The sequence below is a fragment of the Planococcus sp. NCCP-2050 genome (assembly GCF_023708025.1).
In the GTDB taxonomy this organism is placed as follows: Bacteria; Bacillota; Bacilli; order Bacillales_A; family Planococcaceae; genus Planococcus.
The window spans coordinates 1-56,616 of the sequence record NZ_BRCX01000003.1 but is presented as its reverse complement, the minus strand read 5'-3'; the positions used below and the strand labels follow the sequence as shown (position 1 = coordinate 56,616).

Here is a 56,616-nt window from a genome sequence, read left to right as displayed (position 1 = left end):
GGTTCCGTGGAAAAGCTTCAGGTTTTTGCATTTATAACGACAGTTCTGTTGCCATCAACTATATCAAGAAAAAATACGGAGCAAGAGTTTTGTACATTGATACAGATGCCCACCATGGAGATGGCGTCCAATGGAGCTTTTATGACGATCCCGATGTCTGCACGGTTTCCATCCATGAAACCGGAAGGTATTTGTTCCCTGGGACCGGCAACATTAATGAACGCGGGAGCGGTCAAGGCTATGGCACTTCTTTCAATTTTCCCATCGACGCTTTTACGGAAGATGAATCATTCCTTGAAATCTACCGGACTGCAATGAAAGAAATTGTGGAATTCTTTAAACCCGACGTCATCCTTAGCCAAAACGGTGCTGATGCCCATTATTTGGACCCTCTTACCCATTTATATGGAACAATGAATATCTATAAGGAAATCCCTAAAATTGCTCACGAGCTGGCTCATGAGTATTGTGAGGGCCGATGGATTGCAGTGGGCGGCGGAGGCTACGATATTTGGCGTGTCGTTCCCCGCGCTTGGTCGATGATCTGGATGGAGATGAATAATTTCCCCCTCCCTAACGGCCAATTGCCAGATTCATGGATTTCAAAATGGCAGCCTGAATCGCCTGTGCCGTTAATTAAAACATGGGAAGATCCCGTTAATATGTACCAAGCCATTCCAAGAAAAGAAGAAATAACCGACAAGAACTTCCAGATGCTCAATAAAGCCTTATATATGATTCGAAATGCATAAAAAAAATAGAGCCCCTAATAGGCTCTATTTTTTATGCGTTTTTTGTAGACTGACGTTCTTCGATGCGATAAGGCAAAATAACTTGTTTTTCTTCGATTTCTTCTTCGTTCATATATTTTGTCAGCAAGCGCATGGAAACAGCTCCGATATCATATAAAGGAAATGCGATGGATGTTAGCATTGGGCGTGCCATGCGTGCCAGTTTGGAATTTTCATAGCTGATGATTTCTACATCCTCAGGCACTTTTTTTCCGCTTTCTTCAAGCGCATGAATGACGCCGATGGACATTTCGTCATTGCTGACAAAATATGCGGTTGGCTCATAAGGCTGCAAAGTAGAGACAGCTTCCATACCTTCATCATAGGAATTATTGCATTCTACGACCAGTTTCTCATCATAGTCAATGCCTGCATCTAACAACGCTTCTGTGTAAGCTTTTAATTTATAGTCTTTATTGATTTTAGAGCTTAGCGGACCAGAAACAAAGGCGATTTTCTTATGTCCATTATCGATCAATTTTTTAACCGCCTCATAGGCAGCTCCATAATAATCGATATTTACAGACGCTACTGCGTTCGTTTCATCGATGGATCCAGCTAAAACGATCGGCGTCGGAGATCTTTCCATTTCGTAAAGAAGTTCAGTTGAGATTACATCGCTCATGAAAACTATGCCATCCACTTGTTTTCCAAGCATTGTTTCCAACAATTGAAGTTCCTTATTCTGATTTTGGTCTGAGTTCGACAAAATGATGTTATAGCGGTACATGGTCGCAATGTCTTCTATTCCCCGAGCTAGTTCTGCATACATACTGTTTGAAATATCGGGAATGATGACGCCGACCGTTGTGGTTTTCTTGCTGGCTAATCCTCTAGCCACTGCGTTAGGGCGATACCCCAATTCTTCAATTACTTTTAATACTTTCTTTCTCGTAGCAGGTTTTACGTTTTGATTGCCATTCACTACTCGCGAAACGGTAGCCATGGATACATTCGCTTCTCTTGCTACGTCATAAATCGTAACGGTCACGGTGCGCCCTCCTTTCCTATATCTATAATCATACGATAAAGCGTTTCATCTAATCAACTAAAAAAAGAAAAGCCGGGGAGCCCGGCTCTTCGAATTTACATTTTCAATTCGTATTGTTTCATGAATTTCATCAATGAATCGTAGTATTCATCGAATTGCTGCAAGTTCATTTGCTGAGCTGCATCTGACAAGGCAACTGCTGGGTCTGGATGAACTTCAGCCATAACTCCATCAGCGCCGATAGCGATAGCCGCTTTAGCAGCCGGCAATAATAGATCGCGGCGGCCAGTAGAATGCGTAACATCAACAAATACCGGCAAATGTGTTTCTTGCTTCAAAATTGGCACTGCCGAGATATCCAATGTATTTCTTGTCGCTTTTTCATAAGTGCGGATTCCTCGTTCGCAAAGGATGATTTGATCATTTCCTGATGCGATGATGTATTCCGCTGCATTGATGAATTCATCGATTGTTGCAGCCATCCCTCTTTTTAGAAGAACTGGTTTATTGATTTGTCCGACCGCTTTCAGCAATTCGAAGTTCTGCATATTGCGCGCTCCTACTTGGACAACATCCAGGTAAGGCAATGCATCTTCCAAATGGGAAGGTGTGACAATTTCAGATACGACAGCCAAATTGTATTGCTCCGCTGCCGCTTTTAGCATTTTCAGACCTTCAAGGCCTAGACCTTGGAAATCATAAGGGGAAGTACGTGGCTTGTATGCTCCTCCGCGAATTAAACGAAGGCCTTTTCCACCAATAGCTTCTGCCACTTTCGTTACTTGTTCTTGAGATTCAACTGCACACGGTCCGAAGATGAATGAAGGTGTTCCTTCACCGATGCGTTCTCCGTTGATCGTGATGATTGTATCCTCAGATTTCTTTTTACGGGAAACCAGCAATGCTTTGCGTTGGTCTTCTTCTTGCATATCCAAAGCAGATTTGAAAATTTCCTTGAATATATGGTCAACGGTCTTTTGATCAAGTGGACCGCTATTATGGTCTTTTAATAAGTTAAGCATATGGCGTTCACGCAATGGATCGTAGCGATTGACACCTTGTTTTTCTTTGATTTTCCCGATTTCCTGGATGACTGTTGCTCTTTCGTTGATAAGAGAAAGGATTTGCAGGTTGACTGCGTCAACTTTTTCTCTAAGCTGTTCTAAATCTAATTGGCTCATTTTCTACTTCCCCTTTCGAGATTCACCTTACTTAGTGACTCATATTAACATATTAGAACTATTATAAGCAAAGTATTCAATAAAGTCACGAAATTTATTTTAGCGATTCAACGCGCTAAAGTGTTTTAGAATAAAAAAAGCTGAAGCACGAGGCTTCAGCTTACTTTTTAAGCGATAAATTCAGTCATGGATTTGCTTGTTATATCCCCATGAGAGGCGTGCCAATCCACTTTTTCACTTGCAAAATGGAATAATTGAGGCGATTCATGTTTAATTCCGGTAATTTCCGCAATATTTTGTGACAATTCCCTGTCTTCCTGAACAACTAAAAACAAAAACAATTGATTCGGATGCAGTGAACAGTATTCATTGAATTCATTCCATGCAGCGGCTGAAACCGGGCATGTACTGCTGTGTTTAAATAGCCAGTAATGCTGGGCTTTGCCTGCATGCTGCTTCAAACTGTCCAGATCCTGTACACGCACTAGATTTTTCATTTAACCCGCCCCTAAATCAGTTTGATGATTTGTTGTTGTTTTTATTGCCTGAGTTATTGTTCTTATTGCTTGAGCTGTTATTGCTTGAGCTATTGTTATTCGAGTTGTTGTTAGATGAATTGCTGTTGTTCGAGTTTTTGTTCGAGTTGCTGCTATTGTTTGAGCTATTGCTAGACTCTGATTTCTTTTCTTCCTTCACTTCTTCTACCGCTTCGCGAAGAGCATTTGCAGTTGAAGTAAATGCTTCCTTGCCTGTAGTTTCTGCTTGGTCTACTGAATTTTGAACTGTATCCAGCATTTCAATCGATTCTTCGCCTTCTGAAGAAGCTGTGCCGTCATCCATTGGAGACTGGCCGCCTTTCAGGTTCTTCACTTTGTCGACAACTTTAGAAGACTGCTCTTTGACTTGCTGCGTCAGTCCGCCTGATTTTTCTTTGGCAGTATCTGTATAAGTAGAGGTTTTTTCTTTTAACGTTGTCGCATGCGTATTTAAATCAGAACGCAATTCCTTGCCTGATTTAGGCGCTAAGAACAATGCCGTTGCCGCACCGATAATTCCGCCGACTAAAGCACCGATGATAAAGTCTTTTGAGCTTGACTCATCTTCATAATCGTAAAGATCATCGTAGCGGTTCGTCATGCCGTAAGATTGCGGCACGTAATCATTTTGCTGATAGTTCTGGCCATTTTGAGAATAGTAATCACGATTGTATTGTGGTTCATTATAAGTTGGACGTTGGTTGTTATCGTTGTTTTGTGTCATTTGAACATTCCTCCATTAAAATAATTTAGTATTGATCGTTATGTGGCAATTGCTTTTGCCCTGGAACCGGTGCATAAGATGATGCTGCACGAGATTCATAGATTTTGCGCTCTTTCCACTTATCGCGGATGCCCATGACAACATTGCTCCATTGAACGACTTGAGCAATCTTATCTTGGTTCATTTCGACTTGAGTCGAAACTTCAGAAGTGACGCGGCGGATAGATGAATTCAAATCCGTAACCGAATTCCCCACACCTTTCACTGCATCTACTACTGTGTTCAGTTTTTCAGATTTAACTTGAATGTCTTCAGCTAATTCATTTGTTTTGTGCAGCAAGTTCGTCGTCTCCAACGTTACCCCCTGCAATTGATTTTCAAGGCCTGCTACTGTCCCAGTTACCTCTTTCAATGTGTTCTTCAGCGAATTCAGTGTCATCGCCAATGCTACGCATAGAATTAAAAATCCGATAGCTGCTACGATAGCCGCTATGTAAAGCAGTATTTGCCAATCCATGCTTTTTCCTCCTTTTGCGAAACTGTTATATCTCTTTTGTACCCCGCTGCTTATACACCTAAACACAGGTACTTTATCTTAATTCAACAAAACTTAAGGAAATCCTCCTATGGAAAAGACATTTCGGTTTAAAAAATTAGAAACTCCCGCCAACTATTCTTTTTAAAACCATCATCCGAGCGCTTCGGATTTTTATCAATCGATGTTTCTCATTTCCACCATCAGCGATATTTCAACCTTCCTTTTTTGATATTTCTGCATAAAAAAAACAGCTTAACTTTAAAAGTTAAACTGTTTCCTCTGTCTTCAATAATTTCTCGAATGCTTCTTGGAACTTTGTCACGTCTCCTGCACCCATAAATAAAAATACGGCTTGTCCATGTGCGAGCAACGGTTTAACGTCATCCGCTTGGAGGATATAACTGCCTTCAATCTTTTCTTCAAGGTCTCGAATCGTCAGGACGCCCGCTTCTTCACGTGCTGAACCAAAAATATCGCATAGATAAATATGGTCAGCTTCGCTTAAGCTATCGGCAAATTCCTGTAGAAATGTCTGTGTCCGCGTAAAAGTGTGCGGCTGGAAAATCGCCACAAGTTCCCGATCCGGAAATTTCTGGCGTGCAGATTGCAAAGTCGCGCGGATTTCAGTCGGATGATGCGCATAATCATCGATCAGAATATGCCCGCCAATTTCAGTTTGCGTGAAACGGCGCTTTACTCCTTCGAAATCGGCTAATTGCTGCTGAACAATTTCCGCTGGGATATTTTCATAATGGCAGAGGGAAATTACTGCCAACGCATTCAATATCGCATGATCGCCGAACATCGGAATCGTAAATGTGTGGTAAAATTCATTGCGAATCACCACATCAAATGTCGTACCTTCTGTCGACTTGACGACATTTCTTGCCTGAAAGTCATTTTCAGCTCCGAATCCATAATAGACGACCGGAATCGGCGCTTGAATCCGTTGAAGGTATTCATCGTCTCCGCATGCTATGATGCATTTTTTCACTTGTTTCGCCATCTCTTCAAATGCATTGAAAACATCATCGATTCCTGCGAAATAATCCGGATGGTCAAAATCGATGTTCGTCATGATCGCATAATCTGGATGATAAGCCAAGAAATGGCGGCGATATTCACACGCTTCTGCAACAAAGAAATGTGAATCCTCTTTACCGAATCCAGTTCCGTCCCCGATCAAGTAAGAAACGGGTTTATAGCCATCAAGAACATGCGCCATCAATCCGGTAGTCGACGTTTTGCCGTGTGCTCCAGTGATGGCGACCGATACATATTGACTCATCAGATTTCCAAGGAATTCATGATAACGAATGATTGTTGCACCGAGCTCTCTTGCTTTTACAAGTTCAGGGTGATTGTCATTAAAAGCATTCCCTGCAATAATTGTCATGTTTTCATGAATATTATTTTCGTCGAAAGGCAAAATCGTGATGCCTCTTTCACGCAAACGGTCTTCCGTGAAAAAGTGCTGTTCGATATCCGAGCCTTGGACCTGTTCCCCCATGTCGTGCATAATCTGCGCAAGTGGGCTCATACCGGACCCTTTAATGCCGGTAAAATGTAGTACTGTCATAAATGAACCTCCTGTGGGAGTTGAAAATTAGTCTAATCAATTCGTTTGACGGACTGAATAGCTGCTTACTTATGTTTAAACATAATCACTCGATTATACCATTTTTTATGAAAGAGCAATATACCCGATATTTCCTCTTAATTTTCAAGTATTTTGAAGTTCTTACTGGAATACCTCAGCTATATCCTCTTCCGTCATAAGAACAGCTCTCGCTTTACTGCCATTCTGCTCTGAAATAAAACCATGCTGTTCAAGAAGATCCATTAAACGCGCAGCCCGGTTATAGCCGATATGAAATTTCCGCTGCAATAGAGACGTCGAGGCGCTTCCTTGAGTCATGATAAAGCGGCAAGCCTCTTCAAACAAATCATCTTGAAAATCGGCTCCGCTAGCCCGCTTGATCAATTCTTCTTCTTTAAAGAAATATTCCGGTTCACCTTGAGCTCTTACATGGGCAATAACATCTTCAATTTCTTCATCTGTCACAAACGTTCCTTGGATGCGGACAGGCGCTGACATGCCATTCCCTAAGTAAAGCATATCCCCCCTGCCAAGCAAGCGTTCAGCCCCTTGCGTATCCAAAATCGTCCGGCTATCCACTTGGGAAGAAACCGAAAATGCGATGCGCGTTGGAATATTGGATTTGATTAATCCCGTAATTACGTCTACAGAAGGGCGCTGTGTCGCAATCACCAAATGGATTCCGCACGCTCTTGCTTTTTGCGCAATGCGGCAAATTGCATCTTCAACATCCGAAGGAGACATCATCATCAAATCAGCCAATTCATCAATGACAATCAGGATATAAGGCAGATGCTGAGCATAATCGCCTTTTTCTTCCACCATCTTATTATAGCGGTTTAAATCCCGAACCCCTGCGTGGGCAAATAATTGATAACGCCGCTCCATTTCCTCGACTGCCCATTTCAATGAAGCAGTAGCCGCTTTTACATCCGTAATGACAGGACTGACTAAATGAGGAATATGGTTATAAGGTGCCAATTCGACCATTTTCGGATCAATCAGCAAAAGTTTTAAATCTCTTGGAGATGATTTGTACAACAAACTCACCAACAAGGAATTGATGCATACGCTTTTCCCGGACCCTGTAGCCCCAGCAATCAATCCGTGCGGCATTTTCCGTAGATCAAGCGTGACCGGTTTCCCGGTCAAATCGAGTCCCAGCGCGGCTTCCAACGGGGATTCCGACTCCGAAAATACGCGGCTTTCAATAACTTCCGAAATGCGGACAGCCCGTGATTTCCGGTTCGGGATCTCAATCCCGATTGAGCTTTTCCCGGGAATCGGAGCTTGAATCCGAATATCTTTGGCAGCCAATGCCAATTTCAAATCGTCTGCTAAGTTACGTATTTTGCTGACTTTCACGCCTTGCGCCACTGTCACTTCAAATTGCGTAACAGCAGGCCCTTGGACAATGCTTAGTATAGAGGCTTGAATCTGGAAATGGGATAACGCTTCAATTAGCCGCTCGCCTTGCTCTTCCATCCACACTTCATCCACTAAATCATTTTCGGGCGGACGGAGATAATCCGTCCCCGGCTGTTCGTAAGCTGTAACTTCTGTGACAGTTTCCACATCTTGAAGTGTTTCCAGTTCCAGAGCCTCTGGATGTTCAGTTTCAGGTTCCTTTTCAGCAGACAGAACCTCGGACATCATTTGCCGGTTCACTTCCAGCTTTTTATCATCTGTTGGTGCTTGTTTTTTATCAGACGCCGGTTCAGCTTCGACAACATTTATGTCAGGATTATTTTTAATTGCAGGAGAAGCTGCAGGAATGGACGGTTTTTTGACCCGTTCTTTATCCGATTTCAGCATCAATACATTGAACGGCACTGTCTTCTCCCGTTTTTCAACTGGCGTCACCGTTTTAATCGACGATTCGGAGGTGGCTTCAAGTTCAGTATGTACCGGTTTTTCATTATTGCTTTCGTTCAATTCTTTTTCTTCACGCTTTTCTTCACGCAGTTCTATAGCCGGGACAGCTGGAAGTTCTATAGCCGGTGCCTCGATCGTTTCTGAATCAGGTTCGAGCATTTCTTCTCCTGTCGTCTCCGGCACACTTTCAATCGCTTTAACTTCCTCCGTCAATTCCTGATTCGGCGATGCTGTTTCATCCATACGCACAGAAGTTGAATCCATTTCAACCGCCTTTTTTTCCTCTTTGGATTCCAAGAGCTCGATAGCTTGATCGGAGGAATGATTATCAGTCGGCTGAGGTACCATGGCTTCTGGTTCTTCAACCGTTTCCGGGGCAAAATTTAAAGCGGGCGCTTTTGTCGCAGCAAGAATCGCTGAAACTTCCTTCTCATCGTTTTTCAATTGCTCAAAAGTAGTTGCCTTTTTCACAATCGGCTTATGGATGCGATTTTCCGGAGTATCGTTGTATCCGTAAATCGGTGAAGGTACACGAGTTGGTTCAAAACGACGAGTTTTTTTAACGCTTGTCGGCGCTTCGTATTTGCGGCTTTTCGGCGGCACAGGCGGTTCATACGAATGAACGGCTGGTTTCGGCGCTTCATAGCTGCGCGGTTCGTACGTCCGAATGGATTCAAAATCTTGAACCGGCTCACGATTCCGCACCGGTATACGCTCTCTCAGCGTTTCTGGCTGGTCTTCCTGGAGGGTTTTTGCATCGTAATTCAATGCACGTTGAATAGCCGGATTCACCGGACGTCTTCTCGGTGCCGTCTGTTGCTCATTTCCTCTTCTTAAACTTTCGCCCAATTTATCATTTCTCGGATTCTGTTTGATGAAAGACCCTTTTTCTTCGTCCGTTATGACAGGAAAACGAAAAGGTGCTCTTTGAGGACGAGCCGAAGAAGCCGAAGAGGTTTCTTTTTCGACTTCCTCATAATCTTCTTCCGTGTCTTCAGGGAACATGCGGCTCCATAAATTTTTAACCCAACTCATTTTGCGTCACGCCTTTACTTCAAATGGTGATCCCGTTTCTGCATCTTCTGGTAAAACGAGTATCCCTTTTTCTTGAGGCGCATTCGGCAACGCCAATTCTTTTGCAGAACAAATCATCCCGCTTGATGCCACTCCGCGAAGCTCTGCATCTTTAATGATCATTCCAGATGGCATAACAGCTCCAACTTTGGCAACTACCACTTTTTGGCCAGCTTCTACGTTCGGAGCACCACAAACGATTTGCAATTGTTCAGTTCCGACTGCGACTTGGCAAATATTCAATTTGTCCGCATTCGGGTGTTTTTCTTTCGATTCTACATAGCCGACCACGAATTTTGGCGATAAATCGACTTCTAAAATATAATCGACGCCGTTTTTCTCCAATGCATTTTGAAGGACAGTGACTACTTCTTCCGTCACTTCGACAGAAGCAGCCTCCCCTAAATCCATGTATTCACTAGCATTAAACAGATTGAAGCCGGCAATCGTGCCCGAAGCGTCTTTGATCAATGTTACATCCCCTGTTTGTTCCGGGTGGATTTTTTCTGGCGTTTCTGTCTGTAATTGGACTAAAAGTACATCACCAATTCCGTGTTTATTGTAAAAAGCATTCATTTCTTATCGTTCTCCTCTTCTATTCTATTCTTCGCCATAATGAAAATCGGTTCCAATTCGCCATCCTCATAGATGAACGAAAGTGAAGTGATCGGCACTTTGCCGTTTGTGAAAAAGTGCATCGCCATTTGGGCCAACACATCATAGCCGGTTTCGTTCCGGATATCTCCAATAATCAGCACATCCTGATGGGGCACAGATACGGTCATATCGCCGGTGATTTTTGTTTTCATCTCTTTTAAGAAACTCTCATTTAAAATTCGGGAGGCATCATAGCCGTCATTTTCGTTTAGAAAATAAAACACGTTGCCTGCTACATGATCTTCTTTCACTGCAGTTTTCAGCTTTTTCACCTGAAATTTGGCAATTTCCTTGAGCTGCTCCACTGTCAGACTTAATGAATTTAACATATTTTCATCAATTAAGCGATAGGTAGTCCCCGCATCCAAGGCATAATAGATCCTTGTTTCTGCAGTATGTTCACTCGTCACGAACTTATTTCCTTCTTTCGACTCTTCCGGGAAAGAAGTGGAACGGATAACCGGAAAAATATGTTCGGTCGATTTCAATTCACCTTTCAGCTCTTTTTCCATCGCCTCAAATGTTTCCGTGATGATGTAGACGATTTCATCAATCGCCGGCTCCCCTTTTGCTTCATATCGGTTGATCACTTGAGGAAGTGAAATGCTTGTCCCTTTTTTCAAGGCCTCGTGTTCGATATGAAGCATGTTTTTTTCCCGGTCGAAACGCCAATTCAATTGCGGATTTGGCATCCGCTCTCTTAAAATATTTACAAGTTCAAATGATTTCATCGGATTCCATCCTTTCTCTCAAAAATAAACGGTTCTGCCATAAATGGCGAACCGTCATTTTTTTATCCCGCCGATTATGGTTAAAGCGAAGAGCTTTAAGCAGATAAATTCGTGATAAATGATTCGATTTCGTCTTGCGTTTTGCGGTCTTTGCTGACAAACCGGCCAGCTTCTGCTCCGTCTTTATAAGCGAGGAAACTTGGAATGCCGTAAATATCCTTTTCGATGCATAAGTCGATAAACTCATCGCGGTCCACCGATACAAATGTATAGCCGCTGAATTTCGTTTCCACGTCCGGCATAATTGGATCGATAACACGGCAATCCGGGCACCATCCGGCAGTGAACATGAATACAACCGATTCTGTAGCTGCCAATGTATTGAATTCTTCAACACTCGCTAATTTTCTCATTGCTAAAACTCCTATTCTTCGTTATCGATTGAACGGACTGTTTTCATCATCCATTCCATATTGCCATCAATTTTACTTTCTTCGGAAATGGTCGTCATTTTGACGCCGCCTGCACTCACTACCAATTCATAGCGGTCTTCTGCAATGTTTCGGACAGTCGCAAATCCGAAACGTCCGTTTTCTTCGAAAGTTTCATCCGCAGTCCACTCTTGCTCTGGGTTCGCTTTTTGAAGATCGTAGAATAAGCGGCTGTCTGCCGATTCATTCGGATTAACAAACAACACAAAAGAATCGCTGCCTTTTGTAATGATAATATTGTTTTCATCAGAAGGTTCTTCGACTGTGTAGCCTCCCGGCAAATAGAACTCCACATGGTCTGTCTGTTCGTTCACATCTTCCGGTTGTTGTTCAAATGCCGATTTTGCGGATTCCATTCCATCCGCTACCCGTTCTTCCGGCGTAGCAACGCATCCGGCAAGTAAAAATGCTGCGGCTATAATTGCCAATCCTAATTTCTTACGAGGCACACAAATTCCTCCCTAACTTCGTTACTAACCCTTATTTTAAAGGTGTTTTATGGGACATGCAACTTAATCGCTGTCTTTTAGGAATTGACCGACCAGCAGTTCGACGATGTGCTCAAACATTTCATTCCGTTTGATGAGCCCTGCCGTTAAGATACCGATTGCCCCTTTATGATGGCGTACTCCGATTTCGCCGGCGTATTCATCCATCACCGGCCCCAATTCCCGTCCGGCGCGCAGTTGTTCAGAAATTTTCTCCGGCAACGGAAGTTGTGCACCTGCAGCTGTGTATACGTATCCTTCTTTGGTAGCCATCGCACCCCAATTGCATAAATAGAGGACCCCTTCTAATTCATATACCCCTCCTTCAAGTCCGAACGCAAGATCAAATCCTCCAAGAAGGGCTGTCTGAGCCCGGTTCACAGCGCCTTGCCGCGTTTCTGCTAACGTGAAAGGCTGGGCTGAAACGCCGGATTCCGCCTCAACCGGCACGATTTCGGCTTCGAATTGCAATTTTTCCAAAACGGTCGAGACCGCTTTGATTTTTGCCGGATTGTTCGAAGCGATCGCCGCAGTTAATTTTTCCATGATTCTTCTTCCTTCCTATTTTGAAATTAATTCAAAAAAAAGCGCCCGAAGGCACTTTTTAAGCGTTTTGTTTAATGGTATCCACAGTCGTCTGATCTGCTGCTTTTACGAGTTTGATCAACAACTCTTTGGCTGCCGCATAATCGTCTGTGTGGATAATTGATGCCGATGTATGGATATACCGCGAACAAATGCCGATGACTGAACTTGGCACCCCTTCGTTCGTCAAATGGACTCTTCCGGCATCGGTTCCGCCTTGTGAAACGAAATATTGGTACGGAATGCTGTGAGTCTCCGCCATATCCAAGATAAATTCCCGCATGCCGCGATGTGTAACCATGCTCTTATCTGTAATTCGCAGGAGTGTCCCTTTTCCAAGCTGGCCGAATTCGTTTTTATTGCCATTGGCATCGTTTGCCGGGCTAGCGTCAAGCGCAAAGAAAATGTCCGGCTTGATCATCGTCGAAGCAGTTTGAGCGCCGCGAAGTCCGACTTCTTCCATAACCGTTGCCCCTGAGAATAATTGGTTCGGCAGTTTTTCATCTTTCAATTCTTTCAATAGTTCAATGGCTAGTCCGCATCCGTAGCGGTTGTCCCAAGCTTTGGCCATGATTTTCTTGTCATTGGCCATCGGCGTAAATGGGCTGTAAGGAACAATTTGCTGGCCAGGACGAACGCCGAACGACAACGCATCTTCTCTATCGTCAGCTCCGATATCAATCAGCATATTCTTGATTTCCATCGGTTTGCTGCGCAGCTCATCGCTCAGTAGATGCGGAGGAATTGATCCGATAACTCCCGGGATGATTCGATCTCCTGCAATGATTTCGACACGCGTCGCGAGCATCACTTGATTCCACCAACCGCCTAAAGGCTGAAAACGGATCATGCCGTTGTCGGTAATTTGAGTGACCATGAATCCAACCTCATCCATATGCCCCGCCACCATAATTCTTGGCGAATTTTCTTGTCCATGCTTAACGCCAAAGACACTTCCAAGATTATCTTGAATCAATTCATCGGAATATTTTCCAAGTTCTTGTCTCATGAATTTTCTGACTGCATGCTCACTTCCAGGCGCTCCTGGAAGTTCCGTTAAGGTTTTAAATAACTCTTTCGTTTCACTATTCATGCGTCTAATTCCCCCTAAATAAATTGCCTTTATCTAGTTTAGTTCTTTTATCAGTTTATTTCCAGCTTTGTATTTCGTTTTTCGAAAGAATCTGCCTCTGCATTCCCTTTTAATTTCGCATCGAAAACTTCTATGGTACAATTTAAACAGTACGTATAGGAGGGATTTCAGTGAAGAATCGTGATTTATTGATCGGCTTTGTTACAGGTGTAGCAGCCACTTTCATCATCAAAGAAGTATATGACCGCAAAGAAAAGCTCTACCCTGCAGACGATGTATTAAGCAGTGTCAAAGCAGCATTTAAAGAAGAAGGTCCGATTGACGGCTCGTGGATTTTCATGAAAACCGAGCCATACAAACAGCACGCAATCACGACTGACGTTTATAAAGGCGGCATTACGCGCCATAGCCAGGATGAACTCGAGCAATTCGAATTCCTTGCAGATGCCTATACAGGCGCTGTTCTTGAAGTCACGAAAGTTTAATTTACCTATTTAAAAAGGAGCCGGTCAACCCGGCTCCTTTTCTTATGGCTTTTGTTTGTATACGACAGATTCGACCATCTCTTTGCCGTCGCTGCTCCATTTTAAGATGCGGAAATAAGCGTCATGGTAGAAGGAGAAATAATAGCCTTTCTCTAACGCTTCTTTCATCAACTTCTCTTTGGCAAAAATCGAATCCATCGGATAATCGTCATAGGCTAATACCCAAAGCGGATTTTGATGGGCATGCGTCGGCATGATATCGCCCATATGCAAAATCGTCTCTCCGCCGCTTTCCATTTTGACCACGCTGTGTCCGTTGGAATGTCCGCCAGTATGAATCATTGTAAAGGCGTCGAACAAGGTCTTTTCCCCTTCAAATGTTTCCACTTGGCTGACAATCGGCTCCCAGTTTTCTTTCCAATATGTATTTTTGGAACGGATATTCGGATTTTGCATTTCTTCCCATTCCACTGCGGAAACATGGATTTTCGCATTCGGAAAAACCGAAACGTATTGATCCCCTTGCAGTTTTGTCAGCCCAGCAGCATGGTCGCCGTGTAAATGCGTCATGATTACAGTATCGATGTCTTCTACCGTCAACCCGAGTTCAGTCAAGTTCTCTTCAATCCGTGATTCTGAAGAAACCCCTAAATTGCGTTTTTGGCGATCAGTCAATTTTCCTGAACCGAGACCGCTGTCGATGATAATATTATGGCCTTCATACTGAACAAGAATCGGGTGAGTCGGCAGTTCAATCTGATTTTCTTCATTGACCGGATAACGTTTTGACCAGACGACTTTCGGCACCACCCCAAACATCGTGCCGCCGTCAAGCCAAGTCGTTCCTCCGTCCAACCAAGTTAATGCCATGTCGTGAAATTGAAATTTCTCCACTATAAATCCCCCTTGTGAATTAATTTACTTGAAACTGCGCTTCCATCCGGTAAATCGGCTGGCCCTTTTTAGAGAATTTCTCTTCGTATTCAGTCATGATGTTCCATTCCGGTTCATTCGCATGAAGATCAAGTGAAACATCTTTCAGCAGCATCCCGTATTCCGAAATGCTCACCAATGAATATTCGAAAAGGCCGCGGTTATCTGTTTTAAAATGGATTTCGCCATTTTCTGGCAAAATCGATTGATAAATCTTCAAAAATGATTCATGCGTCAACCGGCGTTTGGCATGGCGTGTTTTCGGCCAAGGATCTGAAAAGTTCAGATACAAGCGATCCACTTCCGCTTTCTCAAAGTAATCTGCCAGATTCTTTGCATCGACACGCAGGAGCCGAAGGTTTGGCACGCCGTCCGGACTTTCCAATACGGATTCAAGTGCCGTAACAATTACGCTATCGAACAATTCGATTCCGATATAATTGATTTCCGGGTTCGCTTTTGCCATTCCGACAATGAAGCGCCCTTTTCCAGTGCCGGCTTCAATGTGAAGCGGCTGTGCGTTGCCAAATTCTTGCTGCCATTTGCCTTTTAACAAAGTTGGTTCAGGAATAACGATTTCAGGGTGCGATTCGATTAAATCCGCTGCCCATGGTTTATAACGTGCTCTCATTTTACATCCTCTTTCTTTCTTATAATTATAAGCAGGCTTGCCTTTGTTCTTCTTATTGCTGGATAACCCTCCATTTGGAAGCGCTCACCGTATAATTCACCGCTTCCTCCAAATTCGTCTTGACAATCGCATCTCCATCGACATGCCGGTAGACCGAGTGGCGAGGAGTCTTGGCCAAAATTTCTTTGGCGCTGAACTGAGCCACTTCTTTAAAGCGTGTATGGGTTCCGCTAAAAACCGTACCAAAGACCAGCAACAGTTTCAAGCGAGAAATTCCATGGACCACCGTCAATTCAAGCACGCCGTCATTCGTTTTCGAATGAGGGGAAATTTTCATGCCGCCCCCAAAATAAGCTTGGTTATGGATGGTCGCAAACCAAACGTCATGAAACTCTTTTTTCTCTCCATCAAGCTGGACCATTAAATCGAATTTCTGAAAGCGGATCAACATCAGAACAACATACATCAAATACACGAGTTTTCCAGCACCGATGCGATTCAACAGTTTTTTTAGCGAAGAACGATTGACAATATCACTGATCTCCGCATCAAATCCAATGCCGCTGCTGCTGACGAATTGATGCACTTCTCCGTTGCTGAATTCACCAAGATCACAGACAGCGCTTTTCGGAGCCTGCAGATAACGCGCAATAGCTGGACCGTCTTTGAATGATTGGAACCCCCTGCCAAAATCATTGCCTGAACCTGCTGCAACAGAGGCTATCACTAGATTTTCTGCCCCTGCTGCTCCGATAGTGATTTCCCGCTGTGTCCCATCTCCGCCGAAACCAATTACCAAATAGGACTCTTTCAGTTGATGCAATGATTTGACGATTTGGATGGCGTGGCCGGCGTATTCAGTGATTTTCGCCTCAAAAGGAAAATCCAGTGTTTTTTTGAAACTTCTCCACTTTTTCAAGGCTTTGCCGTTTCCGGCTGCTGGATTGATGATAAATAATGTTTTCATGTGACCTCATCTTGGCGCCTTAAACGCCTTCTTTCAAATGATAAGTAAACTCTTCAATATATTTAGGGGTTTGTCCAGGTGCAATTCGGAATATGGTAAAGCGATCCACAGTAAACGTAATGGGTTTTAGCTGCCATTCCTGATTAACCGGAGGACCGCCTTTCCATTTTGCTGCTAGCGTAATATGAGGCACGAATGGCTTCAAATCAGGATTCATCTGAAATTCCAAGACTTTCTCTTTTACTTTAGCTTGCAGCTTCTGAAGGGCTTCGCTTTCTTCGGTTGCCGCATAAACGATGCGCGGCGTTTCAGGGTTCCCAAAAACTTCGACGCCATTGATCGTCAACTCAAACGCGGCGTGATCAATTTCCTTTAAAGCTTCCGAAGCTTTCGTGATTTCTCCGTTCGGATCATTGCCGATAAACACGAGCGTCAAATGCATATCTTCCGGTGCTGTGTAACGTTTATGGCTATCCATTTTCCAGGAATTTCTTGCCTTCTCCAAAGCAGCCGCAGCACTAGCAGGAATTTTAATGCCAATAAAATAATGGGCTTCCACCAGCTTCACCTCTCTTCATTCTACCATTTGCGGGGGAACAAAAAAATAGCGGCCGGCTTTCGCCGGCCACTTTATTAAGATTTCACAGTCAATTTAAGATTTGCTTCAAAAGCTTCCTGCAATTTTCGTGTAAGTTCACCAGGAAGACCTTCTCCGATTTTCTGTCCATCAATCTGGACAATCGGCATTACCTCTGAAGTCGTTGAAGACATGAAGAACTCATCCATTTCCAAAGCTTGAGTTTTAGTGAAAGCGAGTTCTTGGACTTCGATGCCAAGATCCGCACATAGGTTTAGGATCACGCGGCGTGTAATTCCGTTTAAAATCAAATTCGTTGCCGGGTGCGTGTAAAGAATCCCGTTTTTCAAGCCATACATATTGGAAGAAGATCCTTCAGTGATAACTTCGCCGCGGTGCAGAACCGCTTCAAAACAACCCGCTTCGTAAGCTTCCTGCTTTGCCAGGATATTCCCGAGCAAGTTCAAGCTTTTGATATCGCAGCGCAGCCAGCGGACGTCTTCGATAAATTTCGCATGGACACCCGTTTCCATCAATTCAAGCGGACGCTCTACCGTTTTTGTATAAGCGACAAGCACTGGTGAAGTATCGGATGGGAATTGGTGCTGACGCGTATATGCTCCACGTGTAAGTTGCACATAAACTTGGCCATTCTCGATTTCATTCATTTCCACCAAATCGTACATCAATTTATGGAAGACATCCTTTGTGTAAGGAATGATGATTTTAATCTTTTCTGCACTTTCATAAAAACGGTCAATATGTTCTTCTGCAGTAAATAGATTGCCTTCATATACACGGATCACTTCATAGATCCCGTCGCCGAATTGATAACCTCGGTCTTCTTTTGAAATGTTCAATTCCTCTTCACGAATAAATTCATCATTATGCAATATCCAATCCATCAGCAGTCCCTCTTTTCTCATTTTCTGTTTGGCTCGTGCGGCAACAAGTATGGTTCAGTCGTTCTTCTTGCAAGCTAATTCATAGATTGCTTCTGCATAAATCGCAGTCGCTTTAATCAAATTGTCAATATCGACAAATTCATCCGCTTGATGGGCAACATCTTTTTCACCTGGGAACAGCATGCCGAATGCAACGCCTTTATCAAGCACGCGTGCATAGGTGCCTCCACCGATTGCTAATAGATCGGCCTTGTCGCCCGTCTGCCGTTCATAAGCTTGCTGAAGCGTTTTGATGAACGGATCATTTTCATCTACATGATGTGGAGGGGAATTGGATTCAACCGTCAATTCGTATCCAAGCAATCCAAGCTTCTTCACTTTTTCATCGAACGGGTACGTGATCGAATAGCGCATGCTAATGTCGACGGTCGCCGACTCGTTCCGTTCAAAGCGGAAGATGCCCGCGTTGAATGTCGTGTCTCCAGAAACTTCATCGGTAAAGTCCAAGCCCAATCTACGTCCGCGAGAATCCTGATAAAAGTTATTTGAAATGAATTCGGCGAATTCCTGGCCGTCTCCAGTCAGATGATCTTTTAAAAACAGTGCCAGTAGAATTCCTGCGTTCACTCCGTGGTCCGGCTCCATCGCATGGGCGGATTTCCCAGAGAGAAGCAACTTAACTTCTTCCCCTTGTTTTTCAGCCGACCCTGAAACGGAGTGAGCGGTGCAAAATTCTTCAAATGCTTGCTGCCACTGTGGAAGCTCCCCTTCAACTACCGCTTCTGCCAAATCCGGCACCATATTCGTCCGTTTGCCTGAAACAAATGAAATCAATTCATCCGGCATTTCCCACATGTTTTTGGAAAAACGGATGCCCGCGATGCCTTTTTCAGCGTTGATGATCGGGAAATCCGCATCCGGCGCAAACGCGATTGTCGGCATTTCTTCTGTCTCGAAATAACGGTCGACGCACCGGAATCCACTTTCCTCATCTGTTCCAATAATTAAGCGAACCCGTTTTGAAAATTCAAAGCCGGCTTCTTTGACGATATTCAAAGCTGTCCAAGCTGCAATAGTCGGACCTTTATCATCAATGGCGCCTCTGCCATATAATTTACCGTTTTCAATTTCACCGCCGAATGGATCTTTTGTCCAGCCATCGCCAACAGGCACAACATCGACATGCCCTAAAATTCCGAGCAACTCTTCACCAGTGCCGATTTCCAGATGGCCGGCAACGTCCGCAACATTTTTCGCTTCAAAGCCCTTTTCCTCGCCTTTGGCCAAAAACCAATCGAGCGCTTGTTTTACATCCTTGCCAAAAGGGGCATCTGGTGCTGTCTCTTCACTCAACACACTCGGAATCGCAAGCAATTGCTGCAATTCGTTTATCATGCTTTCTCTTCTTTTTTCTGCTTCTTGTAGCCAGTCCATGATTCACTCCCCTTTATTAATTAAAGCTATTGTACACCTTTTTGAATTTTTTTGAAGGCTGTTCCTCAAAATCTGGGGAAAAAAACCGATTTCATTTATTAAGTTTGTGTGAATTCGTTAAAAAATATGGATATTCAATTACTTTTTCGATATAATCAAATTGTCAGATAATAGGTTTGACATATTTATTAAGAAAAGGGGCTGTCTTTGGCAATTATTTCAAAACCGTTGAGTATACCTCAACAATCCGTCCGCTAGTCTTTGCCTATGGGAAAAAAGATGAAGGAGTGGTTCTCTTACATGAAACCTACAACTGATCGTATGCTCATTCGAATTAAAGATATGTATAAGTACATCCGTGACAACGGAACTGTAACTACGCAAGATCTAGTCGATGAATTCGGCATCACTCCTCGCACCATTCAAAGAGATTTGAATGTGTTAGCCTTTAACGATTTGGTGACGAGTCCAACTCGCGGCAAATGGACAACGACGCATAAAAAGGTGAAGATGACTTCCTGATAGAAAAGCGCAAGCACCTAGACTACAGGAAAGCCGATCTTACAGACAGCTCAGAAAAACTTCTTAACAAAGAAAATGACCGCAAAGGCTGCGGTCATTTTCTTTGTTTTAATTGGTCTATTTCTTCTTCCGTTAAATGGCGGTATTCGCCGAGCGCAAGCGCCGGATCTAATTCCAGCGGTCCCATCGATAAGCGCTTTAAATACGTGACTTCTTTTCCCACGCTTTGGAACATCCGCTTGACTTGATGGAATTTTCCTTCCGTAATCGTCAATTCAATTTCTGAGACAGCACCGCTTTTCAGGATTTTCAACACAGCCGGCTTTGTTTTATAACCATCGTCGAGAACGACTCCATTTTCAAAAGCCGCCCCATCTTCTGCGGTAACTTCCCCGTCTATGATTGCGAAATATCTTTTGTCTACGTGTTTCTTTGGTGACAAGAGTTCGTGGGCAAGTTTTCCATCGTTCGTCAGCAAAAGAAAGCCTTCTGTATCTTTATCCAAACGCCCTACCGGAAACGGTTCAAAGTTCTGCTCTTCATCTGCTAGGAGATCAATGACCGTTTGGTCGTATTTGTCTTCCGTTGCTGAAATCACGCCTTGCGGTTTATTCATCAGCAAATAGATGAATTCCGCATATTCCACCCGTTCTCCGCCGACCGTTACCTCGTCCGAAAGCTCGTTTATATGCACTTTCGGATCTCGGATTTCCGATCCATTCACTTCAACCGCTTTTGATTTCAGTAAAATTTTCACTTCTTTTCTGGAGCCATACCCCATATTCGATAGAAACTTATCGATGCGCATGTAATCCTCCTAGAACCCGAATTTTCTTGTGTATTTCGTTAATCGTTCACCCAGAAGCTTTTGGGCAATCCCAGTTTTCAATCCAAGATAGCCATAAACTGCGCCGCCAATGGCTCCGACAATCAGGATACGGAAAATCGAATGGATTTTCGTATCCATATCGATGAACAAATCGACTCCTGCCAAAGCAGCAAATACCGCAATAGCCATGACGATGTTCATCAATACGATAAGGATAATTCGGCGAATTACCATATTCGAATGATATTTCATGGTTACTTTGATGACGGCCAAGTTCATACCCGTAGCTACTACGTATCCGATAATTGTAGCTGCAATCGCTCCATCTGTTTCAAATCGCTCGATCAACGGAATATTTAAAGCCAGTTTTAACAGCAAGCCAATTAATAAATTTAGGATGATCCATTTTTGTTGATTGATTCCCTGTAAAATGGATGCCGTAACCGGGAACAAAGCGAAAAGAATCGCTACCGGCAAGTAATGGGACAGAACTTCAGAACCCATATCGCTGATTTCATAGAAGATATGGTAAAGCTCATCAGACAGCAAAGTCATTCCGACAACGGCCGGAAGCGTCAAAAATAAGAGGATTTGGAAAGTTTGATCCAAAGTTCGATTGACCGCTTTATGGTCATTGGTTGTAAAGTATTTCGTGATCAATGGAATCAGCGCCATGGAAAATCCAGTAGCCAGCATAACCGGAATCATGACCAGTTTATGGGTTTGGAAATTCAGCATACTCAAATAGATGCTGGAGTTTGCTGCCCCTTCAGTAGAAGCCATCGCGTTATTAAATGTCAGCATATCGACAAATTGGAATAACGGGTTGGCAATTCCAAGAAATACGACAGGAACCGCGTAAATGGCGATTTCCTTGTACATATCACGGAGATTGACATCATACGATTCAACCGAGTTCGCCCGGAGCTGATTGTACTCCGGCTTTTTCTTTTTCCAATAGTAAAACAGGACAAGCACCCCGCCGAGCGCTCCAACAAATGCAGACAGCACAGCAATCTGCACGGCAGTTTCCGGCGTTCCATCAAAAACGTTCAAGACAAGATATGCTCCTGCAAGCAGGAACACAATACGTACAATCTGTTCGATCAATTGCGAGACAGCGGTCGGCATCATAAAATTATATCCTTGGAAGAATCCGCGGAACAAACTCATAAACGGCACGACAAGCAATGCAAAGCTGACCCATTGGATCACTTCTTTCACATCTTCCACCGTATGGACTTCGTCTTTTGAATCGATGGTGATTTCAGCAAGCGGCCCTGCAAATAAATAAAGGAAGACGAATGCCGCAAAGCCGGTGACCATCATCGTGGTCAATCCGGATTTCAACAGCCTTCTTCCGGTTTCGTAATCACCGAGTGAATTGTATTTAGCGACAAATTTCGAGAACGCGATCGGCGCGCCCGAAATAGCAAGCGACAGCATCAAGTTATAAGGTATGTACGCATATTGGTAAAGGCCGATATTCTCTTCTCCCACCATGCTGTAAAACGGAATAACATATATGACTCCAAGGATTTTTGACAGAAATAAACCTAAGGTTAGAATGGCAGTTCCTTTAATAAGTGATGACATTTTGCACTTCCTGACTTGTTCAATGTTAAAAGCAATCTACACGATAGTTTACACCTATAAAAGAAATTACTCAACGAGTTTCCATGCATCGTGTATACTAAAAGAAAAGCGGAGATGCCTGTTCAGCTCCGGCAGGCAAGAGATGAGCCAAAAGAAGTTTGGCTCATCTCTTTGCGACGAAGCACGAAGTGCTGCAGGAGCAAGAGGGATTTAACAAGATTCCCTATAAGCGGCGTTCTTTGCCGCACAGCTGGGCTGGCTTATGTCCGAGGAGCTAGGCATCGGAGTCTGGACACTAAGAAAAGCGGAGTCTCGACAATTAAAATACTTTTCCTCTATTCAAATTAAAAACGAAAGCGAGTTCTTATATATGTATGACGTTATTATTATCGGCGGGGGTCCCTCAGGCTTGATGGCTTCCATCGCCGCTGCAACAACAGGACAACAGGTTTTACTTATTGAAAAAGGCAAAAAGCTCGGGAAAAAGTTGATCATTTCCGGCGGCGGACGCTGCAATGTAACCAACCGGCTGCCTCTTGACGAAATTGTAAAACATATTCCAGGCAACGGCAGATTCCTGCACAGTCCGTTTTCCGTCTTTAACAACGAAGACATCATCTCTTTTTTTGAAGGGTTAGGCGTTGCCTTAAAAGAAGAAGACCATGGGCGCATGTTCCCCGTTTCCAACCGGGCTCAAGATGTGGCGGATGCCATGTTCCGCGAAATGGACCGGCTGAACGTGAAAGTCATGCTAGACTCACCAGTCAAGAAATTATTGATGACCGACGAAAAAGTGACCGGCGTCCGGCTCCATTCGGGCGAAGAATTTACAGCCAAAGCGATTGTTGTCGCAGTCGGCGGAAAAGCCGTTCCGCAAACGGGTTCAACGGGCGATGGCTACCCGTGGGCTGAAAAAGCGGGACACACAGTAACCGATTTGTATCCGACAGAAGTTCCTTTATTGTCCAAAGAGCCGTTCATCGTAAGCCGCGAACTACAAGGCCTTGCTCTTCGCGACGCTGCCGTTTCGGTGCTGAATAAAAAAGGGAAGAATCTAGTGACCCACCAAATGGATATGCTCTTCACCCATTTCGGATTGAGCGGCCCCGCGGTGCTTCGCTGCAGCCAGTACGTCGTCAAGGAAATGAAGAAAAATGGCGGCGAACCGGTGCAGATGCGCATCAACACGATGCCTGAGGAAAATGCGGAATCCGCTTTCCAAATGCTTCATAAAATGATGAAAGACGAACCGAAAAAAGCGGTAAAAAATGTCTGGAAAAGCATCACCCAGGAACGTTGGCTGCTGTTTTTGATGGAACGCGCAGGCATCGATCCGCAAGCCATTGGTGCAGAACTTGCAAGCGACAAAGTGCGGGCATTCGCTCAGCAATTGACGGCATTCTCAATGACCGTGACTGGCACGCAGCCGATTGAGAAAGCCTTTGTCACCGGCGGTGGTGTCTCGATCAAGGAAATTGAACCGAAAACGATGGCTTCGAAGAAAAAGCCCGGCCTTTATTTTTGCGGCGAGATCTTGGACATCCACGGCTACACAGGCGGCTACAATATCACTTCCGCACTCGTGACCGGAAATGTTGCAGGACGTAGTGCTGCTGCTTTTGCAGAAGATTTTCAACTGACACATTAATCATAAAACCCCATTTGCCGGGACGCAAATGGGGTTTTATTTTGCTTAATTTCGGATTTATTTGCGGGATACTGGGATTTGTTTGCGGAATTTCATACTTTGTTTGCGGAATAACCTCGTTTGTTTGCGGAATTCCATCGTTTATTTGCGCAAAACAAAAAACCTGTCGAGAGATTCTCGGCAGGTTTTGTTATGTTATCCGACCACCACGTTTACCAATTTCCCTGGAATCGCGATGACTTTGCGGACTTGCTTGCCTTCTGCAGCTTTTTGGACTTGCTCATCCGCTAGTGCTGCGGCTTCTAGCTGTTCTTTCGTGCTGTCTTTGGCAATCAATAATTTCGTTTTCACTTTGCCGTTCACTTGCACAACTACCTCGATTTCATCATCGACCATTTTTGATTCATCGAACGTTGGCCAAGCTTCATACGTCACCGTTTCTGAGTGGCCCAATTTCTCCCATAGTTCTTCTGCTACGTGTGGAGCAACTGGCGACAATAATTTCACAAAGCCTTCAACGTATTCTTTTGGAATCGCGTCGACTTTATAGCCTTCGTTAATGAAGACCATCATTTGTGAAATCCCTGTATTGAAACGAAGCCCTTCAAAGTCTTCCGTTACTTTCTTCACGGTTTGGTGATAGACTTTTTCCAATTTGCCGTCGTTTGAATCCACGATTTTTGCACTCAATGCGCCTCTTTCTTCATCGATGAACAACCGCCAAACACGGTCTAGGAAGCGGCGTGCCCCATCCAAGCCATTGGTTGACCAAGCAATCGAAGCTTCAAGCGGCCCCATGAACATTTCGTAAAGGCGAAGCGTATCTGCTCCGTGGCTTTCGATGATCTGGTCCGGGTTGACCACATTGCCTTTAGATTTCGACATTTTTTCATTGCCTTCTCCAAGGATCATTCCTTGGTTGAACAATTTCTGGAACGGCTCTTTCGTCGGCACAACGCCAAGATCGTAAAGCACTTTATGCCAGAAACGCGCATACAATAAATGAAGGACGGCATGTTCTGCTCCGCCGATGTAAACATCAACTGGAAGCCAATGCTTCAATAATTCCGGATCTGCCAACATTTCGTCGTTAGTCGGATCGATATAGCGCAGGTAATACCAGCAGCTTCCCGCCCATTGCGGCATCGTATTTGTTTCGCGGCGGCCTTTCATGCCTGTTTCCGGATGGACGACATTGACCCATTCGGTGATATTCGCAAGCGGCGATTCGCCTGTTCCGCTCGGTTTAATATCTTTCGTTATCGGCAGCGTCAACGGCAAGTCTTTTTCATCTACCGGTGTCATTGTGCCATCTTCCCAGTGGATGATTGGAATTGGCTCACCCCAATAGCGCTGGCGGCTGAATAGCCAGTCGCGTAGGCGATACGTGATTTTCTTCTCGCCGACCCCGTGTTCTTCAAGCCAAGCAATCGCTTTTGCGATCGCTTCTTTTTTGTTCAATCCGTTCAAGAAATCGGAATTGATCAATTCGCCGTCGCCTGCGTATGCTTCTTCCGCGATGTTTCCACCGGATACTACTTCGACAATCGGCAAGTCGAATTGCTTCGCAAATTCATAGTCGCGCTCATCATGTGCTGGAACTGCCATGATGGCCCCAGTTCCGTAAGTAGCCAGTACATAATCGGCAATCCAGATCGGCATTTTATCGCCGCTGACCGGATTGACTGCATACGAACCGGTAAAGACGCCTGATTTCGATTTGGCCAAATCCGTACGCTCTAAATCGCTTTTCGTTTTCACGTCATCGATGTATTTTTCGACTGCCGCTTTTTGATCAGCCGTCGTAATGGAAGCCACCAATTTATGTTCCGGTGCAAGCACTGCATAAGTTGCACCGAAAATCGTATCTGGACGTGTTGTAAATGCGCGGAAAGAATGCTCCGTGCCTTCAACTCCAAACTCAAGTTCTGCCCCTTCGGATTTTCCGATCCAGTTGCGCTGCATGTCTTTCAAGCTTTCCGGCCAGTCAAGATCATCCAAGTCTTCAAGCAAACGGTCCGCATATTCCGTAATGCGCAGCACCCATTGGCGCATCGGGCGGCGTTCAACCGGATGTCCTCCGCGTTCAGAAACGCCGTCGACCACTTCTTCGTTGGCAAGGACTGTACCCAGTGCCGGGCACCAGTTCACAGCCACTTCATCTACATAGGCCAAGCCTTTATTGTAAAGCTGGATAAAAATCCATTGCGTCCATTTATAGTAAGACGGATCCGTCGTGTTGACTTCGCGGTCCCAGTCATACGAAAATCCAAGTTCCTGGATTTGGCGCTTGAACGTTTCAATATTCTTCGCCGTAAATTCAGCTGGATCGTTTCCTGTATCCAGTGCATATTGTTCTGCTGGAAGGCCGAATGCATCCCAGCCCATCGGATGGAGGACATTATAGCCCTGCATACGCTTTACGCGGCTCAAAATATCCGTTGCCGTGTAACCTTCTGGATGTCCTACGTGAAGCCCAGCTCCAGATGGATACGGAAACATATCCAATGCGTAGAATTTCGGTTTATCAAAATCGGTTTCCATTTTGAACGTTTTGTTCTGATCCCAGAACTTCTGCCATTTCTTCTCGACTGTCTTGTGCTTGAATGTCATCTCAAATTCCTCCTCAAAATAAAAACTCCCGTCCCTCATATTAATAAGGGACGGGAGTTTCCCGCGGTACCACCCAAATTAGCGATTGCTCGCTCAACTTGACTCCTTAACGCGGAAAACGGTGTATCTTACTTGGTTTCACATACACGGACTCCAAGGCGAGTTCAATTGCCCCAAACACCGGCTTGCACCTACCGCCGGCTCTCTTCGGAATGAAAACAATTTACTGATCCTCTTCACTGTCGTTTGCTATTATCTTTAGTTTAGCGGAACCGCCGTTTTTTGGCAATAGTTCAGGACACTTTCACGTTTTCTGTATTCAGAGGCGCATCTGTGGCATCAATGATATCTTGGACGCTGAAGCCTTCGAACACTTCCGTCAGCACTAGTCCTTCAGGCGTCACTTCGATAACGGCACGGTCAGTGATGATCTTATTAACAACGCCTTTCCCCGTAAGCGGCAAGTCACATTGCTTTTTGATTTTTGAAGATCCGTCTTTCGATACATGGTCCATGATGACAATCACTTTTTTGGCGCCATGCACCAAATCCATCGCTCCGCCCATGCCCTTGATCATTTTCCCGGGAATCATCCAGTTCGCCAAGTCCCCGTTTTCAGCAACTTCCATTCCGCCTAAGATCGCAACATCAATATGCCCGCCGCGAATCATCGCGAACGATTCAGCGCTTGTGAAAAAAGAAGAGCCTCTAATAGTGGTCACGGTTTCTTTGCCTGCATTGATCAAATCCGGATCCACTTCGTCTTCAGTTGGATATGGCCCGATGCCGAGCAATCCGTTTTCTGACTGGAGCACGACGCTTTTGTTGTCCGAGATAAAATTAGCCACTAAAGTCGGCATCCCGATCCCTAAGTTTACGTAGTCTCCATCGTTGATTTCTTTTTCTGCACGTCTCGCAATTCTTTCTCTTACTTGGTTTTTATCCATCGCTGCACACATCCTTTCTTAGACAGAACGGGTCGTTAACCGTTCAATGCGTTTTTCCTGCTTCGCTTGCAATAAGCCTTGCACATAAATGCTCGGTGTTTGTACGTGATTCGGATCGATGTCACCGGTTTCAACGATTTCTTCGACTTCCGCAATCGTGATTTTTCCAGCCGCTGCGGCCAGCGGATTGAAATTCTGCGCTGTTTTGTTGTATACGAGATTCCCCATCTTATCCGCTTTATGTGCACGCACTAAAGCGAAATCGGCACGGAGCGCATGTTCAAGTACGTATTCTTTGCCGTCAAATTCACGGATTTCTTTTCCTTCAGCGACCGTCGTACCCACTCCAGCCGGCGTGAAGAATGCCGGAATCCCTGCTCCGCCTGCACGCATCTTTTCAGCCAATGTGCCTTGCGGCGTCAATTCCACTTCTATTTCGCCAGACAACACCTGGCGCTCAAATTCCTTATTTTCTCCAACATAAGAACCGATCATTTTCTTAATTTGTTTGTTTTTCAGTAAAAGCCCGAGACCCCACTCGTCGACTCCGCAATTATTCGAAATCACGGTCAGGTCCGTTACCCCTTTGTCGACCAACGCCAAAATCAGCTGTTCCGGAATCCCTACTAGCCCGAACCCGCCAACCATAATTGTTGCGCCGTCTTGAATCTGTTCCACCGCTTCGCGTGCGGATCCATAAATCGGTTTCATTTCAGCCATCCCCCGTTCTTTCCATTGACAGAATTATGTAAATAAAAACGCTTTCATTTTAATTTAAACAAAGTATGGACGAAAAGGCAATATAGGGGGATTAAATCAAAAGGAATAACTGCATCTGCCATTTTCGCCCATATAAAAAGAAGGCCCGTCATTGGACCTTCTTTTAGGCTCGATTCAACTATAATTCTCTTGTAATTTTTTTGCCTGCTCTTTTTTCAGCGGACGGTCATAAAGCAATGACGTAATGATGGCGATGGCGACTAAAACCGTAACAAGCACAAATAATGCCGGCATCCCGTAAACGTCAACCATGACACCGCCGAGCAGCGGACCGACCATGCGGCCGCCGGTTGCCACACTATTGACAATGCCTTGGTAAAATCCTTCACGGCCTTTTGGTGCCAACTGATTTGCGAGCGCCGGCACCGCCGGCCATACGAACATTTCACCAACGGTCAAAATGGCCATCGCTGCGATAAACATCGAGAAATCCTGCGCAAATGCAACGACGACATAAGAAACCATCATGATCAAAATACCGATAATCAATTGCTGCTTGATATTGTCTTCGATGCGTTTCATGATTGGGCGAATGAAAGGCTGCCCAGCCACGATCAATACACCGTTCAATGTCCATAAGAAACTATATTGTGTCAATGTAATGCCGATTTCCTGTGTATAGGCGGAAATTGTCGACTGCCACTGCACATATCCGACCCAGCAAAGAAAATATCCGGCCGAAACAATCATCAAGGCATTGAAAGGCGCCTTTTTGCGTATCTTTTTCCCTTCATTAATAACCGAAGTATGCGAAATCGGAGAAATCGACATGGACTTGAAGCCAAATAAAGCAATGAAAAAGAATAGAATATACATGGCTAAATTCGCTCCGAAAATATAATCGAAGCTATAGGCAGCTAAAATCCCCGCCATTGCAGGCCCGATCGCCACTCCGACATTCTGAGCCAAGTAAATGGCATTAAACGCTTTGCGGCCGCCTTCTGGCCAGACTGTCCCAACCATCGCGTACATGCTCGGAAATACGATTCCTCCGCTAAAGCCGATGATGGTATAAAAAACGACAAAAGGCACAAACTCGTGCCATATAGTCAAACCCGCCAATGCAAAAATGGTGACAATAATCCCACCCATAATCGACTTATAACCGCCAAATTTATCGAACAAGGCACCGCCGAGTAAATTTCCGATAACCGCTGCTCCAGCGTTGCCCATTAAAACAAGACCGGCAAGCGATAAAGATTTCCCTAAATGATCGTGCATATATATGGTAGTTAATGGCCATAAAAACGAATTCCCGGTTACATTGACGAGCATTCCGATGATTAAGAGCCAGACGCGTTTCGGCATGAAAAATCTTCCCTTCGCACTAAATTCCAAGAGTCATTGTATTCCTTTTGAACCGTCTCTACAAGAGAAATATTTCGATATCTTAAAGACAGATTTTTCTGCCGTTGAAGCGGCAATTTTGCACATGCTACAATGGAAAAAAGAGGAGTTGTTTACGATGGAAATGAGCTTGCCTTTTTCTTCTGACGGCAAACGCTATTACACATGGAATCGGCATTTGCGCGACCATTTCGGATTTAAAGTGATGAAAATCGCACTCGATGCCGGCTTTGATTGCCCGAACCGTGATGGTACGGTTGCGCACGGCGGCTGCACGTTTTGCAGTGTCGCAGGATCTGGTGATTTCGCAGGAGACCGGGTCGATTCGATTCCCGTCCAGTTCGATAAGATAAAAGAAAAAATGCACCGAAAATGGAAAGACGGAAAGTACATGGCGTATTTCCAGGCCTATACGAATACCCATGCCCCGCTTTCGGTGATCAAAGAAAAATTCGAAGCGGCGCTTGAACAGGAAAATGTCATCGGCCTGAGCATCGCAACGCGTCCCGACTGCTTGCCGGATGATGTGGTTGATTACCTCGCCGAATTAAACGAACGGACGTATTTATGGGTGGAGCTCGGCTTGCAAACTGTCCATGAACGCACCGCGCTTCTTGTGAACCGGGCGCATGATTTCCCTTCGTATGTGGAAGGCGTCACAAAACTTCGGAACCGCGGCATCCGCGTATGTACCCATATCATTAATGGCTTGCCTCTTGAGGATCGCGATATGATGATGGAAACCGCTCGGGAAGTGGCGAAGCTGGATGTACAAGGGATTAAAATCCATCTGCTTCATTTATTGAAAGGCACGCCGATGGTGAAACAATACGAAAAAGGAATGGTTGAATTCCTCGAGAAGCAGGATTACATCAATTTGGTTGCAGATCAACTGGAAGTGCTGCCGCCTGAAATGGTCGTTCAGCGGATTACCGGAGACGGCCCTATCGACTTGATGATTGGACCAATGTGGAGCGCCAATAAATGGGACGTGCTAAACGGCATTGATGCCGAATTGACCGAGCGGAATTCTTGGCAGGGAAAAAATTACCGGGAGTGTGTCAAAGCATGACTTTGCAACGCGTATTGCCTTATACAAAATTCTTATTAGAACAAGCGCTTAAGCTTGGAGATCACGCAGTTGATGCTACTGCAGGAAATGGGCACGATACGCATTTTTTGGCAGGGCTCGTCGGCGATGGCGGGAAAGTTTTTGCTTTTGATATCCAGGAAGAAGCGATCCGAAACACACGTGAGCGCGTCCATGGATTTTCTCAAGTCGAATTGATTCATGACAGCCACGCGAAAATTTCAAGCTATGTGAAAGAACCGATTGCTGCGGCCGTCTTCAATCTCGGCTATCTGCCAAAAGGTGATCACAGCATCATCACAAAATCCCAGTCTACATTAGCTGCGATCGAGCAATGCCTAAGCTTGTTGAAACCAAAAGGCGTTGTACTGATCGTCATTTACTCCGGGCATGAAGGCGGCAGCGAAGAGCGGGATGCAGTATTGAATTTTGTTACCCAGCTGCCGCAAGCTTCATACGACGTTTTGCAGTACGGCTTTATTAACCAGCGCCATTCACCGCCATTTTTGGTAGCGATTGAAAAGAAATAGAAAAAGGCGATGCCCTATTGGACATCGCCTTTTTCTATTCACTTTACATGCACAACTTTAAACCGCTCACAGACCAACAGCATCGTATCAGAGTAAGCTAGGTTGTGGGCTTTCAATTCCTCTGCAAAAAACTGTTCATGTGCATTCCACCAAAAACTATAATCCCCTTCGCCTTCTGCCAAAGCAAAGTCGATCGGCACTTCATTCATCGGCAAAACAGATACTTGCGTAATTTGAATGATTGCGGCAGGCATTTCTTTTGCATCAAGGACAATATTGTATTGACCCACTTGAGGCAGCGCTTCGTTTTCGATTTCATATAAAACACGTGCGGAACACGCTGCTGTTTTCTTGCCTTCAACCACAAGACTTGCAAGCCAATCTGCATCCGCTCCAAATTGGAAGGCTTCCGCTGCTGTATCCGGAGTCCGTTTTTCGCTTTCCCAGTAGTCATTCCAAAACTTCAGAGCTTGTGAATTCATGTCCATCCTCTTTTCTTCTTTGTAGGCACAATTCCTTTTTCATTGGCCATCAACTTCTACACGGCCGTCTTCCCAGATCCGAATGGGCTGGTAGCTATTCAAAAACCCGAGAGCTATATTCCCTGTCGAATTCGTTTCCGTTATTCCTTCTATGTATGCAGATTCATCAATAATCAATCGGTAGAAATAACAAGTTCGACCACCTGTATCCGAAGATTCTTCCAATACGATTTTTTCTCCATACTTTTCTTCGAAAAAACGAAACGCCGCTTCATGATTTTCAAATGCCGGCATTTCAAGAACCTCTTGCTGTGTAATTCGTTGCATTTCAGCCATGCTCATACCTCCGCTATCCATCATTACATCTTAGTTTAACCGAATATTCCATCCCTCGTCACTTATTAGATGGAAACGGCAGCTCACCGCAGCGCAGATATTGGTATACTGTTTGATAAGACCCTAATAATCAGAATGAAGGACGGGATGGATTGAAACACTTAACCCCAACAGGCGAGTTTATTTATACATATGCCTATCATCAAGATGAAAAAGACTTATGCCTGTTAGAGATGCGTTCTTTTTTTGGAGAAGATACAGAAGAGAAAATCCTTAAAAGCAAACGGGCCATCGAGCCTAGCAGAAGCCCATTCATCAAAGAACGGATTGAATTGCTGTTTGAAGGAACAAAATTAGACGATGTCATCAACCAAGCAGCCGCTATAAATATGGAGAATTCTACATTCAAAATCATTTTTCCGAAACTGAACGGTCTTTCGCCGACTGACCAAATCGAATACACGGAAAAAAGAAGCATCGAACGGCAGATTGGATTTGTCATCAAAGGAAAAGCGGATGTCCATCATCCGGAAGTCATTTTCGGGTTGATCCTATTCGGCGGCCGTTGGTATTTCGGCCATTATTTGCAAAGTGAATCTGTCTGGTTCAAGCATCAGCAAAAACCGCGTGAATACTCGACAGCACTCAGTACAAAAGTGGCGCGTGCACTTGCCAATATTGCCGTACCTGATCCAGTCGGAGTGAAAGCGATTGATCCTTGCTGCGGCATTGGCACCGTACTCGTCGAAGCGTTGTCGATGGGCATTGATATTGTCGGTCGCGACATCAACCCTATTGTTGTCGAAGGTTCACTTGAGAATATTAAACATTTCGGTTTATCGGGTGCTGTCGAGTTGGGAGCCATTGCCGATATTAAGCAGCAATACGATGTGGCTATCATTGACATGCCTTACAACCTTTATACGAATGCTACCGAGGCCGAACAACAAGGGATTCTTAAAGACGCATTGCCTGTTACCGAAAAATTGCTTGTTGTGACGATCGATCCGATCGACTACATGATCGATGAAGCCGGGTTTTCAATCACCGATCGGTGCTTGGTGAAAAAAGGCTTGTTTCTTCGCGAAATTCTTGTTTGCGAGAGAACCATGGTTTTGCAAGAAGCTTAAGCGTTTATCAAATCCATACAATGACAAAAGCACCCGGAGAATATTCTCCGAGTGCTTTTTAGTTGAACCGCTTTACTCTTTTAATGCGCCAACATATCACGGACTAGCCCTTCTGCATCTAAATCTGAAGGATAATAAGTTGGCCAGTGCGTAACTTCTTCCAATAATTCTTTCCGGTCCGCTCCCCAATACAAATGGAAATGTGAAGATTTGACCGGATAGATATTGTGGTCACTAAACTGGATAAAGGCAGGTGCTTGTTCGGAGCCTCCCGTCTTTTTGAAAATAAAACGGACCCCGCGATTTCCTTTTTCATACGTAAGAATTTCAAAGCCGTCTGAGGCATACTCTCCTGAATATTCATCTTTCCCGTCAAAAAACGTCACACTCTTGTCTTTGATTAAAACTCGATTGACATCCGTTATGTAGCCAGTCGTATAGTATTCTTTGTATTCTTCTGCTGTCATATCGCCAGTTTCAGCTTTGTGGGCAAAGACTTCATCTAAATCTCCCGAAACGAGATAAGGATAAACAGATTGCCAATCCCCTTCCCAATCCGATAATTCCCGGTCCTCTACTTGTTCGTCTTCAAAATAACCGTCATAGATTTGAGTCGTGGCTTCATCATGGCCATGATGGTCATCAATCGCAATTTCGGCAGGTGCCGACTGGACTTCTGACGCTTCGCCCTCACCGTAAAAGACCGCTTTGATTTCTGCTATTTCACTCGTTGCTTTTCCGGTAAAATCGGCTGATTCCTGTCCAGAAATCATTTCCCATTCATCGGAGCTGCTAGCCCTGCTATACCAGTGCCAATGGCCGCCTTCAGCTTCTTCTTTTAAGAATGCTGTAAGCTCGATTTCATCTCCTGTATGATAATGTGCTGCCAGCCCTTCAATCAATACGCCTTCAGGCACTTCCTGATCCGTTTTTTCACTTTCTGAATGAGCCTGCTGCTCAGTGGCGCTGCCCGTGTTTGTTTCGTCAGTTGACTGGCATGCGGCTAATGCTAAAACCACTAGGAATAACCCGAGTCCTTTTATTGTTTTCTTCATTTTCTATTCCTCCTAAAATTGAATGCCTTTTCTTTATGTACAGTCTTTCAAAACCCAATTGCCCTTCTTTTATTCGTAATAATTACGCTTTGTAAAACCGCAAAAATTTTTCCGTTCTTATGTATCAAAACCCTCAGCTCAATAAAAAATTCTCATTCAACTTGATACGGTGAACCTGTAGTTGCAATCCAATATATTCTCATTCGCTCCTTTTAACCATTTTTACAAATTGTAATCATTACGTTTTATAGATTATATTTATTTCTTCCTAATTGCAAGCCTTTTTTTATATTCCCGTGTAATAAAAAAAACATCCGCAAATGTTGAAAACATTTTACGGACGTTTATTCGTCTTAAGAACCGATTCAATTTTTTAAAAGTAAATCGTCTAATTGCTTTATTTGCTTTGCCGTTTCTGCATTTCTTCTGCCACTAATCGGTAAGAAGCCAATTTGTCGGCGAAATCATACGTGATGGTCACAAGCATAACTTCATCCGCACCATAGCCTTCTGCTAATTCTTCCAAAGCATCGACTACTTTTTCAGGTGTCCCGACAATCATCCGTCTGCGGTTTTCTTCTACCAGCAGGCGTTCGAATTTAGAATACGGATAATTGAAGGCGCGCTCAGGCGGCGGCGTGCCATTTGATGGCATTCCTTGTGCGCCCATGGCTAGTGATAAGTCCATCGAAGACGCCACCCATTCCGCTTTCTCTTCCGTTTCTTGGCATACAACGAAAATCGCTACGCCTTGATACGGTTTTGATCCATCCATTGATTCGAAACGGTCGCGGTAAGTTTTGGCAAAACTTTGGCCGCCTTCTCCATTGATAAACTGCGCGAACATATAAGGCAAGCCTTTTTCAGCAGCCAATTGCGCAGAACTCTGGCTCGAACCCAGCACCCAAACCGGCGGTGCTGAATCTGTCACCGGCGTCGCTTTCATGCCGTAGTACGCATGGTCTTCCGGAATCCGATCTTCCAAATACATGCGCAGTTCGTCTATTTGAGCAGGAAAACGGTCTACATCCCGTTTCCGTCCTTCATTCAGCGCGTAGCTCGCCCGCGGCATTCCGCCCGGCGCCCGCCCAACACCGACGTCAATCCGTCCGGGATATAAAGTTTCAAGGAGCTTAAAGTTCTCAGCCACTTTAAAAGAAGAGTAATGCGGCAGCATGACCCCTCCTGAGCCAAGCCGAATTGTATTTGTCATTGCCCCCAAATGGGATATCAATATTTCCGGTGAAGAACCTGCGAGCGTCGTAGCATCATGGTGTTCGGAAACCCAAAATCTCGTATAGCCCCATTTCTCTGCCATTTGTGCGAGCTTCGCTGTTTCTTTCAGCGCTTCCTCGGGTGTACGGCCCTCTGAAATCGGCGATTGATCTAATATACTAAAGGCTAAAGCCATGTCATCCCTTCTCTCACAAAACTTAGTGCACCACGTATCCTAAAGAACGCAAAACATTCTTGATAAATAAATGCGAAGAAATAAAGATGTCTTCGCGTTCTGGCTCCTGGAATAAATCGTGGTAAGCATTTGTCCATTCTTTGTAGCTGAATTCCTTAAGATTTTGCTGTTTGAGCCAGCGTTTCGCTATTTCTTTATCCGTGATCATATCCCGTTCTCCTGTATGGATAAATACCGGAATGTCCGGAAATACCCCTTTGCTTTGGGCAAGCTGCTTTAAATAGGATTGAAGCTCATGATACCAGCCTACCGAAATTTCAGTCCGGTAGAAAGGATCCTCTTTTTCCTGCTCGATTACTTCTTGGTTCTTGGTCAATTCTTCAATGGAAATATGGTGATTGATCTTTACTCGGGAAGTCACTTTATGAAAGCCGGTCAAAGCATTCGAAAATTTAGAAGGTGTCTTGATCAATTGCAGCCAAGGCGAAGTGAAAACAACTCCGGCGATATCCATTCTATTTTTGGAAAGCACACTCATCGCAAGAGTCGCCCCTAAGCCGTGAGCCACGATAAATACCGGCAATTCGTTTTCCATCGCTACTTTAACCGCTGTCTTTATGGATTTCTCGTACTCTTCAAACGGTTCCCGATGCGCCGTATCTTTTTCCGCATTTTCGCCATGCCCAGGCAAATCTCCCATGATGACATGGAAATTCGCGCCACGCCAATGATCGATTTGCCAAGCATATCGCAGATGATGTTCATATGCACTATGAATGAGGACTACTACAGCTTTTGCCGGTCCGATGGATTCCCATTTCCACATTTCAAGCCACCTCTTTCTCTTGCGCAGGCTGCAACGCCATTTGACCTTTACGCTTATTTTGATAGGATTAGTATTATCTTATCTTTTTTACTGGAGGTTTTCCATGATTTACCCATTCAAAGACAAACACCCATCCATTCACCCCTCAGCTTTTATCGCTGACCATACAACGATTACAGGCGATGTCGTTATCGGCGAAGATTCCTCGGTCTGGTTCAACACCGTCATCCGCGGCGATGTCGCACCTACCATTATCGGCAAGAAAACCAATATCCAAGACCTATGCATGCTTCATCAAAGTCCAGGGAACCCGCTGATTTTGGAAGACGAAGTCACTATCGGCCATCAAGTGACCTTGCATAGCTGCAAAATTCGCAAAGGTGCGTTAATCGGAATGGGGTCCATCATCTTAGACGGGGCCGAAGTCGGAGAAGGGGCATTCATCGGAGCCGGCAGCCTCGTCCCGCAAGGCAAAGTCATTCCTCCTGGCATGCTGGCATTTGGAAGGCCTGCCAAAGTGGTGCGCGAGCTGCGCAAAGAAGATATCGAAGACATGCAGCGCATTGTCCGGGAATACGCTGAAAAAGGCGCTTACTACAAATCGCTTCAATAAAAAAAGACGGCTGAGCAAATTTGCTCAGCCGTCTTTTTTTATGTGTTTTTATTGAGCGGATTGCTCTTTCAAAGCTGCTGCTTTGTCCGTGCGCTCCCACGGAAGATCGATATCCGTGCGGCCGAAATGGCCATATGCTGCCGTTTGTTTGTAGATTGGACGGCGAAGATCCAACATTTTGATGATCCCTGCTGGACGCAGATCAAAGTTCCCGCGTACAAGCTCAATCAATTTGTTTTCTTCTACAGTGCCTGTTCCAAACGTATCGACTGCAATTGATACTGGGTGAGCTACGCCGATTGCGTAAGCCAGCTGTACTTCACAACGTTCAGCAAGGCCGGCTGCGACGATGTTTTTCGCTACGTAGCGAGCTGCATATGCTGCAGAACGGTCCACTTTTGTTGCATCTTTTCCTGAGAAAGCACCGCCGCCGTGGCGCGCATATCCACCGTAAGTATCTACGATGATTTTGCGTCCAGTAAGGCCGGCATCCCCTTGTGGCCCACCGATAACAAAGCGGCCAGTTGGATTGATGAAGTATTTTGTTTCTGCATCGATCAAGTGTGCAGGAACCACTTCGTTGATGACATATTCTTTAATATTGCGCTGGATTTGCTCAAGCGTCACTTCTGGATGATGCTGCGTAGAAATAACGATTGTGTCCACACGCAATGGTTTATTGTTTTCATCGTATTCGATTGTCACTTGCGTTTTGCCATCCGGGCGCAAGTATGGAAGAATTTCTTCTTTCCGCACTTCTGCAAGGCGGCGCGCCAATTTATGCGCTAAGGCAATCGGAAGCGGCATGAATTCTTCTGTTTCGTTAGTTGCGTATCCAAACATCAGACCTTGGTCTCCTGCTCCGATATCATCTAGTTCTTTATCTGTCATTTGGCCTTCACGCGATTCAAGCGCTACGTTGACTCCGGCAGCAATATCCGGTGATTGTTCATCAATTGCTGTCAAAACGGCACTTGTTTCAGAATCGAAACCGTATTTTGCACGGGTATAGCCAATTTCGCGAACAGTTTCACGAACTACTTTCGGGATATCCACATACGTAGAAGTCGTGATTTCACCGGCTACTAAAACTAGTCCTGTAGTTACGGTTGTTTCGCATGCAACGCGTGCATTTGGGTCTTCTGCTAAAATCGCATCCAAAATTGCGTCTGAGATCTGATCGCAAATTTTATCCGGATGTCCTTCTGTTACTGATTCTGACGTGAATAATCGACGGTTTGTCAAAATGTGTTCCTCCTTAGATCCTGCGAGATTGCTCTCGAAATTGATACGGTACTCGTTTCCCATGTCAAGTCCGTTCCCAAAAGGGATTGAACTTTAAGCCGTTGTGGCTCTTGTACACGAGGATTAAGGGCAAAATTTCATAAAAAAATCCCTTCCATCATATACATGAGGAAAGGAGAAATCATCAGTAGCACCTTTCACTCTTATCGTCCAAGGCCTTGTGCCTTGCTTCAGGTTTGGCACCTTCTCTGCATATTCGCAGCAGGTTGCCGGGTTTCATAGGGCCTGCCCCCTCCACCAGCTCGGAATAAGAGTATCCGTTCAATTTTTCATCATACGGAATGTGCTTAGCGATGTCAACGTTTTTAATGACCAACTCTTTCAATAAAAGATATAATGGTTTTATTGGCCTCCAAAAAGCACATTATTTACGTTTTTTTCGATTCCCTTTGTTATTAGTATAGACTATTTAACACAATGTGTTATACTAATCTTCGAATATACATCCTCCCCATTCGCAATGGGAATAACCGAAAAGGAAGGTACATATAAATGAATCCAGTGAATATCAAAAACGACCTAAAGGATCTTTTAAATGGCCAAAACGTGCACGTTCAATTATCTGTTCCACAATTAGTGGAAGCTGCAACATCCCGTGGGGAAGCGGTATTAACTAGAGAAGGCGCTGTAGCAGCCGAAACCGGCAAATATACAGGCCGCTCGCCAAAAGATAAATACATCGTTGATGAGGCAATTTCGAGAGACAAAATAGATTGGGGCAATGTCAACCGCCCGATTTCTTCGGAAATTTTCGAGAACCTTTATGCCAAAGTGATCGATCACTTAAAGCAAAAAGATGCTCTATATGTATTTAAAGGCTTTGCTGGAGCTGACCATGAGTCACGCCTGGCGATTCAAACCATCAATGAATATGCATGGCATAACCTGTTTGCGCATCAATTATTCATTCGTCCGACAAAAGAAGAGCTGGCAGCGCATGAAGCAGAATTTACGGTTGTCTATGCGCCTACCTTCCATGCAGATCCGGCTATTGATGGCACAGATTCTGAAACCTTCATCATTGTATCGATGGAAAAGAAAATCATCTTGATCGGCGGAACAGAATACGCCGGCGAAATGAAGAAATCGATTTTCTCCATCATGAACCACATCTTGCCGGAAAAAGGGATTCTCCCAATGCACTGTTCAGCGAACGTCGGCAAAGACGGCGATGTTACGTTGTTCTTCGGATTATCAGGTACAGGAAAAACAACCTTGTCAGCAGACGGCGACCGCAAATTGATCGGCGACGACGAGCACGGCTGGTCGGATAACGGCGTTTTCAATATCGAAGGCGGCTGCTATGCGAAGACCATCAATTTATCGCGTGAAAACGAACCGCAGATTTATGACGCTATTCGTTTCGGATCGGTTCTTGAAAATGTTGTTGTAGATCCGGAAACGCGCATCCCTGATTATGACAATGGTTCCCTAACTGAGAATACACGAGCAGCTTATCCGATTCAAGCAATCGATAATATTGTAGACCCGTCTGTAGGCGGACACCCTAAAACTATCGTGTTCTTGACGGCTGATGCATTTGGCGTCTTGCCTCCAATCAGCAAACTGTCAAAAGAACAAGCGATGTACCACTTCTTAAGCGGCTATACATCAAAACTTGCGGGCACAGAACGCGGTATTACAGCACCTGAAGCCACTTTCTCAACTTGCTTCGGTTCACCGTTCCTTCCGCTTCACGCAACTGTGTATGCAGAAATGCTGGGCGAGAAAATCGACGAACATGGTGTGGAAGTCTTCTTGGTAAACACAGGCTGGACTGGCGGCGAATACGGTGTCGGAAGCCGTATGAAACTTTCTTATACACGTACAATGGTGCGCGCTGCGATGAAAGGCGAATTGCACAATATCGAGACAGAAAAAGAAGCAATCTTTGGCTTGGAAATTCCAAAAGAAATTCCGGGCGTGCCTACTGAAGTCTTGAATCCACGCAATGCATGGACAGATAAAGACGCATACGATCAAAAAGCTAAAGAACTTTCATCTAAATTCCAAGACAACTTCAAAAAGTTCGGTACAGTAGATCCAGCCATCAGCCAACTTGGCGGACCGGCTCCACTGTCATAAGCAAACAAACGGAAAGAAGCTCTCCAGTTAATATGGAGAGCTTCTTTCCGTTTGTCGAGAAACTGGTTGAATTGGAGCATCTGCTTCTATAAACCGCACTTCGGCGCTATGGACAAGGCTCCCACAATAAGCCGAGAAGACCACTCGTCTTATTGCTTCGCCCAGTCCGAAGCCGCGCCGGTGCTAGAGAACTTTCTAGAGATATGGAGCAAAACAGCGGAGGAAAACCGTACTGCTCCTGCAGTGCTGCGCACTTCGTCGCAAAGTATGGGCCGAATTCAGTTCGGCCCATACTTGCCTGCGGCTTAGCGAGTCGACCGATATACCGCAGGGAGCGCCGCGAACGAGGAGGATTGGGCGTGAGCCCGCTGGAAAGCGCAGCTGTTTTGTGGAATATCGGATTCCTGAATGAAACTTATTTTAGTTTCTATCTTTTTCAACACACTGGAAAGAAGCTCTCCAGTTAATATGGAGAGCTTCTTTTTTATTTCCTGGTTCCAATCGGTCAACTTTTTTCCTGCTCTTTCATCCAGACAGTCAGCGCTTTCGCCACTTTCCGGTTCGCTGCCGGCGGGAAGAAATGCGTGTATTCCGGGAAATACCAGGTTTCATGCGCTTGTTCATTCATCTTCAATGCCTCTTCCAATAAATACGCCTGCGCAGGAAAGACATTCTCATCTTGCAAGCCATGAATAATTAAGAATGGCATATGTGCTTCCTCGATCCGCAGCAGCGGATTCCGCTCTTCGAAGGCAGTCAAAGCGGTGTTTGGAGTGCCGCCATACAAGCGCTTCATCATGCGCCGCATATCAGGGCGTTCTTTATACGTCAGCACTGTATCCGTTACTCCAGCCCATGTTACGACCGACGCAATATCATCACGCAAGACCGCTGTCCAAAGTGCCATGATGCCGCCGCGCGAAAATGCCAGCAGGTGGACCGGTCCTGAACATTTCTGCTTGAGCACTTCCACTGCATGGACAGCATCCCAGCGGTCTGCCCCCGCGAATTCATCGCGTCCTTCCCCGCCGCGGTTCCCTCTGTAGTAAGGTGCAAAAACCGTAAATCCGTATGCGGCAAATTGCGCAATGCGTGCAGGGCGTACCATCCCGATCGATTGAATGCCTCCTCTTAAATAGAGGATGCCGCTCGTACTTTTTCCTTTTTTCGGCTCAGCGAGCAGCCCTTTCACTTTAAGGCCATCAGACCAATAGACAATTTCCGTCAACTTTACCCGTGGATTAGGCGAAGGGTAAAGTTTTGCCGATTCAATTTTCCCATTTTCCAAGCTCTTTCACCTTCTCCATGATTTTCAGCATTCCCTGGTCTTTCATGAGGAAACTAAAATCTTCTGTTACTTCTAATCCCTCTTTTAATACGGCGCCTTTTGTTTCCATCAATTTCACGGAATCGATTCGTTCCACTTCGGCAATAAAAACCGTTTTGCAGAAAGAAGGCTGACCGTAAACGACGTATTCTGCAAACCATTCCAGTTTCTCAGCTACCCCGCCCGTTTCTTCATATACTTCCCTAGCTGCTGCTGCCTTTAAACTTTCGCCAGCCTCTACCTTACCGCCCGGAAATTCGATTCCACGCTTTGGATGGTCCGTCATCAGCCATTTCCCCTGATACTTTGCAATAACTAAGACATGACGGCTCGGAACATCGAAGGAGTCGGGAACAAAGGAAAGTTCACAGCGAAAACCATTGAAATCGGTATAAATCATCATTTCACCTCACTGCCATCAAAAAAGCGTACACTCGTTAAAGTGTACGCCGAGTCCTTCTATTTTACTTCTTTTCGCCTAAGAATGCAGAAAGCATCCAAGAATGCTTCTCTAAGTTCTGGTGGATCGCGTTTAACATATCTTCCGTCATATCATCGCCGTCTGCAGCAGCAAGTTCCATTCCTTTTTTCAAGGAAACCATGATTTTATCATAGTCGCTTACTACAGTATCAACCATTTCTTCTGCAGTTTCTTTGCTTGTCGCTTCTTCAACGACTGAAAGCTCCAATTGTTCCTTCATCGTAGCAACTGGCTTTCCGCCAAGTGCAAGCAAACGTTCTGCAATTTCATCCATATGAAGCGTTGCTTCATTGTATAATTCTTCAAATTTCACGTGAAGTGTAAAGAATGATGGCCCTTTTACATACCAGTGGAAATTATGTAATTTCGTATAGGCTACTGACCAAGTTGCGACTTGTACGTTTAATTCGTGGTTTAATTCTGCTGACATTAAAATCACTCTCCATTTGTATTTGATAAGCTCTTATACTTTATTTATACCTCTAACCTGCCTACAATAAACATAACGAAACTTCCACTTGAAAGAAGATGACTTCACGATGAAAACGATCCTTATTAAAATTTTCCGCTTTTATCAGCGTTTCATTTCCCCGTTGTCGCCGCCAAGCTGCCGCTTTTATCCGACCTGCTCGCATTATGGAATCGAAGCTGTTGAAAAACATGGGGCGATAAAAGGTGGCTATCTAGCCGTACGCCGTATCTTAAGCTGCAACCCTTTCAATAAAGGCGGAATCGATTTTGTTCCAGAAGAATGGCCACCAAAAAAATAATTTTGGTGGTTTTTCTTGTGTTTTGAAATAGCATCGTGTAATATTCTCTAAGTAAATAAAACGTAACCGTTACATTTTGGAGGAAATTTATGAAGAAACTTATTCCGTTACTGATCCTTATTTTACTACTGGCTGCTTGCGGTGACTCGACAACCGATACTCGATCTGAACCGGAAGACGATGCGAAGCTCCATGTCTATACGACCGTCTATCCGCTCACTTACTTTACAGAACGGATTGGCGGCGACGCCGTTACTGTTGAATCCATTTATCCGGCTGGATCCAATGAACATAGTTTTGAACCGACCCAGCAAGACATGATTGCACTTGCTGAAGCGGATTTGATGTTTTACGTTGGACTTGGCCTTGAAGGATTTATCGACAGTGCACAAAAAACGCTGAAGAATGAAAATGTCGAGTTTGTTGCAACCGCTGATGAAATCACTGATGAGGAGTTGGTGGCAGCGACTAGCCATGAAGAACATCATGAAGGCGATGCTCATGATGACGAGTCTCACGATGAAGAAGCCCACGATGAAGAGTCTCACGAAGGCCATGACCACGGCTCAACTGATCCCCATGTCTGGATCTCCCCTGTGCTTAGCCAGAAATTAGCGGAATCCATCAAAGATTCCTTAGCAGAGGCGGATCCGGAAAACTCGGAAATCTTTGAAAGCAATTATGCTGAATTGCTAATCGAGTTGGAAGAATTGGACCGCTCATTTGCCGAACTGGCAGAACAAGCGGACAATAAAACCTTCTTCGTTTCCCATGCAGCATTCGGCTATATGGCTGAGCCTTACGGGTTGGAGCAAGTCGCTATCGCCGGTTTGAACAGCCAAGACGAACCATCCCAGAAAGAACTCACAGAAATTGTGGATTTAGCAAAAGAGAAAAACATCAAACACATCATTTTCGAGCAGAACGTGTCATCGAATCTAACCGAAGTGATTCAGAAAGAAGTCGGTGCAGAAGCGCTTGAAATGAACAATCTCGGCGTCCTCACCCAAGAAAACATTGACGACGAAGAAACTTATTTCACCTTGATGGAAAAGAATCTTGAAACATTAAAGACAGCCTTGCAATAAAAAAGAAGGATTCCAAATGGAGTCCTTCTTTTCCTATGTTTTAATGAGCTTTTGCGTGATGCCGAATGCGAGTGTCGCCGTCAATACCATTCCAGCGAATGAAACTAGAGGCGGCAATCCAAAAATTGCCGGCTCATTCCCTGTTTGAGCGGCATTTGCAATATCCGGAACATATAGTGAAGTAAGTATCATTCCTGAACCGATTTGCGCCACAGTAAGCAACAAAATAAAGGTGACGATAAAGACCAAATACTTTTTCATTTTTTTGATTTCCTCCTATCGATAAAATAAGATAAGCCAGCATACATGAAACTGCCCACAACCGTGCCAATCAAGGCACATATTCCGAGGATGCCATAGCCCATCCCTTCCCATCCGCCAATAAATAGACTGATAATGACTACCGCAATACTCGCCAGCAGCAAAGAGGCAAAACTCATAGCAATCGTTTGAACCGCTTTTTCAGGCGGCAAGATTTTTTTCAAACCTATACCTGACAGGGCTAACACTATTGCTATAGCAAGAACAAGAAATAGGAGAAATCCATACCCTTCCATCTATGCACCTCCTAGTCCTCCATTATCTCTTTTAAAAACCGCTCCCGATGGTCCAAGAATGATTTGGTAATTCGGTAATGATCCGTTTCTTCGTATTGTACTTCTCGTATCGAACCATGGTCGAAACTGAGAATCTGAGCTCCAGGGAACCCGAGCAAGATCGGCGAATGGGTAGCGATGATGAATTGGCATTCTTCATCTTGCGTCAATTCATGCAAAATCCTTAAAAACATCAACTGCCGCTGCGGTGAAAGCGCCGCCTCCGGCTCATCCAGCAGATAAATCGCTTCACCGCTGAAACGGTTTAAGAATAAAGATAGAAACGATTCTCCATGGGACTGTTCGTGCAAAGATTTCCCGCCATATGCCCGGTAAGGAATCATTTCTTCTTTAGCCATTTCATCGATATGCGTTGCAAAATGATAAAAAGATTCAGCGCGCATAAAAAAGCCATTCCCTATCTTCGGCAGCCAAGATAAGCGGATATAATCCCCCAGCACCGACTGGGAAGCGTGGACATCATATGTATTATTGCGGCCTCCCCCGGCCGTATTGAAATCGCATTTATCAGCAATGGCTTCCAGCAACGTAGATTTTCCGGAACCGTTCTCTCCAACAAAAAAAGTGATCGGACTTGTCAGTTCCAATTGCTCGAGTTCTTTGATCGATGGTATCGTAAAAGGATACTGCGACGTATCTTCCACTTCTTCTTTCAGCAGCGTAATTCTTTTGAGAAACATTTTTTCACTTCCTTATAGGTCTATGATTTATTTAATTTCGGCTCCGTTCCCTTTCGGCAGCTTCATATCTGGTGCGCATGCGCCTTTTCGGGATAAAGTCCAACAAATAGTAGGTTCCGATAAACAGCACACCGAATAGGCTCAACTCGATAATAAACTTCAATAATGAGACGAAGGAATATTCACCAGCAAATAGATTCAAGTCATATTCAAAAAAAGCCAGCCTCAAATAAGTAAGGTCCGCAACTAATCGGGTGAATAAAATTGCGAAAAACAGCTTCCAAAAACTCATCACTCCGGCCCCTTTCTGCTATATGTATATACGCATCAAAAAGGGATTAGTTCCCTTACAAAAAAGAAAAAAGTTCGGATTGACTCATCAACCCAAACTTTCTTTTACAATTGTATATCATAGCCAATGCCATGCTCTTTGCTAAGTTCAATTTTCCCGCCCACGACTTTTATTTCAGGAGCGATGATGTCCCGTTCCCAGAAATGCCCCGAATCCGAAAAATCGCCTGGCAAAGTGACGCCAGGAAGAGACGCCAAGGCTAAGTTATGGGCTTTCGATACACCGAACTCGATCATTCCGCCAACCCACATTCCAATCGAATGGTTTTGGCATAACTCCACGATTCGCAATGTTTCGCTCCAGCCGCCAAGTCTGCCCATTTTCAAGACGACAATATCGCCAGCCTGTTCAAAAATCATCCGTTCCACATCTTCAAAACTCTTGATGCTTTCGTCCAAACAGATGGCTGTCTTCATTTCTAGTTTAGCTCGTGCATGCAGCTGCCACCCTTGTTCCCCAAAAGGCTGTTCGATTAACGCAAGTCCGATCGAGTCGAACTGTTTAAGCTGATTGAAATTTGTTTCATCGAACGCGCCATTCGCATCTGCAAAAAACAGGGTCTCGGGATAGCTTGAAACGATGTTTTTCAGCAATTCCTTATTTGTTGCAGGATTAATTTTTATTTTGATGCGGCTATACCCTTTAGCAACTGCCGCTTCTACACGGCCAGCAATTTCAGCTTCATCTGCAGCCACAACGACACCTGCCTCGACTGCTTCTCCGCTGCCGCCGACCATTTGCCAAAGCGGCGACTCTTTCTTCTTCGCAAAAAGGTCCCACACCGCCATTTCGATTGCCGCTTTTGCCATGCGATTGCCTTTCACCTGGCTAAATCGCCCCGTGACTTCCTCGGGGCCATCGAGCGTTTTACCGTTTAATAGAGGGATAAGTACATTTTCCATCACAAATCGGCAACCGGTTATCGTTTCTTCCGTATACCAAGGCGTTGAGAAGGCCACGCATTCCCCGTAGCCTTTTAACCCTTCATTTGAAATCACTGTCACTAAAATCGCTTCCCGCTCTTTTACATGCTGTAGGGACGTTTTAAAAGGCAGCTTCAGAGGCTGCTTGATCGGCGTCAAAAGGATTTCGGAAATTGTCACGTCCATGCTTTCAGCTCTCTTCTCAAGAGTTTATTCGAAGCGTTTCGCGGTAAGGAATCCACAAAGGTCAATTGCTTCGGCACTTTATAGGAAGCGATTTGCTGTTTGCAATACGTAAGCAATTCTTCGGCTTCAACCGGTTTATTCATGACCACAAAAGCGACCGGCACTTCTCCCCATTTTTCATGTGCCGCACCGCAGACACCGGCTTCCCGAACAGCCGGATGCCCAAGCAGCACTTTCTCAATTTCGGCAGGGTAGACATTCTCACCGCCAGATACGATCAAATCCGAACGCCGGTCTACGACAAATAGAAAACCTTCGTTATCCAAGTAGCCGATATCTCCCGTATGCAGCCAGCCATCTTCCTGAACTTGCCGATCCGAGAATCGGCCAATATAGCCTGGCGTCACTTGGGGCCCATGAATGAGAATCTCTCCTTTTTCACCGGCTTTTTCGGTTCCTTCTATTTTCACTTGGTACAAAAACAATGGTTTGCCGGAAGAACCGATTTTTCGTTCCGCATCCGCCGGCTGCAACGTCGTCGTTTGTGACGAAGTCTCCGTCATGCCATATGTCTGGAGAACCGGAATCTCCAACTTGTCTGCCCGTTTCATGTAAGCAACAGGAACTGGGCCACCGCCTGCAAGAATCGCTTTAAACCGCGGAGATGCTTTCATTCCAGCTTCTTCTACGTTGCTGAGTACACGTTCCAACATCACACCCACCAGCGACACATGCGTGACTGAACCTTCGCAAATTTCCCGTGCAGTATGCTCAGCGTCAAACTTCTCATACAGCCGGACGCCCATGCCGTAAATCAGCGAACGCATCAAAATTGAAAATCCACTGATATGGAACAAGGGCACTGAACAAAGCCAGACATCTTCTGGTGCAACCCCAATGTTCAGCGCTGAAGAAACAGCGCTTGAAAAATGGTTTTCAGCCGTCTGCCGGACGCCTTTCGGATGGCCCGTTGTTCCGGAAGTATACATAATGGAAATCGTGCGGCTTTGCTCCCACTCTGTCGCCGGCGTAAAGTCTGAAGCTCGCTCATCTTTGATCCGGCTGAACAGGATGGGATTCCGTTCTCCGACTTTTTCTTTCAGGAGATCATCTGCCATTACAAAATCCGCTGCTGAATCATCAATTTGATAAGCGAGTTCTGCCGGAGCCAATCGTTCATTCAGCATGACCATTTCACAGCCAAGGTGCAGGCAGCCATACATGATAAAAATGAAATCAGGATTTGACTTGGCGAGAATTGCGACGCGGGAATCCGGCTGGATTCCTAGACCAGCTAATTTCCCTGCATATTCCAGCGCTAAATTATTGATTTCGGTGAATGTCCATTGTTGATCTTGGAAAGACAGCGCTATTCGGCTGCCGCTTAAATGGCTGCGTTGAGTCAGCCAGTTTGGATAAGTCATTTTAAAACCCTTCCTTTTCAGAAAAGCGCAAATGCGCGTCTAGCTATCGAATACGCAATTCCAGTTTTTACAGCATTTTATTTTCTAAAAAAAGCTGTCCCCCTAAGAGGACAGCTTTCGATTATTCGTTGATCAAGGGAAACGAGGGAATTGGCCGAAATCCGGTTTGCGTTTTTCTTTAAACGCGTCGCGTCCTTCTTTCGCTTCGTCTGTTGTATAGTAAAGCAATGTAGCGTCTCCCGCCATTTGCTGAAGTCCAGCAAGGCCATCTGTGTCTGCGTTCATTGCCGCTTTTACAAAACGAAGTGCTGTCGGGCTCATTTCGAGCATTTCCTCGCACCATTTAACCGTTTCATCTTCAAGCTGCTCATATGGCACTACCGTGTTGACTAAGCCCATATCAAGTGCTTCTTGCGCGTCGTATTGACGGCATAGGTACCAAATTTCACGCGCTTTCTTATGGCCGATGATACGTGCTAAATAGCCTGAACCGTATCCAGCATCAAATGAACCGACGCGCGGTCCTGTTTGGCCGAAACGTGCATTGTCAGCTGCAATCGTTAAATCGCAGACTACGTGCAAGACATGTCCGCCGCCGATTGCATAACCAGCCACCATTGCTACTACCGGTTTTGGAATTACACGGATTAGACGTTGAAGGTCCAATACGTTCAAACGTGGAATTTCATCTTCTCCTACATAGCCCCCGTGCCCGCGGACGCTTTGGTCTCCGCCTGAGCAGAATGCTTTTTCGCCTTCACCTGTTAAGACGATTACGCCTACTTTTGAATCATCGCGTGCACGTGAAAATGCATCGATCATTTCATGGACTGTTTTCGGACGGAATGCATTGCGCACTTCCGGACGGTTGATGGTAATTTTGGCAATGCCGTTATACGTCTCATATTTGATGTCTTCATATGTACGTTCTGTTACCCATTCGCGTGTCATGATTTTCCTCCTTGGATGTTCAATCTCAAATACTCATCTACTATTGTAGCAAACTCAGCCGGTTTTTCCACATGAATTGCATGTCCTGCTTCGACTATTTGGTGCTGCACCTGTAAAAAAGCCGTTTTCATCTCACCGGCAATAGCCTCGAATTTCAAATCCATGCTGCCTGTTATCAGCAATACCGGAACATGGATGTCTTTTAAATGGTTCCAATAAGAAGGCTGCGAGCCTGTTCCCATGCCGATTAAGCTGTTTGCGAGCCCTTGCGGCTGCTGGCTTAGGCGCTCTTGCTTTATTTCATCTCTAATTTCAAACGGCAATTTTTTCTGGCTGTCAAAAAGCGGGATATTTTCCCACTTATCAACAAAAGACTGGATTCCATTTGCTAAAATCGTTAAGGCAAGTTCACTGTCGCGTTGCTGGCGTTCTACCTGCTCAGCTGCGGTTTTAAGCCCCGGCGATGCACTTTCCAGGATAAGTGCCTGCAAGCGTTCCGGATGGGCAATAGCATAAGCTAGAGCAGTTCGGCCGCCCATTGAATAGCCCGCAAGGACAAATTCCGTAAAGCCGAGCTCAGAAAATAAATCATGCAAGTCACGCACTTGAAGTTCCATGACGTAGCGGGAGGCATCTTCCGGCACAGCCGTTTTGCCGTGGCCGAGGAGATCGACCAAGACCACTTTGTAGTCGGACAGCGAACCGGCTATTCTTTGCCATGTTTTAGCACTGCCAGTAAATCCATGTAAAAAAACGATCGTCGGAGATTTGTCATCATTCCAAATTTCTACATGGTAATCCAAGCCGTTAACTTTCACAGTCATTGCTTTGCCAGCTCCTCGTTGAATCGATCCCATAGTTTCCGGTGGCTGCGGACATTTTGCTGTCTATCGGTAAAGACTTCAATGATTCTGACTTGTTTTTCTTTCGGTAGACGCAAAGCCTCGATCAATTGCTCTTTCGTTTCAACGGCAGCATATTCCGCATCGTACATGCGCGCCGCATCTTCAAATTTCAAGCCGGTCGGTGTGCCGAACAGCGCTTCAAAATGCCGCTCTTCTTCCGATTGCGGCAAATAAGAAAAGATTCCGCCGCCGTCATTGTTCATCACGACCACTGTTAAATCCGTTTCCTGCATTTTAGAAGCGATCAACCCATTCATATCATGCAAGAACGACAAATCGCCGATCAATAAATAAGCAGGGCGTTTGGATGCCGCCTGTACGCCGAATGCAGTAGAAACGACACCGTCGATTCCATTCGCTCCCCGATTTGCATACAACATGGCTTGCCGTCCGTTCGTATGGAAGAACGTGTCCACATCCCGAATTGGCATACTGCTGCCGACGATCAAATCGCAAGCGTCCAATTCTTCGAACAGCACTTTAGCAAGAACGCCTTCATCCATTTCATCTTGGCAATGCTGCTCGACAATTTCCCAGTACAACGCAGAAGCTGTCCGCCATTTCTCAGTAAATGCATTATGCTGCTTTGTCTCTATTTCAAGCTTCCATAATTCTTTTGGAGGCGCTTGGATATGATGCGTCACAACGGACTGTGCATCACGCATCATCGGACTTTCATCGAAAACAGCATAAGTTTCCGGCTTAACGCTGGCCAAGAACAAAGTCAACGGCTTCGAAACCGGCTGAGGTCCAATCCGAATCACCGCATCAGGCACCATCGCTTCCTTAAACTCTCTATTTTTCAATAGCGCATCATACGAATCAATGATTAAATGCTGATGCTCTTCTTTCACTCCTGAACGGAGATTAGATAAAGGATCGGCTAGAATTGGCCAATTTAATTTCCGGGCAAACTCCCAGAATTCTGTAGGCATCCGTTCCGTCATTTCACCGACTACCAATAATCCCCGTTCTTTAGCCAATAAATCCTGCAGAAAAGATTTTGTTTCATTAGTTAACACAAAATCTCCTGTAAAATGCATCATTTCTCCAGAACTTTCGTAGCTTTGTTCAAAATCGATCCGCAACGGCTCACGGAAAGGCACATTCAAATGCACAGGACCCTTCGGCGCAGTTTTTGCAGTCGCAATCGACCGGTGCAAATGCCGGGATAAGAAACTCAATTGATTTTCCGGCTCCGGCATCGGCAAATCTGCCGACCATTTAACATGGGAACCAAAAAGGTTGATTTGATTGATCGCTTGAGGCGCACCCACTTCACGCAATTCATGCGGCCGGTCAGCTGTCACCACAAGTAAAGGAACACGTGCATAATAGGCTTCTACAATCGCTGGGAAATAATTGGCTGCCGCCGTTCCAGACGTACAGAGCAGCATGACCGGATTGCCGGATGCTTTAGCCAGCCCTAAAGCAAAATACGCAGCTGAACGTTCATCGATTTGGCGATAAACCGTCAAGCTCTCTTGCTTCATGCATGCATAGGCAAGCGGGGTAGAACGGGAACCTGGACTGATGACCACATTTTTCACTCCCAAATGCACAAGAGAGTGGGTAAAGGCTGATACATATTCTGTTAATGATTTACGATTAGTCACTCATTTGACCTCCAAGGACACGGAGCATCGGTCTAAATTTAACCCATGTTTCGTCATATTCTGCTTCAGGGTGAGAATCTTCAACAATTCCCCCTCCTGCATATAAATACGCTTCTTTTCCATCAAGCAAAGCTGAACGTATTGCGACAGCAAATTCACCATCGCCATTTGCATCAATCCAGCCGACTGGCGCAGCATAATAGCCGCGGCTCATCGTTTCATACTGGCGAATCAAACTCATCGCTTCCTGTTTCGGTTCACCGCCAAGAGCAGGTGTCGGATGTAAATCCCGCACAAGATCCAATAGATTGGATCCTTCTTTTAACTCCCCTTCAACCGGTGTATAAAGGTGTTGGATATCTCGTATTTTCATCAATTTCGGCATTTTTGGCACAAACATCTTCGAACTATGTGCATTAAATACCTGACTGATCATCTTCACGACAAATTGATGCTCCGAGCGGTTTTTCTTATCATTTAATAATTCATTTCCAAGTGCTGTATCGATTTCCACAGTCTTGCCGCGTGGAGTCGATCCAGCTAAACAAGTAGACAGTGCTTGCCGATCCTGCACTTTAACCAACCGTTCGGGGGTCGCCCCAAAGAAAAACTGATTTTCCGCTTCCATTCCAAATAGAAAGCTTTCCGGCTGTTCTTCTGAAACTTGATAAAGAGCAGCTGCCGCTTCCAAGGGCTGATCAAAATTCAGCTTTAAGGCTCGAGCAATCACGACTTTTTCTGCCTGTTTCGCTTTAATAACGGCGGTCACTTTTTTTATCGAATCCAAGTATTCATTTTTCTTAAGCTCTGTCCGCTTAACGACTAGCGGTTTACGGTACTTTTTGAGTTCTGATACTTGAGCGGCATGAATTAACCGATCCCGTTCTTTGCGCAAAGCATCAAATGCAGCAAACGTTTCTTTTTCCTTTGTAATTAAATGAATACTCACAAATGCCCGTTCGCCTTTAATAATCAATTGAAAAGTTGGCACTGCAAAATAAGCTTCTGGAAATTTTGTCCAAACACTCTGTTTTTCATTCAACGGATCGAAAGAGAAACCACCGAAAAGAATCGGCTGGACTTCCCGCTCTTCATTGACAATTTGCTTGCACAAAGTCTGCCATTCTTCTTTAACCTGTTCAAAACGCCCATGAGGGCTATGCGCTGTAATCACATGAGCGTGTCCAAGACCGACCCAGGTAAACGTCTTTTCACGGTTTTGCCAAAACATTCGTTTTCCTTTAAACTGCTGCTCGCCTGCTTCAAAAAAAGCCAGAGCCGACATTCTGGATACTTCAATCGTTTCCGTATAAAATCGATATGCTAAATAGCGCATATCCGTAAAATTTTCCGGCGATGAATACTGCTGTGAATTCATCAAATTACCTCCGTTTTTCATTTAAGTACACTATATACGTGAAAGTTCACTTTTTAAATCTCTATCCTCTATCATACTCTTTTCTTCTAATTTCAGCACACCATATGCTGTATTTAGCGTGAATTTGAAGTACAATAAAGGGTGGAAAGAATTAAAGGAGAGGTACACAACATGACACATTCCATTCAGGCAGACAGCGGCTGGCGCGTATGGTGGCAATTAACCCGTCCACATACTTTAACCGCATCGTTTGCTCCCGTCTTTTTAGGCACCATGATTGCCATCAACTATACCAATATCCATTGGGGATTATTTCTGGCTATGCTCATTGCGAGTTTGTTGATCCAGGCAGCAACCAATATGTTCAATGAGTATTATGATTTTGCCCGAGGATTGGATAATGAGAAATCGGTCGGTATCGGCGGTGCCATTGTCCGAAACGGTGTTAAACCCAAAACTGTTTTATCACTCGCCTTGTTTCTCTATTTAATCGCTGCTGTCATCGGCATTTGGATTTGCTCTCAAACCAGCTGGTGGCTGCTTGTGGTAGGCGGTGCTGCAATGGCTATTGGCTATTTGTATACAGGCGGACCTTATCCAATCGCTTATACGCCATTTGGTGAATTATTCTCTGGAGTCGTTATGGGTTATTTGATCGTAATCATTGCATTCTATATCCAAACGATGTCTGTAACAGTAGAAGCTTCATTGCTAGCTGTACCAAGCACCTTACTAGTTGCAGCTATCATGATGACCAATAATATCCGCGATATGGTCGGAGACGCTGCAAGCGGCCGTAAGACATTGGTTATCCTGACAGGCAGACCGATCGGAGTAACGATATTAGCTTCGTTCTTTGCCATTTCTTATCTATGGATCTTGGCATTAGTGATTTTCAATGATTTAACGCCATGGACCCTTCTAGTATTCCTTAGTGCTCCTAAAGCGTTGAATGTAGTAAAAACTTTTAGACGCTACACAGAACCATTGGAAGTCATGCCTGCAATGAAAGCAACGGGCATCACAAATACCTTGTTTGCCTTTTTGTTAGGCATTGGGCTTCTCATCCATCATCTTCTCTAAAAAAGCAGCTACTTCGAATCTATCCAACGTAGCAAAAACCAATTCAATAGTTAAGCTTTATTAGAAGCCAGGGGTTTTCCTTTAAGTTTTTACTCAACTTATTGGAAAGCCCCTTTTTGTTAGTTGATCTTGTTGACCGAAATTTCCAAAAACGATATATTAGAATAAATTTATTTATTGTTAAAGCGAGGTAAACCAATGAAACCAATACTAATCGGAGTAGTCGCCGCTTTCTTCTTTGCTTTCACATTCGTATTCAATGCCAGTATGGAAGCAACAGGTGGAAACTGGCTCTGGAGCGCTTCTTTACGCTATATCTTTATGATTCCGTTTCTTTTAATAATTGTACTGGCGCGCAGGAACTTAATTCCTCTCTTTAACGAAATGAGAAAAGCCCCAGTGAGCTGGTTGTTATGGAGTTTTATTGGGTTCGTCCTCTTTTATGCGCCATTATGTTTTGCTGCAGCTTATTCACCCGGCTGGCTTATTGCTGGCACTTGGCAGATCACGATCATCTCGGGCTCATTGCTTGCCCCTCTTTTTTTCTATACGATACAAACAGCAAAAGGCCAAATCCAATTGAGAGAAAAAATTCCTTATAAAGGATTAGCTTTTTCTTTTCTTATTTTGCTAGGAGTAATTATCATGCAACTGGAACATGCACAAGAAATCCCTCTTCAAACATTTCTAATGGGATTCTTGCCTGTTTTAGTCGCCTCCTTCGCCTTCCCATTGGGCAACCGGAAAATGATGGTGCTTTGCAATGACCAGCTAGACGCTTACCAGCGCGTTCTTGGCATGACTTTAGCAAGCCTTCCTTTTTGGTTGGTGTTATCATTCTTCGCATTAGCAACTGAAGGACCTCCAAGTATAAACCAAAGCTTGCAATCGCTGATAGTAGCAGTGAGTTCTGGCGTCATAGCCACCGTTCTGTTTTTTAAAGCTACCGATATGGTTCGTAAAGATATGAAAAAACTAGCGGCAGTTGAAGCGACACAGTCCCTGGAAGTTCTTTTTGCGTTATTTGGTGAAATTCTTATCTTATCGATTGCTTTGCCTACACCTCTTTCCTGGGTTGGGATTGCCATCGTCATGGCTGGTATGGTTATCCATAGCCAGCTCTCTGCAATTAAACCCACCCGGAATGCTAATATAGAGACGTTAACCAAAAAGCAGCCGCTTTAAAACAAGCAGCTGCTTTTTTGCGCAAAAAAAATGCCATGCAAATGAATGCATGACATTTTCATATGACCCCTACGGGATTCGAACCCGTGTTACCGCCGTGAAAGGGCGGTGTCTTAACCGCTTGACCAAGGGGCCAATTACTGGCGGAGAAGGAGGGATTTGAACCCTCGCGCCGGTTTCCCGACCTACACCCTTAGCAGGGGCGCCTCTTCAGCCACTTGAGTACTTCCCCAGTATGGCTCCGAAGGTAGGACTCGAACCTACGACCATCGCATTAACAGTGCGGTGCTCTACCACTGAGCTACTTCGGAATGGTGGGCCTAAATGGACTCGAACCATCGACCTCACGCTTATCAGGCGTGCGCTCTAACCAGCTGAGCTATAGGCCCATATGTATAATGGAGCGGGTGAAGGGAATCGAACCCTCATCATCAGCTTGGAAGGCTGAGGTTTTACCACTAAACTACACCCGCATATATGGTGGGTCAGGACGGAATCGAACCGCCGACACTTAGAGCTTCAATCTAATGCTCTACCAACTGAGCTACTGACCCACATATGAAAGATTAAAAATGGCGGTCCCGACCGGGATCGAACCGGCGATCTCCTGCGTGACAGGCAGGCATGTTAACCGCTACACCACGGGACCATTTGGTTGCGGGGGCAGGATTTGAACCTGCGACCTCCGGGTTATGAGCCCGACGAGCTACCGAACTGCTCTACCCCGCGATAATAATATTGATATTAGTTTCTTCTATTATATAGAAGTTTTAAAAAGGATAGTCCACACATTTTTTATAAAGATGGAGGAGGAAGAGGGATTCGAACCCCCGCGGGATTTGACTCCCCTGTCGGTTTTCAAGACCGATCCCTTCAGCCAAACTTGGGTATTCCTCCGTGATAATAGATAAATGGTGGACCTTGCAGGACTCGAACCTGCGACCGGACGGTTATGAGCCGTCTGCTCTAACCAACTGAGCTAAAGGTCCTAAAAAAGTGGCGGCAGAGGGGATCGAACCCCCGACCTTACGGGTATGAACCGTACGCTCTAGCCAGCTGAGCTACGCCGCCAGGATCTTTATAATATATAGTTGGTGGAGCCTAGCGGGATCGAACCGCTGACCTCCTGCGTGCAAGGCAGGCGCTCTCCCAGCTGAGCTAAGGCCCCATTGAATGGTCGGGAAGACAGGATTCGAACCTGCGACCCCTTGGTCCCAA

At 45.0% G+C, this 56,616-nt stretch carries 57 protein-coding genes, 12 tRNA genes, 1 riboswitch and 1 other annotated feature (1 of these 71 only partly in view); of the genes, 13 read left to right on the top strand and 56 right to left on the bottom strand.

Features of this window, described 5'->3' with window-relative positions; all coding sequences use genetic code 11:
• Nucleotides 1-752, top strand: the 3' portion of a protein-coding gene (locus NFU07_RS11845) for an acetoin utilization protein AcuC (RefSeq protein ID WP_251478779.1). Its footprint begins 400 nt before the window's first position; only the last 752 of its 1,152 coding nucleotides appear in the window; its start codon lies beyond the left edge, outside the window; its stop codon occupies nt 750-752.
• Between the two features lie 31 nt (nt 753-783).
• Here NFU07_RS11845 and ccpA read toward each other — a convergent pair whose 3' ends face one another.
• The 13 genes from ccpA to NFU07_RS11780 all read right to left on the bottom strand — a co-directional run bounded on the left by ccpA (nt 784) and on the right by NFU07_RS11780 (nt 13,355).
• Nucleotides 784-1,782 carry a catabolite control protein A gene (gene ccpA, locus NFU07_RS11840; protein WP_251478411.1) on the bottom strand — a complete coding sequence of 333 codons (999 nt, stop codon included), beginning with the start codon at nt 1,780-1,782 and terminating at the stop codon, nt 784-786.
• A 95-nt stretch (nt 1,783-1,877) separates the two neighbouring features.
• The gene (locus tag NFU07_RS11835; RefSeq protein WP_235198857.1) at nt 1,878-2,963 is read right to left on the bottom strand and encodes a bifunctional 3-deoxy-7-phosphoheptulonate synthase/chorismate mutase; all 1,086 of its coding nucleotides are present in this window, start codon (nt 2,961-2,963) and stop codon (nt 1,878-1,880) included.
• Between the two features lie 167 nt (nt 2,964-3,130).
• The gene (gene ytxJ / locus NFU07_RS11830) at nt 3,131-3,460 is read right to left on the bottom strand and encodes a bacillithiol system redox-active protein YtxJ (RefSeq protein ID WP_235198856.1); all 330 of its coding nucleotides are present in this window, start codon (nt 3,458-3,460) and stop codon (nt 3,131-3,133) included.
• Nucleotides 3,461-3,476: 16 nt separating this feature from the next.
• Complete coding sequence (locus NFU07_RS11825; RefSeq protein ID WP_251478409.1) at nt 3,477-4,223, bottom strand: YtxH domain-containing protein; 747 nt, start codon at nt 4,221-4,223, stop codon at nt 3,477-3,479.
• A 25-nt stretch (nt 4,224-4,248) separates the two neighbouring features.
• A complete protein-coding gene (locus NFU07_RS11820) occupies nt 4,249-4,740 on the bottom strand; it encodes a DUF948 domain-containing protein (protein WP_251478406.1) in 492 nt (163 codons plus the stop codon).
• Nucleotides 4,741-5,026: 286 nt separating this feature from the next.
• Nucleotides 5,027-6,340 carry a UDP-N-acetylmuramate--L-alanine ligase gene (murC, locus tag NFU07_RS11815; RefSeq protein WP_251478403.1) on the bottom strand — a complete coding sequence of 438 codons (1,314 nt, stop codon included), beginning with the start codon at nt 6,338-6,340 and terminating at the stop codon, nt 5,027-5,029.
• Nucleotides 6,341-6,502: 162 nt separating this feature from the next.
• The gene (locus NFU07_RS11810) at nt 6,503-9,271 is read right to left on the bottom strand and encodes a DNA translocase FtsK (protein ID WP_251478401.1); all 2,769 of its coding nucleotides are present in this window, start codon (nt 9,269-9,271) and stop codon (nt 6,503-6,505) included.
• A gap of 6 nt (nt 9,272-9,277) precedes the next feature.
• Nucleotides 9,278-9,886: a YtpR family tRNA-binding protein gene (ytpR, locus tag NFU07_RS11805; RefSeq protein ID WP_251478394.1), complete on the bottom strand. Its 609-nt coding sequence runs from the start codon at nt 9,884-9,886 to the stop codon at nt 9,278-9,280.
• Nucleotides 9,883-10,698 carry a DUF1444 family protein gene (locus NFU07_RS11800; protein ID WP_251478391.1) on the bottom strand — a complete coding sequence of 272 codons (816 nt, stop codon included), beginning with the start codon at nt 10,696-10,698 and terminating at the stop codon, nt 9,883-9,885. Before NFU07_RS11800 ends, ytpR begins: the two co-directional genes overlap by 4 nt.
• 95 nt (nt 10,699-10,793) lie before the next feature.
• Nucleotides 10,794-11,111: a thioredoxin family protein gene (locus tag NFU07_RS11795; protein WP_235198849.1), complete on the bottom strand. Its 318-nt coding sequence runs from the start codon at nt 11,109-11,111 to the stop codon at nt 10,794-10,796.
• A gap of 11 nt (nt 11,112-11,122) precedes the next feature.
• Nucleotides 11,123-11,638 carry a hypothetical protein gene (locus tag NFU07_RS11790; protein WP_251478387.1) on the bottom strand — a complete coding sequence of 172 codons (516 nt, stop codon included), beginning with the start codon at nt 11,636-11,638 and terminating at the stop codon, nt 11,123-11,125.
• A 63-nt stretch (nt 11,639-11,701) separates the two neighbouring features.
• Nucleotides 11,702-12,223 carry a DUF84 family protein gene (locus tag NFU07_RS11785; RefSeq protein ID WP_251478385.1) on the bottom strand — a complete coding sequence of 174 codons (522 nt, stop codon included), beginning with the start codon at nt 12,221-12,223 and terminating at the stop codon, nt 11,702-11,704.
• 58 nt (nt 12,224-12,281) lie between these two features.
• A complete protein-coding gene (locus NFU07_RS11780; protein WP_251478382.1) occupies nt 12,282-13,355 on the bottom strand; it encodes a M42 family metallopeptidase in 1,074 nt (357 codons plus the stop codon).
• A gap of 170 nt (nt 13,356-13,525) precedes the next feature.
• Here NFU07_RS11780 and NFU07_RS11775 point away from each other — a divergent pair, with 170 nt between their 5' ends.
• The gene (locus NFU07_RS11775; RefSeq protein ID WP_052652073.1) at nt 13,526-13,840 is read left to right on the top strand and encodes a PepSY domain-containing protein; all 315 of its coding nucleotides are present in this window, start codon (nt 13,526-13,528) and stop codon (nt 13,838-13,840) included.
• Nucleotides 13,841-13,882: 42 nt separating this feature from the next.
• On the opposite strand, the gene NFU07_RS11770 is transcribed toward NFU07_RS11775, so the two are convergent.
• The 6 genes from NFU07_RS11770 to pepV form a co-directional block, all read right to left on the bottom strand.
• Entirely contained in the window at nt 13,883-14,734 is an 852-nt protein-coding gene (locus NFU07_RS11770) for a YtnP family quorum-quenching lactonase (protein ID WP_251478379.1), read from the bottom strand.
• Nucleotides 14,735-14,753: 19 nt separating this feature from the next.
• Nucleotides 14,754-15,404, bottom strand: coding sequence for a tRNA (guanosine(46)-N7)-methyltransferase TrmB (gene trmB / locus NFU07_RS11765; RefSeq protein ID WP_251478375.1), 651 nt, complete (start codon nt 15,402-15,404; stop codon nt 14,754-14,756).
• A 52-nt stretch (nt 15,405-15,456) separates the two neighbouring features.
• The gene (locus tag NFU07_RS11760) at nt 15,457-16,371 is read right to left on the bottom strand and encodes a diacylglycerol/lipid kinase family protein (protein WP_251478372.1); all 915 of its coding nucleotides are present in this window, start codon (nt 16,369-16,371) and stop codon (nt 15,457-15,459) included.
• Nucleotides 16,372-16,390: 19 nt separating this feature from the next.
• Nucleotides 16,391-16,939 (bottom strand): RNA 2',3'-cyclic phosphodiesterase, encoded by a 549-nt coding sequence (gene thpR / locus NFU07_RS11755; RefSeq protein WP_251478369.1) that lies wholly within the window; start codon nt 16,937-16,939, stop codon nt 16,391-16,393.
• Nucleotides 16,940-17,004: 65 nt separating this feature from the next.
• Entirely contained in the window at nt 17,005-17,853 is an 849-nt protein-coding gene (gene dat / locus NFU07_RS11750; protein ID WP_251478366.1) for a D-amino-acid transaminase, read from the bottom strand.
• A 54-nt stretch (nt 17,854-17,907) separates the two neighbouring features.
• Entirely contained in the window at nt 17,908-19,287 is a 1,380-nt protein-coding gene (gene pepV, locus NFU07_RS11745; protein ID WP_251478363.1) for a dipeptidase PepV, read from the bottom strand.
• A 300-nt stretch (nt 19,288-19,587) separates the two neighbouring features.
• Between pepV and NFU07_RS11740 the strand changes: the two genes are divergently transcribed.
• Complete coding sequence (locus NFU07_RS11740; RefSeq protein WP_052652080.1) at nt 19,588-19,809, top strand: DeoR family transcriptional regulator; 222 nt, start codon at nt 19,588-19,590, stop codon at nt 19,807-19,809.
• Nucleotides 19,810-19,903: 94 nt separating this feature from the next.
• On the opposite strand, the gene NFU07_RS11735 is transcribed toward NFU07_RS11740, so the two are convergent.
• Nucleotides 19,904-20,617, bottom strand: coding sequence for a pseudouridine synthase (locus NFU07_RS11735; protein ID WP_251478360.1), 714 nt, complete (start codon nt 20,615-20,617; stop codon nt 19,904-19,906).
• Between the two features lie 9 nt (nt 20,618-20,626).
• The gene (locus NFU07_RS11730; protein WP_251478356.1) at nt 20,627-22,234 is read right to left on the bottom strand and encodes a putative polysaccharide biosynthesis protein; all 1,608 of its coding nucleotides are present in this window, start codon (nt 22,232-22,234) and stop codon (nt 20,627-20,629) included.
• Nucleotides 22,235-22,604: 370 nt separating this feature from the next.
• Here NFU07_RS11730 and NFU07_RS11725 point away from each other — a divergent pair, with 370 nt between their 5' ends.
• Nucleotides 22,605-23,882 carry a BaiN/RdsA family NAD(P)/FAD-dependent oxidoreductase gene (locus tag NFU07_RS11725; protein ID WP_251478354.1) on the top strand — a complete coding sequence of 426 codons (1,278 nt, stop codon included), beginning with the start codon at nt 22,605-22,607 and terminating at the stop codon, nt 23,880-23,882.
• A gap of 195 nt (nt 23,883-24,077) precedes the next feature.
• Here NFU07_RS11725 and leuS read toward each other — a convergent pair whose 3' ends face one another.
• The 4 genes from leuS to NFU07_RS11705 all read right to left on the bottom strand — a co-directional run bounded on the left by leuS (nt 24,078) and on the right by NFU07_RS11705 (nt 29,530).
• Complete coding sequence (gene leuS / locus NFU07_RS11720; protein ID WP_251478351.1) at nt 24,078-26,495, bottom strand: leucine--tRNA ligase; 2,418 nt, start codon at nt 26,493-26,495, stop codon at nt 24,078-24,080.
• Between the two features lie 43 nt (nt 26,496-26,538).
• Nucleotides 26,539-26,744, bottom strand: a binding site (T-box leader).
• 44 nt (nt 26,745-26,788) lie between these two features.
• Nucleotides 26,789-27,442, bottom strand: coding sequence for a 3-oxoacid CoA-transferase subunit B (locus NFU07_RS11715; protein ID WP_251478348.1), 654 nt, complete (start codon nt 27,440-27,442; stop codon nt 26,789-26,791).
• Nucleotides 27,443-27,460: 18 nt separating this feature from the next.
• A complete protein-coding gene (locus tag NFU07_RS11710) occupies nt 27,461-28,153 on the bottom strand; it encodes a CoA transferase subunit A (protein WP_052652086.1) in 693 nt (230 codons plus the stop codon).
• A gap of 183 nt (nt 28,154-28,336) precedes the next feature.
• Complete coding sequence (locus NFU07_RS11705; protein WP_251478345.1) at nt 28,337-29,530, bottom strand: MDR family MFS transporter; 1,194 nt, start codon at nt 29,528-29,530, stop codon at nt 28,337-28,339.
• 157 nt (nt 29,531-29,687) lie between these two features.
• On the opposite strand from NFU07_RS11705, the gene mnmL reads away from it, so the two are divergent.
• Together mnmL and mnmM are read left to right on the top strand one after the other, a co-directional pair.
• The gene (mnmL, locus tag NFU07_RS11700; RefSeq protein ID WP_397443729.1) at nt 29,688-30,641 is read left to right on the top strand and encodes a tRNA modification radical SAM protein MnmL/YtqA; all 954 of its coding nucleotides are present in this window, start codon (nt 29,688-29,690) and stop codon (nt 30,639-30,641) included.
• The gene (gene mnmM, locus NFU07_RS11695) at nt 30,638-31,189 is read left to right on the top strand and encodes a tRNA 5-(aminomethyl)-2-thiouridylate-methyltransferase MnmM (protein ID WP_251478342.1); all 552 of its coding nucleotides are present in this window, start codon (nt 30,638-30,640) and stop codon (nt 31,187-31,189) included. The genes mnmL and mnmM overlap by 4 nt, the downstream gene beginning before the upstream one ends.
• Nucleotides 31,190-31,227: 38 nt before the next feature.
• On the opposite strand, the gene NFU07_RS11690 is transcribed toward mnmM, so the two are convergent.
• Entirely contained in the window at nt 31,228-31,671 is a 444-nt protein-coding gene (locus NFU07_RS11690; RefSeq protein WP_251478339.1) for an ASCH domain-containing protein, read from the bottom strand.
• Nucleotides 31,672-31,710: 39 nt separating this feature from the next.
• Entirely contained in the window at nt 31,711-32,007 is a 297-nt protein-coding gene (locus NFU07_RS11685; RefSeq protein WP_251478336.1) for a hypothetical protein, read from the bottom strand.
• 152 nt (nt 32,008-32,159) lie between these two features.
• Here NFU07_RS11685 and NFU07_RS11680 point away from each other — a divergent pair, with 152 nt between their 5' ends.
• The gene (locus NFU07_RS11680) at nt 32,160-33,137 is read left to right on the top strand and encodes a TRM11 family SAM-dependent methyltransferase (protein ID WP_251478333.1); all 978 of its coding nucleotides are present in this window, start codon (nt 32,160-32,162) and stop codon (nt 33,135-33,137) included.
• A gap of 80 nt (nt 33,138-33,217) precedes the next feature.
• On the opposite strand, the gene NFU07_RS11675 is transcribed toward NFU07_RS11680, so the two are convergent.
• The 3 genes from NFU07_RS11675 to NFU07_RS11665 form a co-directional block, all read right to left on the bottom strand.
• Entirely contained in the window at nt 33,218-34,192 is a 975-nt protein-coding gene (locus NFU07_RS11675) for a ZinT family metal-binding protein (RefSeq protein WP_251478330.1), read from the bottom strand.
• Nucleotides 34,193-34,589: 397 nt separating this feature from the next.
• Nucleotides 34,590-35,603, bottom strand: a complete 1,014-nt coding sequence (locus tag NFU07_RS11670; protein WP_251478326.1) for an LLM class flavin-dependent oxidoreductase — start codon at nt 35,601-35,603, stop codon at nt 34,590-34,592.
• A 22-nt stretch (nt 35,604-35,625) separates the two neighbouring features.
• Nucleotides 35,626-36,429 (bottom strand): alpha/beta hydrolase, encoded by an 804-nt coding sequence (locus NFU07_RS11665; RefSeq protein WP_251478323.1) that lies wholly within the window; start codon nt 36,427-36,429, stop codon nt 35,626-35,628.
• 103 nt (nt 36,430-36,532) lie between these two features.
• On the opposite strand from NFU07_RS11665, the gene NFU07_RS11660 reads away from it, so the two are divergent.
• The gene (locus tag NFU07_RS11660; protein WP_251478321.1) at nt 36,533-37,042 is read left to right on the top strand and encodes a gamma carbonic anhydrase; all 510 of its coding nucleotides are present in this window, start codon (nt 36,533-36,535) and stop codon (nt 37,040-37,042) included.
• 48 nt (nt 37,043-37,090) lie between these two features.
• Here the strand turns inward: NFU07_RS11660 and metK are convergent, their stop codons facing one another.
• Nucleotides 37,091-38,287: a methionine adenosyltransferase gene (gene metK / locus NFU07_RS11655; RefSeq protein WP_235198824.1), complete on the bottom strand. Its 1,197-nt coding sequence runs from the start codon at nt 38,285-38,287 to the stop codon at nt 37,091-37,093.
• Between the two features lie 200 nt (nt 38,288-38,487).
• Nucleotides 38,488-38,601, bottom strand: a riboswitch (SAM riboswitch).
• 238 nt (nt 38,602-38,839) lie between these two features.
• On the opposite strand from metK, the gene pckA reads away from it, so the two are divergent.
• Nucleotides 38,840-40,432 (top strand): phosphoenolpyruvate carboxykinase (ATP), encoded by a 1,593-nt coding sequence (gene pckA, locus NFU07_RS11650; protein WP_251478319.1) that lies wholly within the window; start codon nt 38,840-38,842, stop codon nt 40,430-40,432.
• 505 nt (nt 40,433-40,937) lie between these two features.
• Here pckA and NFU07_RS11645 read toward each other — a convergent pair.
• From NFU07_RS11645 to NFU07_RS11635, 3 genes are all read right to left on the bottom strand, one after another.
• On the bottom strand, nt 40,938-41,720 hold the full coding sequence (locus NFU07_RS11645; protein ID WP_235198822.1) for an alpha/beta hydrolase family protein: 783 nt from the start codon (nt 41,718-41,720) through the stop codon (nt 40,938-40,940).
• On the bottom strand, nt 41,701-42,159 hold the full coding sequence (locus NFU07_RS11640) for an NUDIX domain-containing protein (RefSeq protein WP_285835958.1): 459 nt from the start codon (nt 42,157-42,159) through the stop codon (nt 41,701-41,703). Before NFU07_RS11640 ends, NFU07_RS11645 begins: the two co-directional genes overlap by 20 nt.
• A gap of 64 nt (nt 42,160-42,223) precedes the next feature.
• Nucleotides 42,224-42,670: a Dps family protein gene (locus tag NFU07_RS11635; protein WP_251478315.1), complete on the bottom strand. Its 447-nt coding sequence runs from the start codon at nt 42,668-42,670 to the stop codon at nt 42,224-42,226.
• 109 nt (nt 42,671-42,779) lie between these two features.
• Between NFU07_RS11635 and yidD the strand changes: the two genes are divergently transcribed.
• Nucleotides 42,780-43,010 (top strand): membrane protein insertion efficiency factor YidD, encoded by a 231-nt coding sequence (gene yidD, locus NFU07_RS11630; protein WP_251478314.1) that lies wholly within the window; start codon nt 42,780-42,782, stop codon nt 43,008-43,010.
• 89 nt (nt 43,011-43,099) lie between these two features.
• The gene (locus NFU07_RS11625) at nt 43,100-44,098 is read left to right on the top strand and encodes a metal ABC transporter solute-binding protein, Zn/Mn family (RefSeq protein WP_251478311.1); all 999 of its coding nucleotides are present in this window, start codon (nt 43,100-43,102) and stop codon (nt 44,096-44,098) included.
• 33 nt (nt 44,099-44,131) lie between these two features.
• Here NFU07_RS11625 and NFU07_RS11620 read toward each other — a convergent pair whose 3' ends face one another.
• From NFU07_RS11620 to NFU07_RS11575, 10 genes are all read right to left on the bottom strand, one after another.
• Nucleotides 44,132-44,359 carry a hypothetical protein gene (locus NFU07_RS11620; protein WP_251478308.1) on the bottom strand — a complete coding sequence of 76 codons (228 nt, stop codon included), beginning with the start codon at nt 44,357-44,359 and terminating at the stop codon, nt 44,132-44,134.
• The gene (locus NFU07_RS11615; RefSeq protein WP_235198816.1) at nt 44,356-44,655 is read right to left on the bottom strand and encodes a YesK-like family protein; all 300 of its coding nucleotides are present in this window, start codon (nt 44,653-44,655) and stop codon (nt 44,356-44,358) included. Before NFU07_RS11615 ends, NFU07_RS11620 begins: the two co-directional genes overlap by 4 nt.
• An 11-nt stretch (nt 44,656-44,666) precedes the next feature.
• Nucleotides 44,667-45,395 (bottom strand): AAA family ATPase, encoded by a 729-nt coding sequence (locus NFU07_RS11610; RefSeq protein ID WP_251478305.1) that lies wholly within the window; start codon nt 45,393-45,395, stop codon nt 44,667-44,669.
• 31 nt (nt 45,396-45,426) lie between these two features.
• Nucleotides 45,427-45,687 (bottom strand): hypothetical protein, encoded by a 261-nt coding sequence (locus NFU07_RS11605; protein WP_251478302.1) that lies wholly within the window; start codon nt 45,685-45,687, stop codon nt 45,427-45,429.
• A 104-nt stretch (nt 45,688-45,791) separates the two neighbouring features.
• Nucleotides 45,792-46,856, bottom strand: coding sequence for an o-succinylbenzoate synthase (menC, locus tag NFU07_RS11600; protein WP_251478298.1), 1,065 nt, complete (start codon nt 46,854-46,856; stop codon nt 45,792-45,794).
• Nucleotides 46,847-48,280: an o-succinylbenzoate--CoA ligase gene (locus NFU07_RS11595; RefSeq protein ID WP_251478296.1), complete on the bottom strand. Its 1,434-nt coding sequence runs from the start codon at nt 48,278-48,280 to the stop codon at nt 46,847-46,849. Before NFU07_RS11595 ends, menC begins: the two co-directional genes overlap by 10 nt.
• Before the next feature lie 132 nt (nt 48,281-48,412).
• On the bottom strand, nt 48,413-49,231 hold the full coding sequence (gene menB / locus NFU07_RS11590; protein WP_224077328.1) for a 1,4-dihydroxy-2-naphthoyl-CoA synthase: 819 nt from the start codon (nt 49,229-49,231) through the stop codon (nt 48,413-48,415).
• Nucleotides 49,228-50,055, bottom strand: a complete 828-nt coding sequence (gene menH / locus NFU07_RS11585) for a 2-succinyl-6-hydroxy-2,4-cyclohexadiene-1-carboxylate synthase (protein WP_251478294.1) — start codon at nt 50,053-50,055, stop codon at nt 49,228-49,230. The genes menB and menH overlap by 4 nt, the downstream gene beginning before the upstream one ends.
• Nucleotides 50,052-51,752, bottom strand: a complete 1,701-nt coding sequence (menD, locus tag NFU07_RS11580) for a 2-succinyl-5-enolpyruvyl-6-hydroxy-3-cyclohexene-1-carboxylic-acid synthase (protein WP_251478292.1) — start codon at nt 51,750-51,752, stop codon at nt 50,052-50,054. Before menD ends, menH begins: the two co-directional genes overlap by 4 nt.
• Nucleotides 51,745-53,130 carry an isochorismate synthase gene (locus NFU07_RS11575; RefSeq protein WP_251478290.1) on the bottom strand — a complete coding sequence of 462 codons (1,386 nt, stop codon included), beginning with the start codon at nt 53,128-53,130 and terminating at the stop codon, nt 51,745-51,747. The genes menD and NFU07_RS11575 overlap by 8 nt, the downstream gene beginning before the upstream one ends.
• Nucleotides 53,131-53,301: 171 nt before the next feature.
• Between NFU07_RS11575 and NFU07_RS11570 the strand changes: the two genes are divergently transcribed.
• Together NFU07_RS11570 and NFU07_RS11565 are read left to right on the top strand one after the other, a co-directional pair.
• Nucleotides 53,302-54,213, top strand: a complete 912-nt coding sequence (locus NFU07_RS11570) for a 1,4-dihydroxy-2-naphthoate polyprenyltransferase (RefSeq protein ID WP_251478288.1) — start codon at nt 53,302-53,304, stop codon at nt 54,211-54,213.
• A 198-nt stretch (nt 54,214-54,411) separates the two neighbouring features.
• Nucleotides 54,412-55,398: a DMT family transporter gene (locus NFU07_RS11565; protein ID WP_251478286.1), complete on the top strand. Its 987-nt coding sequence runs from the start codon at nt 54,412-54,414 to the stop codon at nt 55,396-55,398.
• A gap of 63 nt (nt 55,399-55,461) precedes the next feature.
• On the opposite strand, the gene NFU07_RS11560 is transcribed toward NFU07_RS11565, so the two are convergent.
• From NFU07_RS11560 to NFU07_RS11505, 12 genes are all read right to left on the bottom strand, one after another.
• Nucleotides 55,462-55,533 (bottom strand) — tRNA-Glu (locus tag NFU07_RS11560).
• A gap of 6 nt (nt 55,534-55,539) precedes the next feature.
• Nucleotides 55,540-55,630, bottom strand: a tRNA-Ser gene (locus NFU07_RS11555).
• Nucleotides 55,631-55,634: 4 nt separating this feature from the next.
• Nucleotides 55,635-55,709: transfer RNA gene (locus NFU07_RS11550), tRNA-Asn, on the bottom strand.
• Between the two features lies 1 nt (nt 55,710).
• A tRNA-Ile gene (locus tag NFU07_RS11545) sits at nt 55,711-55,787 on the bottom strand.
• A 10-nt stretch (nt 55,788-55,797) separates the two neighbouring features.
• Nucleotides 55,798-55,871: transfer RNA gene (locus tag NFU07_RS11540), tRNA-Gly, on the bottom strand.
• 5 nt (nt 55,872-55,876) lie between these two features.
• A tRNA-Phe gene (locus NFU07_RS11535) sits at nt 55,877-55,952 on the bottom strand.
• Between the two features lie 19 nt (nt 55,953-55,971).
• Nucleotides 55,972-56,047: transfer RNA gene (locus NFU07_RS11530), tRNA-Asp, on the bottom strand.
• A gap of 3 nt (nt 56,048-56,050) precedes the next feature.
• A tRNA-Met gene (locus tag NFU07_RS11525) sits at nt 56,051-56,127 on the bottom strand.
• Between the two features lie 75 nt (nt 56,128-56,202).
• Nucleotides 56,203-56,295: transfer RNA gene (locus NFU07_RS11520), tRNA-Ser, on the bottom strand.
• 15 nt (nt 56,296-56,310) lie between these two features.
• A tRNA-Ile gene (locus tag NFU07_RS11515) sits at nt 56,311-56,387 on the bottom strand.
• Nucleotides 56,388-56,395: 8 nt separating this feature from the next.
• Nucleotides 56,396-56,469: transfer RNA gene (locus NFU07_RS11510), tRNA-Met, on the bottom strand.
• Nucleotides 56,470-56,490: 21 nt separating this feature from the next.
• Nucleotides 56,491-56,566, bottom strand: a tRNA-Ala gene (locus NFU07_RS11505).
• Nucleotides 56,567-56,616 lie beyond the last annotated feature (50 nt).

Bases quoted from the DNA above. Each gene is read 5' to 3' on its own strand.
- NFU07_RS11780 (WP_251478382.1), bottom strand. From the start codon at position 13,355: ATGAATAGTGAAACGAAAGAGTTATTTAAAACCTTAACGGAACTTCCA.
- pepV (WP_251478363.1), bottom strand. From the start codon at position 19,287: ATGGACTGGCTACAAGAAGCAGAAAAAAGAAGAGAAAGCATGATAAAC.
- NFU07_RS11740 (WP_052652080.1), top strand. From the start codon at position 19,588: ATGAAACCTACAACTGATCGTATGCTCATTCGAATTAAAGATATGTAT.
- menB (WP_224077328.1), bottom strand. From the start codon at position 49,231: ATGACACGCGAATGGGTAACAGAACGTACATATGAAGACATCAAATAT.
- NFU07_RS11605 (WP_251478302.1), bottom strand. From the start codon at position 45,687: ATGAGTTTTTGGAAGCTGTTTTTCGCAATTTTATTCACCCGATTAGTT.
- NFU07_RS11810 (WP_251478401.1), bottom strand. From the start codon at position 9,271: ATGAGTTGGGTTAAAAATTTATGGAGCCGCATGTTCCCTGAAGACACG.
- NFU07_RS11610 (WP_251478305.1), bottom strand. From the start codon at position 45,395: ATGTTTCTCAAAAGAATTACGCTGCTGAAAGAAGAAGTGGAAGATACG.
- NFU07_RS11795 (WP_235198849.1), bottom strand. From the start codon at position 11,111: ATGAGAAAATTAGCGAGTGTTGAAGAATTCAATACATTGGCAGCTACA.
- NFU07_RS11760 (WP_251478372.1), bottom strand. From the start codon at position 16,371: ATGAAAACATTATTTATCATCAATCCAGCAGCCGGAAACGGCAAAGCC.
- NFU07_RS11800 (WP_251478391.1), bottom strand. From the start codon at position 10,698: ATGAAATCATTTGAACTTGTAAATATTTTAAGAGAGCGGATGCCAAAT.
- NFU07_RS11660 (WP_251478321.1), top strand. From the start codon at position 36,533: ATGATTTACCCATTCAAAGACAAACACCCATCCATTCACCCCTCAGCT.
- NFU07_RS11570 (WP_251478288.1), top strand. From the start codon at position 53,302: ATGACACATTCCATTCAGGCAGACAGCGGCTGGCGCGTATGGTGGCAA.
- NFU07_RS11620 (WP_251478308.1), bottom strand. From the start codon at position 44,359: ATGAAAAAGTATTTGGTCTTTATCGTCACCTTTATTTTGTTGCTTACT.
- NFU07_RS11725 (WP_251478354.1), top strand. From the start codon at position 22,605: ATGTATGACGTTATTATTATCGGCGGGGGTCCCTCAGGCTTGATGGCT.
- mnmM (WP_251478342.1), top strand. From the start codon at position 30,638: ATGACTTTGCAACGCGTATTGCCTTATACAAAATTCTTATTAGAACAA.
- NFU07_RS11595 (WP_251478296.1), bottom strand. From the start codon at position 48,280: ATGACTTATCCAAACTGGCTGACTCAACGCAGCCATTTAAGCGGCAGC.
- pckA (WP_251478319.1), top strand. From the start codon at position 38,840: ATGAATCCAGTGAATATCAAAAACGACCTAAAGGATCTTTTAAATGGC.
- NFU07_RS11820 (WP_251478406.1), bottom strand. From the start codon at position 4,740: ATGGATTGGCAAATACTGCTTTACATAGCGGCTATCGTAGCAGCTATC.
- NFU07_RS11565 (WP_251478286.1), top strand. From the start codon at position 54,412: ATGAAACCAATACTAATCGGAGTAGTCGCCGCTTTCTTCTTTGCTTTC.
- NFU07_RS11825 (WP_251478409.1), bottom strand. From the start codon at position 4,223: ATGACACAAAACAACGATAACAACCAACGTCCAACTTATAATGAACCA.
- ytpR (WP_251478394.1), bottom strand. From the start codon at position 9,886: ATGAATGCTTTTTACAATAAACACGGAATTGGTGATGTACTTTTAGTC.
- menH (WP_251478294.1), bottom strand. From the start codon at position 50,055: ATGACTGTGAAAGTTAACGGCTTGGATTACCATGTAGAAATTTGGAAT.
- NFU07_RS11685 (WP_251478336.1), bottom strand. From the start codon at position 32,007: ATGGCTGAAATGCAACGAATTACACAGCAAGAGGTTCTTGAAATGCCG.
- NFU07_RS11835 (WP_235198857.1), bottom strand. From the start codon at position 2,963: ATGAGCCAATTAGATTTAGAACAGCTTAGAGAAAAAGTTGACGCAGTC.
- trmB (WP_251478375.1), bottom strand. From the start codon at position 15,404: ATGAGAGCACGTTATAAACCATGGGCAGCGGATTTAATCGAATCGCAC.
- NFU07_RS11735 (WP_251478360.1), bottom strand. From the start codon at position 20,617: ATGCGCATCGATAAGTTTCTATCGAATATGGGGTATGGCTCCAGAAAA.
- NFU07_RS11665 (WP_251478323.1), bottom strand. From the start codon at position 36,429: ATGTGGAAATGGGAATCCATCGGACCGGCAAAAGCTGTAGTAGTCCTC.
- NFU07_RS11575 (WP_251478290.1), bottom strand. From the start codon at position 53,130: ATGAATTCACAGCAGTATTCATCGCCGGAAAATTTTACGGATATGCGC.
- NFU07_RS11675 (WP_251478330.1), bottom strand. From the start codon at position 34,192: ATGAAGAAAACAATAAAAGGACTCGGGTTATTCCTAGTGGTTTTAGCA.
- yidD (WP_251478314.1), top strand. From the start codon at position 42,780: ATGAAAACGATCCTTATTAAAATTTTCCGCTTTTATCAGCGTTTCATT.
- ytxJ (WP_235198856.1), bottom strand. From the start codon at position 3,460: ATGAAAAATCTAGTGCGTGTACAGGATCTGGACAGTTTGAAGCAGCAT.
- NFU07_RS11625 (WP_251478311.1), top strand. From the start codon at position 43,100: ATGAAGAAACTTATTCCGTTACTGATCCTTATTTTACTACTGGCTGCT.
- NFU07_RS11690 (WP_251478339.1), bottom strand. From the start codon at position 31,671: ATGAATTCACAAGCTCTGAAGTTTTGGAATGACTACTGGGAAAGCGAA.
- NFU07_RS11635 (WP_251478315.1), bottom strand. From the start codon at position 42,670: ATGTCAGCAGAATTAAACCACGAATTAAACGTACAAGTCGCAACTTGG.
- murC (WP_251478403.1), bottom strand. From the start codon at position 6,340: ATGACAGTACTACATTTTACCGGCATTAAAGGGTCCGGTATGAGCCCA.
- dat (WP_251478366.1), bottom strand. From the start codon at position 17,853: ATGGATTGGATATTGCATAATGATGAATTTATTCGTGAAGAGGAATTG.
- NFU07_RS11670 (WP_251478326.1), bottom strand. From the start codon at position 35,603: ATGGCTTTAGCCTTTAGTATATTAGATCAATCGCCGATTTCAGAGGGC.
- NFU07_RS11710 (WP_052652086.1), bottom strand. From the start codon at position 28,153: ATGAAACCGATTTATGGATCCGCACGCGAAGCGGTGGAACAGATTCAA.
- NFU07_RS11615 (WP_235198816.1), bottom strand. From the start codon at position 44,655: ATGGAAGGGTATGGATTTCTCCTATTTCTTGTTCTTGCTATAGCAATA.
- NFU07_RS11705 (WP_251478345.1), bottom strand. From the start codon at position 29,530: ATGCCGAAACGCGTCTGGCTCTTAATCATCGGAATGCTCGTCAATGTA.
- leuS (WP_251478351.1), bottom strand. From the start codon at position 26,495: ATGACATTCAAGCACAAGACAGTCGAGAAGAAATGGCAGAAGTTCTGG.
- mnmL (WP_397443729.1), top strand. From the start codon at position 29,688: ATGGAAATGAGCTTGCCTTTTTCTTCTGACGGCAAACGCTATTACACA.
- NFU07_RS11640 (WP_285835958.1), bottom strand. From the start codon at position 42,159: ATGATTTATACCGATTTCAATGGTTTTCGCTGTGAACTTTCCTTTGTT.
- NFU07_RS11730 (WP_251478356.1), bottom strand. From the start codon at position 22,234: ATGTCATCACTTATTAAAGGAACTGCCATTCTAACCTTAGGTTTATTT.
- NFU07_RS11715 (WP_251478348.1), bottom strand. From the start codon at position 27,442: ATGGATAAAAACCAAGTAAGAGAAAGAATTGCGAGACGTGCAGAAAAA.
- NFU07_RS11785 (WP_251478385.1), bottom strand. From the start codon at position 12,223: ATGGAAAAATTAACTGCGGCGATCGCTTCGAACAATCCGGCAAAAATC.
- menC (WP_251478298.1), bottom strand. From the start codon at position 46,856: ATGGACGTGACAATTTCCGAAATCCTTTTGACGCCGATCAAGCAGCCT.